Here is a 57,391-nt window from a genome sequence, read left to right on the forward strand (position 1 = left end):
GAGCCTTCAACGACTTCCGATCCGTTCCATACCAGGAATGCGCCGTCTCCAACTCCAAAGAAAATCCAGCTGAATAAAGCGATCGATACGAAAGTAAGGAGGCAAATAATAATGCGAACAACATCGTAGTAATGTATTTGGACGTCAGTATTTTCCACCTTTTAACCGGGCGCGTCAACAACATCTTGATTGTTCCTTGTGAAAACTCGGAAGCAACGATTCCTGCCCCAACGATGACCGTGAACAGCGTCACGAGCGACAGCATCATATGGCTATCGAGCACTTGCTGCTGCAGGCTTTCGACTTTAAATGGTGCAGCATCATTGGCCAATCGATATTCTGCAATGGCAGCCTGGCCTTCGTAATAATCTTGTTGGGCAGGGCCGATGTCCGGATTTTGCAATTGATCCTCTGCTGAAGCCAAGTTCATCATTTCCATTTCTTGCCACTCCATCTCTGGTGCAGGAGCGGTGGATTCAATCCATTTAGTGATGCCGGCATTTGCCAATAAGATGACGATCAGCAGGATAGCCATGATCCATGTCGCTTTTTTACTCCATAATTTCATCCATTCATTTTGTATGAGCTTGAGCAATTTCGCCGCCTCCAGTCATTTCAAGGAATTGATCTTCTAAGGTCGTGCGGTGTGGCTGGACAGCGTACAAATCAACGCCTGCAGCAGTGAGCAGCTTGATGGCGCCCGGGACATGCTCCGGTTCTGTATCAATCAGATAGCCGTTTTCATGCGGGTGCACAGTGAAGCCGATCTCTTCGAGCACTTGTTTCGCCTGGTCAGCAGGCTTGGCTTCTATGTAATAGCGGGATTGCTGGTGCTCGTTGACGTTTTTGATGTCGATCAATTCGCCATTTTGGATAATGGCGATGCGGTCGCACAATAATTCGATCTCCGACAATAGATGGCTGGAGACGAAAATAGCGACATCGTTCTCACGTGCCACTTTGCGCAAATACATGCGGAATTCTCGAATGCCAGCAGGATCCAGGCCGTTTGTCGGTTCATCCAAAATCAAAAACTCCGGATTGTTGAGGAGTGCTTGTGCAAGGCCAAGGCGTTGGCGCATGCCGAGTGAATACGAACCCACTTTTTCCTTGATGCGGTTTTGCATGCCGACTTGCTGGATCACTTCGTCGATGCGGGCTTTTGTCACGCCCTTATGCATACGCGCAAAATGCACCAAATTTTTGTAGCCGGACATAAATTTGTACATCTCCGGATTTTCGACAATGACGCCGACTTTTTCGATGCTTCCCTCGAAATCGGTGCGGATCGATTTGCCGCCGATCAGGATATCGCCTTGCGTCGGCTTCATCAATCCGACCATCATCCGGATCGTCGTCGTTTTGCCTGCCCCGTTCGGCCCGAGAAACCCGGTAATCTCCCCTTTATGGAGATCCAAGTTCAAGTTTTTAATGATCTGCTTTTTGCCGATCGTCTTTGAGAGCTTGCGAATCTCAACAATTTTCTCATTGCTCATATGAGCCACCTTCTTTCCGTTTTGCTTTCTTCAGTACTAACGATTCATTTCCCAGAAAGTTTCAGTTTTCTGGAAATCCGGCAGGCTTAACTATCGCCTCAGCGGGAATAAACCCATTAACAACGAATATATGGAGGGTTTGGCCTTATGAATGAATTGCAGGAAACAGAACAAGTGCTCATGGCGTACTATGCCCAGTATTATAAAGGCGCATCATTGGAGGAAATCCAAGAGCTCGACCGCAGCTTGTCGCAAGGCATCGGGGAAGAAAAGTATAAAGCGGCAATGGCCGAATTGAAAGACCAGGGACTGGTTCATGGCTTAGAAGCGGTCGAGGAAAGAAATCAAGACGGCGTCGATTCCCCGATGGCGACGAATGAAGGCATGCTTTATATCAATGATGTGCTCAATCTGCAGTCGGATGCGGTAGAAGACCACCAGCTCGATTATTTGGCGAAGAATCTGGAGACCAGCCACCTGGAACTGACGCTGGAGCCGGTGAAGACCTATATTGAGTCAGTCGTCAAAGAACAGGCGGATGAAAAGCCGAACGACAACACGCCTTGAATAGTTGAAAGCCGCTTCTTTTTCAAGAAGCGGCTTTTTTGTGTGAAAAATAGTTGGCAAATATTCAACTGCAAGATGGAACAAGATTCGGCGAAGCGGAGTAGAAAAGCTTCCGCTTACGACTGCGTTACAGGGGCACGCTTGGGGCCTGCAGGATGCGGGTCATGCAGCTGATGCGACAGGACGTCACGCTTTCAGCTGCCCTAAGGCGGGTGTTGAGCCAACGTGCCAAAAAGCGCGGCACGTTTGTCTCGCCAGCCCGCGCGGTCCCACAGGCGTCAGCCCCCTTCCACTCCGTCTCTAGTTTTAGAAGGAAGAGAATTTCTTCGACTATACAATATAAAATGTGAAAGAGCTTGACTCTTGATAGCTCACATCTCTTGGAATATAAAGTTTGCAATTCTAATCTACCAACAATAATTCTTTGCACAAGCATTTTATGATCAGATGCCTCATCTCAGGAAGCGATTTCCCCACTAGCCGGCAACTTAATGCAAAAAGAAAGCTATGTAAACTAGCATCATCCAATGAAATCTCTCAGCCGCCCAGCGCCAAGGGTGAGTCGACGCAATAAGACAGGTGCTTTTCCTGGCTTATTGCAAGAGGCCAACCCAAAGCAGGGCGGCGACTAGTAGATGAAGCCCGAATCGAAATGCAGAAACACTTCGACACGCAACCCCTCGCTATCCTCATATGCGCTCAAACCAGGAAGCGATTCCCCCGCTAGCCGGCAACTCGTACAGAAGCATTTCTGATTAAACAAACCCGAATCAAAGAAATCTCTCAGCCGCCAAGCGTAAAGGGGTGAGCCGACGCAATAAGACAGGTGTTCTTCCTGACTTATTGCCAAAGGCCAACCCAAAGCAGGGCGGCGACTAGTAGATGAAGCCCGAATCGAATGCAGAAACACTTCGACACGCAAACCCTAGCTATCTTCATGCATGTAATCGAGCCGGGAAGCAATTCACTCACTATCAAAACGAAAAAAGAAACCAATGCTGAGCATTGATTCCTTCCACATATATCTGAAGTTAAAGCCCAAGCACGAAGAATGCCAGGAAGATGGTGACAATGACCAAAGTGTTGGTGATCAGCGATGTTCGTTTGCTGACGGGTTCATCGAGTGCCGGAAAGCGCTCGACCAGGCGGATGCCCCCGTAAATCAGCACCATCAAAAGGACTAAAGTCAATATGAGCGGCATATCGTAGACGCGCACATCGATAAAGCGGATAAAGATGACCGAGAAAGCAAGGATCATGCCGTTGAATAAATTTTTTCGCTTCATAGGAGCTCCTTCAATTCGTTTTCAAGAAACGGCTTGGCGTTCAACAATTTGGTAAATTCCCGGTAGCGTTCCAATTGTCCCGCTGCCGGTTTTTTATTCGTGCGATAAGCGCGGATCAAAATATTTTTCGGCGTGTGCTCCATATCGATGAACTCCATCAATTGGGTTTCATAGCCGACCAAAGAAAGCAGTTCCGCACGGATCGAATCGGTCGCGAGCGCACTGAAGCGTTCTTTGATCAAACCGTGCTGCAGCATGACATCAAGCGGCGACGATTGGATTTGGCTATTGAGCTCGTGTTGGCAGCACGGCACGCTCAAGATGACGCCGGCGTTCCATTTGACGGCGCGGGCAAGCGCCATATCCGTTGCCACATCGCAGGCGTGAAGCGTAACGACCATATCGACTGCGGTGTCTTGGTCGTAGTCGTTGATATCGCCAACGAGGAATTCCAGCTGCTGATAGTCGAGGTCATGGGCGATGTTCTGGCATTCCTCGATGACGCTTTTTTTTAGGTCCAGTCCGGTCACACGCAAATCGAGGCCTTTTTCGATGCGCAAATAATGATACAGCGCAAAAGTCAGGTAAGATTTGCCGGAGCCGAAATCGAGTATGCGGATCGGGCGGTCTTTTGGCAAATGCTCGAGTGCATCATCGATGAATTCGATGAAGCGGTTGATCTGGCGGAATTTATCGTATTTCTGTTTCTTGACTTTGCCGTCCGGTGACTGGACGCCGAGGCGTACAAGAAACGGATAGGGTTTGCCGTCCTCTAGCAGGTAGTCTTTCTTACGGTTGTGGGACAAATCGGCAGCAGCACGTAGGTCCGCTTCTGATTTATAGCTGACTTTGAATTTCTTGGTTAATTGGATCTGGACTTTTTCGTCGGTGAACTGAAACAAGCCTTGGCGGAAGTCGGCGAATAATTGTTCGAGCTCTGCAGCTGCCTGTTCGACTGTCAGGTTTTGGTGTTTCAAGATCTGTTCATATTGGTATTCGAACTGGATGCGGTAGCCTTCTTTCAGTTCGACCGGTTTTAATTTGATGCGTTTCAAGTCGTTCGATTTTTGGCGCGGCTGGCTGATGGTGGCCGTGACGAGTGCTTGGCTTTGCAGTTTTTCTGCAAGTTGGGCGTGCATAGTTTGGAGTTCCATGGAAAATTCCTTCCGTCTTTATGATAGCCTCATTTTAGCACGGCTGGCAGCCTGGGGCGACTTCGCAAGCTGGAAAAGGTGCTTTCCTTTTATTTGGAATTTTGCGATAATAAAATAGATGAAACCGTTTTCAACAAGGGGGATAAAGAAATGGCAATTCTCGATCAAACAGTAGGGGAAATCGTACGGGAGCAGGCGAAAAAGTTTCCACAGACGGAAGCGTACGTGTATCCAGAACGCGGCATCCGCAAAACCTATGCCGAATTTGACCAGGAGACCGATGCACTGGCGAAAGCGTTCATGGGGCTCGGCATCGAAAAAGGCGAACATATCGCCATTTGGTCCGACAACAAGCGCGAATGGCTGCTTAGCCAATATGCCACAGGCAAGATGGGCGGCGTCCTGGTCACCGTCAACACGAGCTACCAGGCGAATGAGCTGGAGTACCTGTTGAAGCAATCGGATTCCACGACCTTGATTCTGGGGGAAGAATTCAAGGGGACGGATTATATCGAAGTGTTGAATCAAGTATGCCCGGAGCTGGAGCATGCAGAAAAAGGGCAGCTCGATTCGCCTAAACTGCCGCATCTGAAGCGCGTTATCGTTATGAGCGAAAATAGCTACCCAGGCATCTACACATGGAGTGAATTTGAAGCATTCGCCGAAAGAGTGGCGGATGAGCAGCTCGAACAGCGCTTTCGTTCGATGGCTCCGGACGAAGTCATCAACATTCAATACACGTCCGGGACGACCGGATTCCCGAAAGGCGTCATGCTGACGCATCGCAACGTCGTCAATAACGGGTGCCTCGTCGGCGATATGATGAACTTGGATGAAACCGACCGCCTGTGCATCCCGGTGCCTTTTTTCCATTGCTTCGGCTGTGTGCTCGGAACTTTGGCTGCAGTGACGCACGCGACGACGATGGTCATCGCGGAGCAGTTCGAGCCAAAGCGCGTGCTGCAGATGGTGCAGGACGAGAAATGCACCGCGCTTCACGGCGTGCCGACGATGTTCATCGCTGAACTCAACCATCCGGACTTCGACTCGTTCGATACTTCGACATTACGCACGGGCATCATGGCCGGCTCGACGTGCCCGATCGAAGTAATGAAGAAAGTCATCAGCGATATGGGAGCAAGCGAGATCACTATCGCTTACGGCCAGACGGAATCATCGCCGGTCATCACCCAAACAGGTAAAGACGATGCCATCGAAAAGCGGGTCGCGACTGTAGGCAAGCCGCATGAAGACGTCGAAGTGAAAATCATCGACCCGGCGACCGGCGAACAAGTCGTGAAAGGCATGCCGGGCGAATTGTGCACGAGAGGCTATTTGATCATGAAAGGCTATTACAAAAACGAAGACGCGACAAAAGAAGCAATCGATACAGAAGGCTGGCTGCACACCGGCGATATCGCGGTGGAAGATGAAGATGGTTATATTTCCATCACCGGGCGCATCAAGGATATGGTCATCCGCGGCGGGGAGAATATTTACCCGCGTGAAATCGAGGAGTTCCTGTATCAGCATCCGTCGGTCCAAGACGTCCAGGTTGTCGGGGTGCCGGACCCGAAATACGGAGAGGAATTGATGGCCTGGGTTATCTTGAAAGGGGACGAGATGCTCAGTGCAGATGAACTGCGCACTTATTGCACGGGCAAAATCGCCCATCATAAAATTCCGCGCTATATTGAATTCATTGAAGAATACCCGATGACCGCTTCCGGGAAAATCCAAAAATTCAAGCTGCGTGAAATGTCGGAAGAAATCGCTGAGAACGTTAATTAATCGAACCACCGCCAGATGAAGGACCTCCTTCATCTGGCTTTTTATTGATTGGAACCCTCAGCTGTTGTTTTACAAATAATCACGGATATTCAGAAAAGAAAGTTTAGTATCGGTCCATTTAGGGCACACAAGTAAAAGAAGTTATCTTGAATATAGGATAATTAGTGCAAGCCACGGAGCAAAACGATAAAGGAGAGGTTATGACATGAGTAATGTAAACTTAGCAATCATTTATTACAGCTCGACAGGAACCAATTATCAGATGGCGCAATGGGCAGAAGCGGCAGCAAAAGAATCAGGAGCACAAGTGAAAATCGCAAAAGTGAAAGAAAATGCGCCGATGGGGGCAATTGAATCGAATCCGGCTTGGAAAGAGCATTACGAGGCGACGCAAGACGTGCCGGAAGCTGACAACGATTTACTCGAGTGGGCAGACGCTATTATTTTCAGCGTGCCAACGCGCTTTGGCCACGTATCTTCACAAGTACAGCAATACCTTGATACAACCGGCGGCTTATGGGCGCAAGGCAAATTGGTGAACAAAGTGGTGAGCGCCATGTCTTCTGCGCAAAATCCTCACGGTGGACAAGAATCGACTGTACTGGCGGTCTATACGACGATGCATCATTGGGGTGCGATTATTGCAGCGCCTGGCTACACAGATGAAGTATTGTTCAAGGCTGGCGGCAACCCTTACGGAACAAGCGTCACGGTCGACCAGGATGGCAATATGCTTGAAGACGTGCAAGGTGCTGTAGCGCACCAAGCAAAACGTACTGTACAAGTTGCCGGATGGGTTAAAAATGGCTTGAACGGGTAATTGAAAACTACATGCCTAAAAGGCGAATGCTGGCAGATGGGCGAATGCGCCCGTCTGCTTTTTTAATCGAGGAGGGGTAGTTTGGAATGGCTTAGCTTGCTGTTTGTAATGGGATTTGTCGTTATCCACCTATTTTCAAAAAACATGAATTTCCTAAAAGCCGTGCCGCGCAGCCGGTTCTTATCAATTGCAGGCGGCGTTTCCGTTGCCTATGTATTTCTGCACTTATTGCCTGAATTGGGCGAATTCCAGGAAGAGGTCCATGAGGAGTTTGGCGCTCCAGGTGAAGGTTTCCTGAGCAATCATATTTACTTAGCTGCGATGGCCGGGCTGGTCCTTTTTTACGGCTTGGAGCAAATGGTGAAAACTTCGAAGCGCCGGACAGCGGAAGGCAAGTCTTCATCAGGCGTATTCTGGATCCATATCGGTTCCTTCGCCATGTACAATGGGGTCATCGGTTATTTGATGTTGCGTGAAGAGTACGAAGGTGTAGTAGGGATGACCCTATTCTTCATTGCGCTTGGCGTCCATTTCATCACCAATGACAAGGGCCTTCGGGAAGCGCATCAAGGCGAATATGACCGATATGGCAGATGGCTTCTCGCTGCAGCTATTGCGGCCGGATGGGTTATCGGCTGGCTGACGGAAGTGCATGAATTGATTATTGCGTTTCTCATGGCCTTGATTGCGGGCGGCGTTATTTTAAACGTGCTGAAAGAAGAGCTGCCGGAGGAGCGGGAAAGCAGTTTAGGGGCTTTTGTAATAGGCCTGTCCATTTACTCGATGTTATTATTGTTCGTTTAAATAAAATAATGATTCTATTTATAAAAAAGAAGAATAATGTCTTAGTTATCGGGTAAAGTATTAGGTAATGAATCACGTGCGCAATCCTCGCGTTAGTGTCGAAAGGTGATGTTTATGCCATGATCACGAAAGAGGAAGAAGCAGTCTTTGAATACGAACTTCAGAAACTGACGGCAGAGTGCCAGGAATGCATGGATACCTCGTTGAAGAGGAAGATTGAAGATGATGCCCTGTGGTTACAGACTGTCATTTTCCCAGGCTCCGGAAGCAAGCCGTAAAATGAGCGAATACTTGATATCTCAGCCACGCAGCCTTGCTACGTGGCTTTTCTTCGTGAAATGTGAACCGTTTTGTAACAATTTCCCGGGAAATGGCTTTCTATGCGTGCGTCCCCAAAGGAATCTTTCTAATGCTCCTTTATAATAGAGATAAGTGAAAGAAAGGACGATGGGAATGGGAAGTTTGAAACAAATGGCCTACAGCCAGAACAATCATATACGGTTGTTGTTTCTAGCCTCATTGGCAAAGGGGCTCGCGATGATCGGGCAGGCTTTGTTCTTTGTATGGGTAGCAGATTCAGTATTTCTGAAATCCGCTTCTTTTGAAGAAGTGCTGCCTTTATTGGCTGCGTTGCTGGCGGTCATTTTGCTGCGGGCTGGCGCAAGTTATGCGATTGGCCGGCTCGGTATCACGCTGTCTGTGGAAGCGAGACGCCGTTTGCGGCAGGAATTGATCGCTTCGTATAAAGAAAATCCGTTGCAGGGATCGATTGCTGGGCAGTCGGGCCGTAAAGTCGGCTTGTTGCTCGAAGCAGTCGATGACACCGACGGTTATTTCAGTAAATATATTCCGCAGATGACCCAAAGTTATACAATCCCGCTGATGCTGCTCGGGGTGATTTTTTACCTGAACTGGACGACTGGGCTGATCATCTTAATCACAGCGCCATTCATCCCTTTGTTTATGGCGATTGTCGGCAAGAGAACGAAGCAGAAAGCGGATGAAAAAGTCGAGCAATTGGCGGGATTTTCAGGCGCATTTCTCGATGTGCTGCAAGGGTTGACGACATTGCGTTTATTCGGGCAGGCGAAGCGGCAGAGCGATACGATTCGCGAGAATAGCTTGAAGTTCCGCGATTCGACGATGGACGTCTTGAAATCAGCTTTCTTGTCTTCTTTGACGCTCGAATACATTTCCATGCTAAGTATCGGGATTGTGGCGCTCGAAATTGGTTTGCGCCTTGTGGTCTTTGACAGCATCACCTTTTTCCCGGCTTTCCTCGTGATGCTGCTCGTGCCGGATTTCTTTAATTTACTGAAGGAGTTTGGCAGCGCTTTTCATACGGCGAGAGGCAGTGCGGCATCTGCTGAGTTGCTGACAGAAGAATTGGCAAAAAGCCATCAGCCGGTCGTGTGGGGTGAATCCCCAGTCGATGCACCGATTGATTTGGCTCTGGAGCAACTGAGCTTCCAGTACGGAGAAGGATTTCAACTCGAACCGGCAAGTTTCAAGCTGGAACCGGGGACGTCTACCGCGCTGGTCGGGGCAAGCGGCTCCGGAAAAAGCACCTTGATGAATGTCATGGCTGGATTATTGCCGGCCACAAGCGGGAGATTGCTGATTAATGGACTCCCGCAAGAACAAGTGAGCGAAGATGAATGGTTCGGGCAATTGAGCTATATTACGCAAGATCCCTATTTATTTGCTGGGACCATTAAAGAAAATATCGAACTCGGTGCGAACCGGGCTGTGGCGCAGCAAGAACTGACTGCGGCGGCACAAAAAGCGGGCATTTTGGAATTGGTTGAATCGTTTCCACAAGGATTCGAAACGGTGATCGGTGAAGCGGGGCGCGGATTGTCCGGCGGTGAAAAGCAGCGGCTCGTATTAGCGCGTGCATTTCTCAAGAAGCCGTCGTTATTGTTTTTTGATGAACCGACTGCAGGGCTCGACCTTCATACAGAGCAAGTGCTGCAAAAAGCCATCGAAGAGTTGTCAAAAGAAGCTACCGTCATCACGATTGCACACCGTCTGCACACGATCCGCAACGCATCGCGCATTATCGTCTTGGACACAGGAAGGGTGGAAGCCATCGGCACGCACGAAGAGCTGATGGACAATTTCAGTGCGTACCGCTCCATGATTGAGGCGCAGCAAGGAGGCAAACAGGCATGGGTGAATTAAAAACGGTTTTTTGGCTGACGCTGAAAGAAAAACGCGACGTTGCCCTTGCCGTAGTGTTCGGCTTTCTGGCAGGGCTTGCCGGTGTTGCGCTTCTTGGAGCAAGCGGCTATTTGATTTCCAAGGCGGCTTTGACTGCCCAAATGACAACTTTGGTCGTCATGGCAGCGTCGCTCAAGTTATTCGGCTTTGCAGCCGCCATTACCCGCTATGCGGAACGGCTGTTTTCACACCGCGCGACGTTTACGATGCTCGGCCATTTGCGCGGTAGTTTTTTTGAGCGGCTGGCACCGCTCGCACCGGGCATTTTCCAGCGCCATCAGAGTGGCGATCTGCTGTCGCGTATCGTCGGCGACGTGGAAAGTTTGCAGAATTTCCTGCTGCGAGTATTGTATCCGCCGATTGTCGTCGGTATGGTTTTGGTGGCCACGGTGTTCTTCACGTCGTTTTATTCGCTGCCTATGGCCTTAGTGGTTTTGGCGGGTGCAATTTTTGTGGTCGTCATCCTGCCGGCGTTCTTCGCTCTACGGAGACGGAAGAAAACGCATGCGACAGGAGAAACCCGCGGAGAGTTCGCGGCAGCGTCGGCGGAATTTCTTTACGGGTTCAAGGATTTGAAAATCCATTTGGCGCTCGATCAAAAAAGCGCGGAATTGCAGGATGCAGCAAACCGTTATGAACAGGCCCAGCAAAACGAGGGGCTTGAGGAAAACCGGGTTCAGTCCGTGAATGCGCTCGTGGCTTTCCTGGCTTCGTTTTTCGTTTTGGCGACCGGCGCGTATTTCGTGTCCACAGGGGAATTGTCCGGTTTGTATTTGGCGATGCTTGTTATGGTGTCGCTCGGCGCATTTGAGAATGTCGGCCCGCTTGCAGCGCTTCCGGCGTATTATGAAGAAAGCCGAATCGCTGCGCGCAGGCTTGAAGAAGTAGTGGACGAAGAACCGGACAATAGTATAGGGGCGATGCCGGAAGGGCCAGTGGATATCCGGGTAGATCAGCTAAGCTACCGCTATCCGAATGACAGCCGTTTGTCGCTCGATGAAGTCAGTTTCCGGTTGCCGCAAGGGTCTAAAACAGCGATTGTCGGCCCGAGCGGTTCGGGCAAGTCAACTTTATTGCAGCTATTGCTGAAAGTAGCGATACCCGTGGATGGAGAAATCCGTTTCGGAAATGAAGCGCTTAGCGGCATGCGCCCCGAAAATGTATGGGAACGCATGAACATTGTGCTTCAGGAGAACCATTACTTTTCAGGGACGATCGAAAGCAATTTGCGCATTGCGAATGAGCAGGCAGGCGCAGAACAATTGCGCGAAGCACTCGAACTCGTACACTTGGGGCATCTGGAGCTGTCGGCGCCGGTTTACGAAAAGGGCCGCAATTTATCAGGTGGTGAAAAGCAGCGGCTCGCGATGGCCCGTGCGTTCTTGAAAGGCGAACGGCTATGGCTGCTGGACGAACCGTTTTCATCGGTCGATGGCGTAACCGCCCAATCCATTTACAGTGAACTGTTCACCCGTCACCCACAGGACACCTTTGTCGTCATCAGTCACGATTTAGCAGGGCTTGAAAGTATGGACCGCATCCTGGTTTTAGAAAATGGCCGTTTGATCGAACAAGGCAATTACCAGGAATTGATGGACCGCCGCGGCTATTTCTATGGTTTAAAGAAAATAGAAGAGCAAGTTTTCGTCTAAGCTATCTAGGTTGGCCGGAAACAGAGCAAACAAAAAGACGCGTCTATGCAGACGCGTCTTTTTCAGAGTGTTGAAGAAGTATATAATCCGCTATAAGCGAAAAAGGAAATCACCATTTCTACATTCAAAAATCAATGTGCTATCTGAGTATTTGCAGAAGCGTTCGTTCGACTCCTGTGGGACTAGCGGGTTTGAGAGACCCCGCAGGAACGGAGTGACGAGGAGGCTCGATTCCCGCCCCACGGAAAGCGAGCGATAAGCTTCGGAAAATACGATTTCTTACCTTTCTGGACGGCCTGAAAAAGACGCGTCTATGCAGACGCGTCTTTTTGCCGTTCGGCTATGAGCGGTTGGTGCTTCAGGGCATCGTCGAGTTTCATCTGCTCGAGTTCCAGGCGCAGCTTCTGTGTTTCGATGACGTAATTATCATGCTTGAGCTTTTCGAGTTCCACTTCCGTCTCCAACGCACGTTGATGCATTTTCTTCTTTTTGGTCAAATAGTCCGTCCAGATAGCGACGAGGGGAATGGAAAAGACCATGATGACGGCTACCAGTCCTGTCATAGTGTTCACCTCTATTCAGATTATTCTGCATATAATTCAGTATACACGTTTTTCTTGATTTTAGAAAGTTATGGAAAAGGCAAAAACCATGACAGGTGTCATACCCAGAAACAGACGTTTATGTCTTATGAACAAGGTGGCAGGGGCGTAATATGATAGTTAACAAGTACATCGATGGGCACGCCCATTCTAGGAGGAAGACAAGATATGAGCAAAGAAAAGACAGCGCAATTACGTAAGTTTGTCGCCCCTTTCGAAAAAGCAGATGTTAAAGCAAGCGTTCAACAAATGATTAACACTATACCCCCATTTTTCATTCTTTGGTTTTTGGCTTATCTCGCACTGGATGTCTCCATTTGGCTGACAGTAGGTATTTCCGTTATCGCAGCTGGATTTGTCGTCCGCATGTTCATCATTTTCCATGACTGCACGCACGGATCGTTCTTCAAAAACAAAAAAGCGAACGCGATTGTCGGAACGACTACCGGCATATTGACACTTTTCGCTTATGAAAAATGGAAACGCGAGCACGCCATCCACCACGCATCGAGCGGTAACCTCGACAAGCGCGGAGTCGGCGATATCTGGGTCATGACGATTGACGAATATGTAGAAGCTTCCAAATGGGAACGCTTCAAGTACCGTATGTACCGCAACCCTCTCGTAATGTTCGGGTTAGGGCCGTTATTCCTAGTCTTGATTTCCAGCCGTTTCAACCGTAAAGATGCACGCAAGAAAGAGCGTAACAATACGTACTTCATCAATGTAGCATTGGTCGTTCTTTATACCGTCATGATTTTGGCGATCGGCTGGCAGGCGTTTGTGTTGATTCAAGGTACGATCATGTTTACTGCTGGTGCACTGGGCATTTGGTTGTTCTACATCCAGCATACATTTGAAGATTCTTATTTCGAGGACGAAAGCGAATGGGATTACGTGAAAGCAGCAATTGAAGGCAGCTCGTATTACGAATTGCCGAAAGTACTGCAATGGGTGACTGGCAACATCGGTTTCCACCATGTCCATCACTTGAGCCCGCGCGTTCCGAACTATAACTTGGAAAAAGCGCATGTCTCCACGCCGCCGCTTCAAAAAGCGACGACAGTCAATTTGAAGACAAGTTTCCAATCCTTGAAGTATAAAGTGTATGACGAAGAGAACAAGAGATTTGTGACATTCGGCGCCATCAAGCATTTGCTTGGCGACTCCCGGACAGCACAGCAATAAACCGGAACTGCCCTTGCCTTAACCTAGAGGCAAGGGCAGTTTTTTCTTTGCGGAAAAGCTTGTTTGTAACTGGTAAACTGCGCAGGTTTTCTCTTTATCTGTGAGCTTTGGTATGATGAGAGCAAAGAAACTTTAGGAGGCAGTTATGCATATGCAGAACTGGTATCAAATTTTCCCCCGCAATACGTGGTTAAGCATCTATGCATGGACAATTTTTTGCATTTTGCCGTTCTTTTTCATTTTCCGGTCATCTTCTCCAACTGAAATCGCAGCAGGCATCATCCTGTTGGTGGCGTTTTTCATCGCTTATCGCTTGTCGTTCAGTTCACATTCGTTTCTCGTGTACTTATGGGTAAGCGTCGAGATGATCATCAATGTCGCGATGATCTTATTATTCGGATACGTCTATCTGGCGATTTTTCTGGCGTTCTTCATTGGCAATATCCGCAGCAAGGTCGGGTTTTTCATCATTTACGGATTGCATATCGGGACGACAATCGCCGCGATCATTTTCGGAATGATTATGGATTTCAATTTGTATATGACACAATTGCCGTTCATCATTTTGAGCGTTCTCGGCGTCATCCTGTTGCCGTTCAATACGTATAACCGGCATAAACGCGAAAAGCTTGAAGGGGCGCTGGAAGATGCCAATAAGCGGATTTCACAGCTCGTGCTGATCGAGGAACGCGAACGGATAGCACGCGATCTCCACGATACACTCGGCCAGAAATTGTCGTTGATCGGCTTGAAAAGTGACTTGGCGGGGAAGCTACTCAATAAAGACCCGGAACGCGCTGCCGCTGAAATTCAAGATGTCCGCCAAACTGCGCGCACCGCCTTGAAGGAAGTGCGTGAACTGGTGACAGATATGCGCGGCACAAAACTTGAAGACGAATTATTGCGCATCCAACAAATTCTGCGGGCTGCGGACATGGATTTCGTTTTCTATGGCAACGCCAAACTCAACAATACGCCGCTGTTAATGGAGCATGTGCTGAGCATGTGCTTGAAAGAAGCGGTCACCAACGTGGTGAAACATAGTGCAGCTTCCCGTTGCACGGTGTTGATCAAGCAGACGCCGAACGAAATCCTCGTGCAAGTGCAAGACGACGGCGTCGGATTTCCTGAAGGCAATCCGCTAGTCCAGGGCAACGGACTCACGGGCATGCGGGAACGACTGGACTTCGTCAATGGGCAAGTGGATGTCGAAGTAATGGACGGCACGACCTTGAACATCCGGGTGCCGAATGTCATTCTTTATCAAGATGTGGAGGGGAGAAATTCATGATTCGAATTGTACTGGCGGAAGACCAGCGCATGATGCTTGGTGCGCTCGGGTCGTTATTGGATCTGGAAGATGATATGGAAGTGGTCGGCATGGCGCCGAATGGGGAGGAAGCGATCCGCTTGGTGGAGGAGCTGAATCCCGACGTCTGCATCATGGACATTGAAATGCCGGTCAAGAGTGGCTTGGACGCAGCAGAAGCCTTGAAAGACCATCCGTGCAAAACCATTATCCTGACAACTTTCGCACGGTCAGGTTATTTCGAGCGGGCACGAAAAGCAGGGGTCAGCGGCTATCTTTTAAAAGACAGCCCAAGCGAAGAACTGGGGACATCGATTCGCACCATCATGGATGGCCGCCGGATCTATGCGCCGGAACTGGTCGATCTCGCCTATGCAGGCAGCAATCCGTTGACTGAACGGGAGCGGCAAGTGATGGAGTTGATCACAGAAGGGCGCAGCACGAAAGAAATCGCCAAAGAACTGTTTATCACGACAGGTACGGTGCGCAATTACATTTCTACGATTCTCGATAAACTCGAAGCGAGCAATAGGATCGAAGCCATTGCCCGCTACCGTGAAAAAAGCTGAACGGCAAAACAGCAGGACCGAAAAAGCGGCAGCTTTTCCAGTCCTGCTGTTTTTGTTTTTAATCGTATAATTTTTCCTGGAGCGAGTCATCTTCTCCGTAAACATGAAGCTCCCCGTTATTGCGGTTGACGTAACGCTTCGCCTCACCCATTAAATCATCCTTGGTTTCTTCGATAAGAATCGCTTTTTTGCTGTCTTTCTTCTTCAGCTGCCAGCCTTCAGAATGCTTGCGGATTTCGTACACCGGCGCGTCACTGTCCCCTTGAACGGTGTCACGCGCCTGGTCCAAAGCAATCGGAATTGCGCGTCCTTCTTCGTAGCCATCGCGCAACAGTGCATTGGCAATCTCAATCGCTTTGTTGCGAACATCATCATCCAAATTTTTGAAAGAATCCGGGTAATCATTCTTATTCCACGGCATATTTATCGCCTCCTTGCCTCTCTATGCCCATTTAAATAGGAAATAAAACGCAAAGCCCCCTTTTCATATAAGCTCATTATGTTAAAGTGTTTAATAAAGGAGGAGATGTCATGACAGATACAACTTATCAAATCATAGCCTTACTCGTGTACCTCGCGGCTATGCTATTCATTGGCTGGTATGCGTATAAGAAGACAGCCGACTTATCCGATTACATGCTCGGGGGAAGGGGACTCGGCCCATCCGTTGCGGCTCTCAGCGCCGGCGCATCCGACATGTCCGGATGGCTATTGCTCGGACTGCCTGGAGCAATTTACGTTGGAGGTCTAGTGGAAGTATGGATCGCCATCGGATTAACAATCGGTGCATTCCTGAACTGGTTCTTTGTTGCGCCTCGTCTGCGGATCTACTCATTTGTCACCAGTGATTCCATCACCATTCCTAGCTTCTTAGAAAATCGTTTAAAAGACAGCTCGCGCCTCTTGCGGATTGTCGCTGGTATTATCATTTTGATTTTCTTCACATTCTACGTTTCATCCGGAATGGTAGCATCTGGATTATTCTTCCAGAGCTCATTCGGAATGGATTACCATCTGGGCCTTGTAATCGGTTCGGTGGTAGTTGTCGCATATACTTTATTCGGCGGATTTCTCGCCGTCAGCTATACGGACTTTGTACAGGGCATCATGATGTTCCTGTCGCTTATTGCAGTGCCGGTCGTTGGGATTTTCGTTACCGGCGGATTCGGTGAAACGGCAGCAAGCATCCGGGAAGTCGACCCGAACATGTTAAGCCTGGTTTCAGGAGCTTCCACAATCGGTGTCATTTCTGCCGCAGCGTGGGGCCTTGGGTACTTCGGCCAGCCGCATATCATCGTCCGTTTTATGGCTATTAAAACGTTGAAGGAAGTGCGTACTGCCCGCCGCATCGGCATGGGCTGGATGATCTTGAGCCTGATCGGTGCTACGGGTACGGCTTTGGTCGGGATTGCGTATTTCCAGCAAAACCCTGAATCCACGCTCGTGGACCCGGAAGCGGTGTTCTTGGACATGAGTCAAGTACTGTTCCATCCGCTAGTTGCAGGTTTTGTCCTGGCAGCGGTTCTAGCAGCAATCATGAGTACGATTTCGTCTCAATTGCTCGTCAGTTCGTCAGCTTTGATCGAAGACTTGTATAAAATTGCCTTCAAAAAAGAATCAAGTGCTAAAGGCTATGTTACGCTCGGCCGTATCGCCGTAGCAGCTATCGCCGTTATCGCAGCAGCACTGGCATGGGAGCAGAACAATACCATCCTGGGATTGGTCGCTTACGCATGGGCAGGGTTCGGCGCCGCTTTCGGCCCGATCATTTTGCTTTCGCTATTCTGGCGCAAGCTTACTGCTAAAGGTGCGCTCGCCGGCATGATCGTCGGTGCTGTCACTGTCATCATCTGGGATCTTGTAGGTAATCTGGACGGCGCATCTGCTAATGATCTAACAATGTTCATGGGCAGCGTCTACGAAATCATTCCTGGCTTTTTCCTTAGCTGGTTAACTACTTGGGGTGTCAGCTTGATGACGTACAAACCGAACGCTGAAATCGAAGCAGAATTCGATGAAACGGAACGTTTGATCCAAGAAGACAAAAAATAATTCATGACAATAGGCTATCCTCTCATTGAGAGGATAGCCTATTTTTATTTCCTTATGCCTAGCTGCAAAAAACAGGTTTGCCTGTTCATTGACGGCCGTCGTCATGGTTGAACATCCAGACAACGCCGTATTTATCTTCTACTATGCCGTATCCAAGGCTCCAGAATGTTTCCTGCAGTTCCATTTGCACTTTTCCGTCCTGCGCCAATAGCTTGAATTCCTCCGTTATTTTATTTAAGTCATTCGATATTACCGTTACGTTGATGTTCTGGCCAATTGTAATTGGGGCATCTGACATGGCATCTGAAAACATGACAGCACTTCCGTGGATGTCCAAATTTGCATGCATAATCCGGGATTTCATCTCTTCGGGCATGTCTTGGCCATGCTCAGAAGCCATGTCCCCGAAACGTGAAAGCCCGTCCGGTTCTGTCCCGAATACTTTTGCGTAATAAGCTACGGCTTCTTCACAATTTCCGTTGAAAATCATGTAGACGTTGACAGACATGGATAATACTCCTTTCTGTTATTGTGTAAAATACGAACAAGTATTCCCTTTCTTTTATTATAGCCCCTCGGCGAAAAAAGTAAAGAGATATTGATTCAATAATCAGTTCTTTTGGTTAAGCAAAGATGACGGCAGCCTGTTTCATAAAAAATGCCTTAAAAGCTCAAGATCCAGAGCTTCTAAGGCATTGTTGATGCTGCGCTTATTTATTCTGTTGTTTGCGCGCTTCGCGTTCCAAGCGTCTGAAGCGGCGCAATTCGGATTTTCGGATTGGCGGCGACTCCCCGCGGATGATTTTGGTGAATGACCAAAGCATCAGCAGCAGGAGCACCGTAAACGGTAAGGCCGATATGAGTGAAGCGGTCTGCAAAGCGTCTAGCCCACCCGCGTAAAGCAGAACGGCTGCGATGGCTGACATTAAAACGCCCCAGATGATTTTGAATAAAGTCGGGGGATTCAGGCTGCCGAAGCTAGTCATGGTTGCAAGGATGTATGTAGCGGAGTCAGCTGATGTCACCAGGAATGTGAAGATCAGCAAAATCGCCAATATGGACATGATGGTCGACAGCGGAAGAACGTCAAAGGTTTGGAACAAGGCAGAAGTCAAATCTACATTGACCGCTTCCGCGATGCCCGCTTGTTCGTTCAAGTCATACCATAAAGCTGTACCGCCGAAAACGGCGATCCATACACAAGCGATAGCTGGCGGGATGACCAGTACGCCGAAGACGAATTCGCGGATGGTACGCCCGCGTGAAACCCGTGCAACGAACGCTCCGACAAATGGAGACCAGGCAGTGGCCCAAGCCCAGTAGAAGATGGTCCATCCAAGTACCCATTCTCCACCGGTATAGGGTTCCATGCGCAGGCTGTACTGAACAAAATTGGTGATATAATCGCCGATTGCGAGCGTAAATGTGTCCATGATAAAGACAGTCGGTCCCGCAAAGAAGACAAAGACCATCAGGACGAGTGCCAAGCCTAAGTTCAAATTACTTAAGTAGGCAATTCCTTTATGAAGGCCTGTAGAAGAAGATAGGGTATAGGCAGCGAACATGACGCCGATGATCGCCAACTGGATCGGAAATGCATTGTCGATGCCGAATACGGCGTTCAAACCACCGTTCATCTGCAAGACTCCAAGACCGAGTGAAGTCGCGATTCCCATGACAGTTGCAATGACCGCGAGCGAGTCAATCGTATGCTTGACCACTGGTTTTGAACCTAAGACCGGTTCGAGTGCGGTCGAGACCAAGCCGGGCTTTTTGCGTCTGAACTGCAAGAAGCCGATAACCAAACCGACGATGGCAAAGACGGACCATTGGCTGACGCCCCAGTGGAAGAAAGAATAGCCCATCGCAATGCGCGCTGCTTCTTCCGTCTGTCCTTCCGTACCGAACGGTGTCGTAAAGAAATGGCTCATCGGTTCCGCTACGCCCCAGAAGACGAGCCCGGCACCGAAGCCGGCTGAGAACAGCATGCCGATCCAAGTGAAGAACGGGAATTCCGGGCGGTCGGAGTCGGCTCCGAGCCGGATGCTGCCATATTTGCTAATGGCGATGATGATTAGGAAAAGGGTGATGATGAAGACAGCTAGCAAGTAGAACCAACCGAAGTTAAGAGTGGTGAAGTTAAATAAGGTGCCGGCAATTTCACCGAAACGAATCGGCATAAATGCCCCAGCAAGTACCAACAGCAGGATCACGGCTGTCGATATGATAAACACGGGGTTTTTCAATAATTTTTTATCCATGATGACCTCCTTTGAAATATGGTAATTATCTTTTCCTATACCCTAGCGTATCGAAAATGATGCCTGAAAACCACCCATTTCGCGGAAAAATCAGAATTGACAGGGAAAAAGTGACCATATACACAGCAAAATGGCAACGCTAGAGGGTATTATATTTAATAGAAGAAAGCGGTCAATAGGCGAAGAAAAGGAGTGCTTGCAAATGAAATTAGATCATATCGTCCATTTTACCCACACCAGCCCGGAAGCCAGCAGCCAGTTTTGGAACACAAAAGGTTTCCACACAGTTACTGGAGGCAGCCATAAAAACTGGGGAACTCAAAATGCCCTCATGTACGGGCCGGATTATTATATCGAGTGGCTCACGGTCGAAGACAAAATGCGCGCCGAAGCTTCCGAACATCCGCTTATCCAACAGCTGCGCCATGACGGGAGAGGCTTCGGCACAATCTGCCTGCGTTCTGATAATCTCGACCAATTATCGAAACAAATCGAAGGGCGTGGATACAAGGTGATCGGCCCGATGCACGCCGAACGGTTGACTGAAACAGGTGAAACCATCCGCTGGCGCTTGCTCTTTATCGATCAGCCGATTTCTTCAGCTTTGCCGCTGCCATTCTTTATTGAGTGGGAAGAGTCGGACGAGGCGCGTTTTGCCAGCTTGAAACAAAAAGGCGCCATCACAGAGCTCAATGAAGGCCTGCGCTTAGAGGCACTCGTTTTCTCAGTGGAAGATCCAGCGCAAAGGGAAGCGCAATGGAACAGCTTGCTCGGAGGAGCAGCGGACTTGGAAAATTGCCATCTCGTGTTTGAGGCGGGCAAGGGAAAAGAACGGCTGCGTGAAGTGCGTTTCGAATCAGTTGGACAGGAAATCATTTTTGAGCAAGGAAGCTACTTGGTGCCGCGTTTCGGATAGGGGCGTGCGTGGTACTGTGGTAGGATAGAGGGAAACTTAAAATTGACGAAGACATAAGGGACCGGGCGGAATCAAGATTCTGCCGAAGGAGGCAACTATAGATGGAACAGTTAATTGAAAAAGCGATTATTGTGGGGGTCCAATTGCAAAAAGATACCCATTTCGAATACAGCATGGAAGAATTGCGGAATCTGGCGGAAGCGCTGGGTGTCGAAGTGGTGGGCGAACTGCACCAGAACTTGGATCGCGTGAATCCCGCGCACTATATCGGCACAGGAAAAGTCGATGAAGCGAAAATGTTATACGAAGAAGCGGATGCCAACCTGATTATTTTCAATGATGAGCTGTCGCCGTCCCAAATCCGCAATCTTGAAGAAGAGCTGGAATGCAAAGTGATCGACCGGACGATGCTCATCCTGGACATTTTCTCAAGACGCGCCCGTACACGCGAAGCGCAAGTGCAAGTGGAATTGGCGCAATTGCAATACATGCTGCCGCGCCTGGTCGGCTTACGCGCGTCGCTCGGCCGCCAAGGCGGTGCCAGCAGCGGCGGGCTTGCCAACCGCGGTGCCGGGGAAACCAAGCTGGAGCTTGACCGCCGGAAAATCGAAGACCAGATTACCAAGCTTAGACGCGAACTCGATCAAGTAAAAGAACAGCGCACGACACAGCGCAAGCAGCGGTTGAAAAAAGGCATGCCGGTCGTCTCACTGGTTGGGTATACCAATGCCGGCAAGTCAACGATCATGAACAGTTTGCTCTCGAAGACGGGGCAAGATGCCGACAAGCAGGTATTTGAGAAAGACATGCTGTTCGCGACTTTGGATACTTCCATTCGCCAAATCCGGCTGGAAGACAATAAGACCTTTTTGCTGTCCGATACTGTCGGATTTGTCAGCCGCTTGCCGCACCACCTGGTCAAAGCATTCCGCTCGACGCTTGAAGAAGCGCGCAATGCGGATCTGTTGCTCCATGTTGTTGATGTCTCGAACGATGAGCATGATTATATGATGGAAGTAACCGACGCGACCTTGCAAGATGTGGGCGTGGAGAACGTCCCGACTTTATATGTCTATAATAAATCAGACCTTGCCGGCGTCGTATATCCAAGAAAGAGCGCTGATGCGGTCTGGATATCAGCCAAAGAAGAAGCGGGACTCGATGAACTGCTCGAAAGCATCCGCGACCGGCTCTTTGCGAACCACGTCATGTGCCGGATGGAAATTCCGTTCGGACGCGGGGACGTCGTCGCGTATTTGAACGACCATGCGAGCATCAAAGAAACTGAATATGGCGAAGAAGGCACATTGATTACGGTGGAACTGAGCCGTGCGGATTATGACCGATACGAACAATTCGTCGTAGGTAAATAATTTAGCTAGATGCAAATAGGTGAAAATATGAAAAGCCGGAGAGTTTCTCCGGCTTTTTTTGTGTGGGAGATCCGTATTCTATAGGAGCGGCAATTAACCGGCTCTAAAGTGGGTAAACTGTGAGTGAGGGCAGAATGCTGTATAATGGACGACAAGTCTTTATAAGGAGAGTGAACGCCATGAGAAAATGGGTGGCAGTCCTAGGAACAGGCGCTGCTGTCATCGGCCTTGGCGCATGCAGCGATGCGCAAGCACCGACGACTGAAGAAGAAAGCGAGAATCCTGCGCAAGAAGCGCCGGAAGAAACGATGAGCGCTTCGGAAGTTTACGCAGAAGCAGTGGAGGTTTCGCAGCAAGTAGAAAGCTTGCGTGCGCAGTCGAACACCGAACAACAGATGAAAATGCAGCCGGATGGCATGGAAATCGACATGACGGTGGATTCTGAAATAGAAATGACTTATGAGCCTTTGGCATTTCATCAAACAGGGGAGACCAGCATTGTATCGGAAGACATCGACAACAGCAATCCGATGCTGACGGAAATGTATATGACAGAAGAGGGCTTATACATGCATGAGACGTCCGTCGATATGTGGCTGAAGATGCCAGAAGAAATGCACGAAAATATGCAATCGATTGCCGGACAGCAATCGGCTGACCCTGCGCGCCAATTGGACGAACTCGGTGATTTCGAAGAGGATTTCGTGCTAGAGGAAACGGATGAAGCCTACATTCTGACACTTGATGCCTCAGGAGAAGAGTTCCAGGAACTGACGGACGAACAATTGGAGAAAACCTTGGGCCAAATGGAAATCGAAGCCCCTCTATCTCCGGAAGACCTAAAAGTGCACGCCGTGAATTACGTTATCACGCTGGACAAGGAAACTTATCTAGCGGACCGCATGGAAGTCGATATGGAACTTGACGTCGACGTGCGCGATGAAATGATGGCAATCGAATCGCAGATGCAAGTGGACTATAGCGATTACAATGCCATCGAGCCGATCGAAATTCCACCAGAAGTATTCGAACAAGCGCAAGAAATCGAATTTTAATATCGAAAACAGCAAGCAGAGGGAATTTCCCTCTGCTTTTTTATATCGAAACGATCTTGTGCAAATCGGTGACTACACAAGCTACGGCCGCTTCCTTGGCACACTCTAACTCCAACCCAAGAAGCGATTCCCCAACTAGCCGGAAACGCCTAAAGAAGCAGATCCGGCTAAACACACTTCAATCAATGAAATCTCTCAGCCGATCTGCGTCAAGGGTGAGCCGAAGCCTCAAGACAGGCGTTCTTCCTGGCTTGAGGCAAGAGGCCAACCCAAAGCAAGCCGGCGACTCCAAAAGCGACGCCAAATCCTTCGACACCCTCCCCCCCCCCCCCCCCCCCCAACCCAAGAAGCGATTCCCCCACTAGCCGGGAACTGCTTAAAGAAGTAGATCTAGCTAAACAAACTTCAACCAATGAAATCTCGCAGCCGACCTGCGTCAAGGGTGAGCCGAAACAATGAGACAAGCGTTCTTCTTGGCTCATTGTGAAAGGCCAACCCAAAGCAGGGCAGCGACTCCATAAGTGATGCAAAAAGCCGGTCCCCAAGTTTGAAAAACCAGGGAACATTTCAAAGCCTCTGTATTCTTAATGACAATAGTTCTCAATTAACCCTTGACGCTATTTTTTATACTGCTATACTAAAAAACAGTTAGTCATTGATAATCATTATCATTCTCAATTGGCAATAGCACTAGATAGGGAGCGGCATTACATGAAAAAACGTATTCTAATACCCATATTGATCCTTCTGTCGTTCATCTCCCTGTTTGTCGGAGTCAGCAGCATCAGCCCGCTGGATCTCCTTGATTTTCAATCAGAAGAAACACAGATTTTCCTCGTCAGCCGCTTTCCGCGCTTAGTCGCGATTTTGCTTGCGGGGGCTGGCATGAGCATGGCGGGGCTTATTATGCAGCAATTGAGCCGCAATAAATTCGTCTCGCCGACCACTGCCGGGACGCTCGATGCAACGCGCCTCGGGATCCTCGTTTCGATGCTGCTATTTGCGAACGCCTCAATGATCGAGAAAATGGCAGTGGCGTTCTTGTTCGCGCTCGCCGGCACTTTTCTGTTCATGCAAATCCTTAACCGCATCAAATTCAAGGATGCCATCTTCATTCCGCTCATCGGCTTGATGTTCGGCAATATCCTGTCGTCGATCACGACATTTTTCGCCTACCGGGCAGATGTCATCCAGAACATGTCGGCTTGGCTGCAGGGCGATTTTTCGATGGTCATGAAAGGCAGCTACGAACTTCTTTACATAAGCGTGCCGGTCTTCGTCATCGCCTATATGTACGCCAACCGCTTTACGGTCGCAGGCATGGGTGAGGATTTCTCGAAAAACTTGGGACTGAAATACCGCAGCGTCGTCAACATTGGCTTGACGCTGGTCGCGCTCATTACCGCAACGGTCGTCTTGACGGTCGGCATGATCCCGTTCCTTGGCTTGATCATCCCGAATATCGTCTCCATCTTCAAAGGGGACCATCTTCAGAAAACCTTGCCGCATACCGCGATGCTCGGCGCTATCTTCCTCTTGGTCTGTGACATTCTCGGACGTGTCTTGATTTATCCGTATGAGATTACGATCAGCCTGATGGTGGGGGTCATCGGAAGCTTTATCTTCCTGATCATGTTGTTTAGGAGGAAGGCGTATGCGTGATGTACATAAACTGTGGATTTTAATTGGACTTGCCGCAGCGGCATGCGGTTTGTATTTATTTGATAATTTGAATGGCAGCTTTGATTATGCGCTGCCGAGAAGAGGCGTGAAAGTCTTCGCGATGGTGTTGACGGGTGTGGCGATCGCTTATGCGACGGTGGTGTTCCAGACCATCACCCATAACCGCATTTTGACCCCTAGCATCATGGGCCTGGATTCGCTCTATATGCTCCTTCAGACAGTGTTGATTTTCTTCTTGGGCTCAGGGCATATCACGATCATCAACCAGCAAGTGAATTTTTTGCTGTCGATTGCTGTCATGGTCATCTTCGCTTTATTGTTCTATAAACTGTTGTTTAAGAAAGATAACCAACCGATTTACTTCCTCCTATTGATCGGCATCATTCTCGGCACGTTTTTCGGCAGCGTCTCGACATTCCTGCAGGTGCTGATCGACCCGAATGAGTTCCAGATCGTCCAGGACCGGATGTTCGCAAGTTTCAATAATGTGAATGCCGATTTGGTGTGGATCTCGCTGTTTTTCATTGTCGTCTTGATCGGTTTGGCTTGGCGCCATAATGCATCGCTCGACGTGCTATCTTTGGGGCGTGATACGGCGGTGAATCTCGGTGTCGGCTACGACGCGCTCGTCAAGAAAATGCTTGTGCTTTCTGCTGTGTTAATTGCCATCGCCACAGCTTTGGTCGGGCCGATTACATTCTTCGGCTTGATCGTCGCCAATCTGTCCTATCAATTTTTCAAATCCTACAAACATTCGATTGTCATCGCCGGTGCGAGCATCATCAGTATCGTGGCGCTGGTCGGCGGGCAATGGGTCGTCGAACATGTCTTCACGTTCAATACGACGCTCAGCGTCATCATCAATTTCATTGGCGGCGTCTATTTTATCTATTTGCTATTAAAGGAGAGTCGGTCTAAATGATCCAAGTCCGTGAACTGACGAAGTTATATGGAAAGAAACAAGTCGTGGAAAATGTATCGGTCGATATTCGGCGAGGGCAGATCACTTCCTTTATCGGGCCGAACGGAGCGGGGAAATCGACGCTCTTGTCGATGGTCAGCCGGCTTTTGGATGCAGATACTGGGGAAGTGTTGATCGATAAGACCAACACGAAGCAGATGAAGTCCAATGAATTCTCGAAACGTGTTTCCATTTTGAAGCAATCGAATTTCATGAATGTGCGCTTGACGATCCGCGAATTGGTATCCTTCGGCCGTTTTCCGTATTCGAAAGGCCGCTTGAACACAGAAGATGAACAGATGGTCGACCAGGCCATCGAGTACATGGATCTTGGAGATATGGAAGATTCGTATTTGGATGAACTGTCGGGCGGGCAGCGGCAGCGTGCGTTTATCGCAATGGTTATCGCGCAAGACACGGATTACGTGCTGCTTGACGAACCGCTTAATAATTTGGATATGAAGCATTCTGTGCAGATCATGAAGATTTTGCGCCGCTTAGTCGATGAGCTCGGTAAAACGGTCATCATCGTCCTTCACGATATCAATTTTGCTTCGGTCTATTCCGATCGTATTGTCGCGCTGAAAAACGGCCGCGTCGTCAAAGACGGGCCGACGGAAGAAATCATCCAATCGGATGCGTTGAAGGAAATCTACGATATGGATATCCCAATCCAGCAAATGAATGATTGCCGGATTTGCGTGTATTTCAATTCCTGATAGCAGAAGTTATTGAATGTGAAAACAAGGAAATCCAGAGTCCGTGTGGAAGTGTACTCCATACGGGTTTTTTATTGGTTGCGGGATTTTCCAAAATGCCTGATGGATGCGGCAGGGAAGAAGGTGCAAGTATGAAGCGAATCTTTTATCCATTAGCGATGGCGACACTGCTCGGGTTTTTCGGAATACTGTATTATTATCAGCAAGAACCGATCCGGGAACTGGACGAACGGGCGGCTTCGCTGTTCGGCGGGATGGGATGGCTGGAGGCCATGTCGTTTATCGGGGAGCAATGGATGATTTTTGCTGTCAGCTTCCTGCTGTTGGTCTTTCTGTGGGTGTTCCGGCATAATTACCGGGGCATGTTTTTCGTTTTATTGGCTGTCGGTGCAGGGAACGCGTTGAATCGATTGCTGCAGCAATGGTTCGGCCGGCCGACGCCGGAATTTCCAGAAGAGGTGGCGTCCTATAGCTTTCCGTCCGATCATGCAATGGTCGGCTTGTTGTATTTATTCACGCTAGCCTATTTCCTAAGCGAAAGAGCCGGTGCCAAATCGATGCGCCTATTGATTTGGCTTGCCGCTGTACTGCTTGCGGTGCTCACGGCCTTATCGCAAGTGGCAAGCGGTACGCATTACCTGTCGGATGTATTGGCAGGGTTGTTTCTCGGCTATACCTTATTTGTCCTGGTGGCCATATGGTATGAAATGAGGGAGCGGCAATTCCGTAAGCGCAAGGATATGCGCACTGTCGAGCTGGAAGATATGGATAAGCGTTAAATTGGGCAATAAAAAACGAACGGAGAGTTTTTCTCCGTTCGTTTTTTCTATTGAGGACCCCCGAGTTTCTCTCTCTTTATTTTATACTTTGCCTGAAGCTGGCCGTTCATCGCCAAGCTGGTTCAGGCGGTCTGCGAAATTATCCGCTCTGCCGGACGAACCGCGCAGCACGTCTTGCATCGAATAGGCTTGCGATCCATGTTCTGCGAAGTCCAAGCCGGTTTCTTCCTCTTCGGCTGTCACGCGCAGCGGCGTCACGATGCTGATCAATAGAAGGGCGGCGCCGGTAGACAAGGAGGCCCAAGCGATGACGGCCAGTACGCCGACTGCCTGGATGCCGAGAATTTCAGCTCCTCCCCCGTAAAGCAATCCACCGTTAACATCGAAGAATCCAATCGCAAGAGTTCCCCAAATCCCTGCGATTCCGTGAACCGATACAGCCCCCACTGGATCGTCCACGCGAATTTTCGTATCCAATAGATGGACGGCTTCCGTCATGATGATGCCGGCGATCAAACCGATCAAGATCGCGCCGAGGAACGAGACATTGGCTGCGCCGGCAGTGATGCCGACAAGCCCTGCAAGTGCACCGTTCATCGTCAATGTGCCGTCAATGCGGCCGTAGCGGAAGCGGGTGTAAAGCGCCGTAGCCAAAACACCAGCGGATGCTGCGAGCAAAGTGTTGGCAATGACGGGCGGGACGAGCGCAGGGTCTGCCGCGAGCGTGCTGCCGCCGTTAAAGCCGAACCAGCCAAGCCACAGAATGAATACGCCGAGTGCTCCGAGCGGCAAGCTGTGGCCAGGAATCGTGTTGACGGTTTTGCCGGAATACTTCCCGAGGCGCGGCCCGATTTTCCAAGCCGCGATAAAGGCAGCGACAGCACCCGTCAAGTGGACGACAGTGGAGCCGGCGAAGTCGATAAAGCCGATTTCAGACAACCAGCCGCCTCCCCATACCCAGTGGCCGACAATCGGATAGATGATGGCTGTCATGGCAACGGTCAGCAGGATATAAGCGGTCAAGTGCATGCGTTCCGCGACGGCGCCCGAGATGATCGTGGCACAGGTGGCGGCGAAAACTGCTTGGAAGACGAAGAACCCGATATCCGTGACACCTGATAAAGCGAATCCTTCTGTGCCGATCAAGCCGAACGATGACGGCCCGAACATCAATGCATAGCCGACAATGAAATAAAGAATGGAGCCAAGTGAAATGGTGATCATGTTTTTCATCAAAATATTAAGGGTATTTTTAGAGCGAGTGAATCCTGTTTCAACCATGGCGAACCCGGCGTGCATAAAAAACACAAGCATGGCGCCGAGCATGACCCACAGCATATCAACTGAGCTTTGTACAGCTTCCATAATGATCTCCCCTTATCCAATCGCGACAGTGCCGCGTTCTTTTGTTCTGATTCGGATGGCTTCTTCTACAGGCAGGATGAAAATTTTCCCATCTCCGACTTCGCCTGTCGACGCATAGTCAAGCAAAGCTTGGATGATGTCTTCGACTTTTTCGTCTGAGACGACCATTTCCAGTTTCAGCTTAGGAGAAAACTCCATTCGGTAGGCATTCCCGCGGAACAAGCCGACGCGCCCTTCCTGTTTGCCGATTCCGGCGATCTCAGTTACGGTCAGCCCATCGATTCCTTCGAGAGCTAATGCTTGCCGGACATCGGCGAAAACAGAAGGGCGAATGATAGTCTCAATCTTTTTCATGCTTCTTCCTCCTCGTGTTAGGTTTTCTAACATGTATATCGTGTTAGGTTTGTTAACATATTAATCAATGTTTTCTGACAATGCAAGTGTTATTTTCTATTTATGTTAGGTTTTATTACGTGAAAACGATTACAAAAGGCGGTAATCAAGAGAAAATTATTTTTTTTACTTATTTAAAGGAAAAGGTGATGAGTATGTATAGAATTTCAGAAGAACTGGCTGAATTGGGGAAAAAGCGCATTGCGGATTTTGCTGTGGAAGGCTTTGTTTGGGGCAGCGGCCCGCAATCGCCGGCGTTGATGCTGGTCGGAGAAGCGCCAGGCGAGAATGAAGTGGAGACGGGCATTCCGTTTACGGGGCGTGCCGGAAAAGAATTGATGGCTTCATTGGAAGGAATCGGCCTTGAGCGGGAAGACGTCTATATCACCAGCGCTGTCAGAAGCCGCCCGTATAAATGGGGTGAAAAACGCACCCGGAGCGGTGAAGTGGTGAAGCGCAAGTACAACCGGGCCCCGAATAAAAAAGAAATCATCGCCCACGCCCCAATCCTTGATGAAGAAATTCGGGCGGTGAAGCCTCCGTTGATTGTGACGCTCGGAAATATCGGACTGCAGCGGCTCGTTGGGCGTGAAGCGAAGATCATGCAATTGCATGGAACGCTGATGGAAACGCCAATCCTGTATTGGGATGAAGATAGTGGCGCATTTCTAGAGACGCAGGAGAGCTATCATATTTTTCCGACCTTCCATCCGGCAAGTGTGTTCTATAACCCGGCAGTCCGCGAACATAAAAATGCGGATTGGGAAAAACTTGGGCGATTGCTGCGCAATGAAGTGCATGAATAATGGGAAATCTTTCTTTGTTAAAAAAAGTTGCACAAAGGAAACTTCTGGAGTAGAATAGCCTTATTCATTACTACTGGAAGGAAGTTGGCTTTATGGACAGTACGGTTTTATTCGCGCTTGGCTTGACGCTGTTTGCGGGGCTGGCAACCGGGATCGGCAGTCTGATCGCATTTTTTGCTTCGCGCACCAATACAAAGTTTTTGTCAGTGTCGCTCGGGTTCTCGGCCGGGGTCATGATTTATGTCTCCATGATCGAGATTTTCTTCAAAGCGAAAGATTCGCTGACGGCTGCTCAAGGAGAGACGGCAGGTTACTGGCTAACGCTCGCCGGCTTTTTCGGCGGCATGGTGTTCATGGCGGTACTTGACCGAATACTGCCACAGATGGGGAATCCCCATGAAGTGCGCACTGTAGAAGATATGGACGATGGCCCGACCAATGATGAATACGCGCGTCTCCGCAAGATGGGGATTTTCACGGCGCTGGCCATTGCCATCCACAATTTCCCTGAAGGCATCGCGACATTCATGTCAGCGATCCAAGACCCTGCCCTCGGCATCGCCATTGCAATTGCCGTGGCAATCCACAACATACCTGAAGGCATTGCGGTGTCGGTACCGATCTATTACGCGACGGGCAGCCGCAAGAAAGCGTTCCAATACAGTTTTCTCTCGGGGGTATCTGAACCGGTTGGCGCGATTGCCGCTTGGCTATTCTTGATGCCTTTCCTCAGTGATACTTTGTTTGGCATCATCTTCGCGGGCGTTGCAGGGATCATGGTGTTCATCTCGTTGGATGAATTATTGCCGGCAGCGAAGCGTTATGACGAAGCCCATTTATCGATTTATGGATTGGTTGCCGGAATGGCGGTCATGGCTCTCAGCCTCGTCCTTCTTGCGTAACTTGAAACTTCGCGCCTCCTTGACCGTATGAATGGTCAAGGAGGCGTTTTCAATGGAAGCCAAAAAAATCGAAGAAACTTATGGTCGAGTCTCAAAAGCACTTGGTTGGGCGGCAGACAAGCAAGTGTCGCTTGCTGTGACAATGATTTATTTGAGCCGCGGGCATGAATTCGATGAGGATGCACATCGCGAAGTTTCTCAACTCATTAAAAAGAAAGAAGGGTTCACATCGCCGCTGCGCGCACATCTCCATCACATTGTGACGGCATATCTGGTGCTCGGGGATGAGCCGGCGGAAGAAGGGCTGGCCAAGCTCAATATCAATCAACAGGCACTGAACGACAGCAAGTTCTGGAAGAGTGCCTATACATATCTCGCGAGCTTGATGATGGAATCTCCCGAACAAGCGGAACGGTCGAGGGAATTGTACAATGCGATGAAAACCTATCATCCATTCCTCACATCCAGTGAAGACATTCCATATGTCGCTTTGCTTTCGAATCGGGAAGGGGACGTCCGGGAACGCGCGGAAACGATGAACCGCTATTATAAAGAACTGCGGACTCAAGGGTTTTCAGCCGGCAATCATCTGCAATGGCTGAGCCAAGTGATGACCTTTGACTCGCCGGCGTTTCAAGCGGAAGTGGCGGGGCGTGTCGTGGCGATCCGTGATTTCTTGAAAGCAGAGCGCATCAAAGTGCGCGGGGAGCATTATCCCTTGCTCGGTTTTTTAGCTATCGCGAATGCGGACGGAGCGGCGCTGGCTGCTGTAGTGGAGACGGCCCGTGCACTGGAGGCATCGAAATTATTCCGCTGGTATGGGCAGTGGGTCTTGCCGTCAGCGGTCCAATTGACCATGACAGAATCGGTGGAGCTGCGGGAAAGTGAAGCGGCGGTATTTTCGGCTTCCGTGGAAATGCTTATGCAGGCGCAGCAGGCAGCGATGATGCTGGGGGTGAGCGCGGCAATCGCTTCTTCGAATAATTCGGGGAGCTGATCGCAAAGCTCTCAGTCATCCCTTGTCACTTCAAGTCTGTAACGGTATAGTTAGGGTGTAAAGAATAACATACAAGTGTCAAGACAAGGGGAAAGTATATGACAACTGTTACAGAAAAAAACACAAAATCTATATCACAACGAAAATTATTGGGTGTGGCGGGGCTCGGCTGGCTATTCGACGCAATGGATGTCGGGATCCTGGCATTCATTATTGCGGCACTTCATGAAGATTGGGGGCTTACTTCCCAGCAAATGGGCTGGATCGGCGGCGTCAATTCCATCGGCATGGCGGTCGGTGCATTCGTGTTCGGAATTTATGCCGACCGTATTGGGCGCAAGAAAATCTTCATCATTACCTTATTGCTGTTCTCACTAGCTAGCGGCATCTCGGCATTCACCACAACGCTTGCCGCTTTCTTGATTCTGCGTTTCTTTGTCGGCATGGGGCTTGGGGGAGAATTGCCGGTCGCCTCGACTTTGGTATCGGAAAGCGTCCCGGCAAAAGACCGTGGGCGAGTGGTAGTCCTGTTGGAGAGTTTCTGGGCTGCCGGCTGGTTGTTGGCTGCCATCATTTCTTACTTCATTATTCCGGCGTATGGCTGGCGGGTCGCGCTGTTGCTGACGGCATTGCCTGCATTTTACGCTTTGTACTTGCGCCTCAATTTGCCGGATTCGCCACAATTTACTGCCAAAAAGGATGTACTGCGCTCCGTTTCCACCAATATTCGTGAGGTTTGGTCAAAAACCTATCGGCGTCCAACAATGATGCTGTGGATCGTCTGGTTTACGGTAGTCTTTTCGTATTATGGGATGTTTCTGTGGCTGCCGAGTGTCATGGTGATGAAAGGGTTTCCGCTTATCCAAAGTTTCCAGTATGTATTGATCATGACGCTCGCGCAATTGCCGGGTTATTTTTCCGCTGCCTGGCTGATCGAACGTGTGGGCCGGAAGTTCGTGCTGGTGACTTATTTGATCGGGACAGCTGCTTCTGCATTGGCTTTCGGGAACGCAGACACCGTCACTGCGCTATTGGTATCGGGTGCATTCCTATCGTTCTTCAACCTCGGCGCTTGGGGAGCGCTCTACGCATATTCGCCTGAGCAGTATCCGACAGTTATCCGTGCGACGGGCACAGGGATGGCGGCGTCATTCGGCCGGATCGGCGGTATTCTCGGTCCGATTCTTGTCGGTTCGATGCTGACGGCGGGCTTCGGCATCAACGTCATTTTTGCGATTTTCTGTGTTTCGATTTTGATCGGCGCATCGGCGGTCGCCTTCCTTGGGACTGAGACGAAACAAATGGAATTGGAATGATGAAGCGCGGGCCGAATGAGGTCCGCGTTTTCGTTTTCTCTAAAGCGAAAAGAGGGAATGAGCCAAAAATAGCTAATAAGTAATAAAGAAATGAATTTAATGGAAACGAGTGTGGAGATATGGAGTGGAAATGGTACCAGGAGATTAGCGAATATATGGAAAAAGCACGGCCGCTGCTTGAAAAAAGGGAAGACCTATACAGTTTGTTTCTCGGTGTGCTTGGCCAGATTGAACAGAGACGTTATGAAACCTTTTTTTTAGGACTCGCGGAAGACGCGCAAGGAATTGCAGCATTGGCTTTGATGACGCCTCCCCACCCGTTGCAATGGATTGTCTGTCGTGAAGGTGCGAATGTGGAAGCGTTGGCGGCGAATGAATTCCGCAATGCGGAAATTGGTGTTTCCGGGGTCATCGGGGACAAAGAGAGCGCTGAAAGATTTGCGGAAGCGTGGGGAGGCCCTGTAGAAATCGCAATGGACCAAGGATTGTACCGGATCGACGCAGTGCAGAAGAAATTGCCGAAAATCCCTGGCACCTGGCGAGTGGCGAACCGGCTTGATGCTCCGTTGCTTGTCGATTGGTATCAATTATTCGGTGAAGATACCGGCATCGGCAATCCGTCGCAAGAGGAGGCGGAAGAAAAAATCGCCGACTTCATTTCACGTAAAGAGGTATTTCTTTGGGAAGATGGAGGGCGTGCGGTATCCTGCATGAAAAAAGCGCGGCCATCCAAGCACGGCATCACCGTTTCATTCGTCTTTACGCCCAAAGAGTTGCGAAAAAAAGGCTATGCACGGACGCTTGTGGCCGAAATTACGGAAGAGCTGCTGAATGAGTATGATTTTGCTATGCTTTATACAGACTTGGCAAATGGCACTTCCAATAAGATTTACCAGGAAATCGGCTATGAACAAATCGCGAATCCGGTACACTTGAAATTTGGGCAGCCGGAACGGGAGTAAAGCCCTGTGTATAAGGGTATAGAAAAACGACCAAATGAAAGGGGGCGAAGCGAATGATCCGCTTTGACAAAGTCACGAAACGGTATCCGGACGGTACGGAAGCGTTGAAAGACGTTACGGTTGATTTGCCCGCCCGCCAGCTGACCGCCATTATTGGCCCCAGTGGTTGCGGGAAAACAACCTTAATGAAAATGGTAAACAAGCTGGAAAATCCGACGGCGGGCGCCATATACATAGACGATGAGCCGATCACCGGCATGGACGAGGTGAAGTTAAGGCGGTCGATCGGCTATGTCATTCAGCGCATTGGCTTATTTCCGCATATGACCATCGCCGACAATGTCTCGTTAGTTCCGAAGCTGTTGAATTGGCCCGCTGATAAAACCGACGCACGCTCGAAAGAACTGCTGCAATTAGTCGGGTTGGACCCCGCTGTCTTCATGGATCGCTATCCATTGGAATTGAGCGGCGGCCAGCAGCAGCGTGTCGGCGTTGTTCGGGCACTTGCGGGTGATCCGAACATCGTGCTGATGGATGAGCCGTTTTCGGCGCTCGACCCGAGCAGCCGTGAACAATTGCAGGACGAGCTGCGCCATTTACAGCAAGAAATCCATAAAACGATCATTTTCGTCACCCATGATATGGATGAGGCCTTGAAAATCGCCGATACGATTGTCGTGATGAAAGATGGGCAAGTTGAACAGGTCGGGACGCCGCAGCAATTAATCGATGAGCCCGCCAATGAATTTGTGCGGAACTTTATCGGCACTGAACGCATCAACCAAAAACGTTCATTTGGAGACAGGCGTCTGAAGGAATTCGCGTTTCTCTTCGATGGGGACTGGGCAGGGGAAGCGGAGCGGGCAGATGCCAAATTGTCTGTCAGCGACGCGTACCAGCTATTGGAGCAAAGCGGCAAACCGCGCCTTGCTGTAGTCGATGAAGGAACACTAGTCGGCTTTGCCGGAGAGCGTGAATTATTGAGAGCTGCCCTCCATGTTGAAAAGGAGGCGACTGCATGAATGCATTTTTCGATACACTGGTAAGCCGCCAGGACATGATTCAAGATGCCTTTATTGAACATATCTATTTATCCTTTGTCGCTGTAGCCATCGGCATCGCAATCGCTTTGCCTACGGGTATTATGATTGCCCGCTACCGGCGCTTTGCCGAACCGATCATCGGAATTACCGCTATCTTCCAGACGATACCAAGTCTAGCTTTATTTGGGTTTTTAGTGCCGGTTCTTGGCATCGGTTCTCCGACTGCTTTAATTGCACTGATCATCTACGCGTTATTGCCGATTTTGCGCAATACTTACGCCGGCATTGTCGGAGTCGATGGGTCCACGATTGAAGCAGGGCGTGGAATGGGCATGACGAGAACGCAGATTCTGCGTCAAATTGAATTGCCGTTGGCGCTGCCGTTCATCATGGCAGGCATTCGCACCGCGACGGTTTTGACAGTCGGCATCGCGACGCTCGCGACTTTTGTAGGTGCTGGAGGCCTTGGCGATATCATCTACCGAGGGCTGCAATCGTATAATAATTCGCTGGTGCTTGCAGGTGCATTGCCGGTTGCCTTATTGGCGATCGGGTTTGATTTGATTTTGAAATGGATTGAAAAACGCGCCACGCCAAAAGGATTGAAAGCTTAAATTGTGTTCCTAGGGTGTGAAGTGAAGCCGTAATATGAATGAGGAAATAGGCTCTAAACGGGCCGAAAAGGGGGAAACATCAATGAAAAAAACAGCATTTGGCGTATTGCTCGGCACATCTGCGATTCTTGCTGCTTGCAGCGGCGGCGCAGAGTCGGAACCTATCGTCATCGGGGGCAAGCCGTGGACAGAACAGTATATCCTGCCGCATATTCTAGGACAGTATATCGAAGCAAATTCGGATTATAGCGTGGAATACGAAGAAGGGCTTGGGGAAGTGTCGATCTTGACACCAGCACTTGAGCAAGGCGATATCGACCTGTACGTCGAATACACGGGAACCGGCCTGAAAGATGTATTGAAGCGCGAATCGACGCCAGGACAATCATCTGAAGAAGTATTGGAAGAAGTGCGAGCGGGCTATGAAGAAGAACTTGATGCTACATGGCTCGAACCGCTCGGATTTGAAAATGGCTATACCTTGGCCTACGCTAAAGATTACGATGCGGAAACCTATTCAGACCTTGCGGAAATCTCGCAATCGGAAGACATGACCTTCGGAGCGCCGCATCCGTTTTATGAGCGGCAAGGAGACGGCTACGATGATATGGTCGCGACTTATCCGTTCGAGTTTTCAGCGACTGAAAGCTTCGACCCGGCCATTATGTATGAAGCGGTCCAAAACGGTGATGTCGACGTCATCCCGGCTTTCACTACAGACAGCCGTATCGACTTGTTCGACTTAGAGACGACAGAAGACGACCAGTCGTTCTTCCCGAAATACGACGCTGTACCGGTCGTCCGGATGGAAACGCTCGAAGAATATCCGGAGCTTGAGGGCTTGTTGAATGAGCTCGCCGGGCAAATCACGGAAGAAGAGATGCTCGCGATGAATTCGCGCGTGGATGTGGACCAAGAAATCCCGAACGAAGTAGCGCGTGACTTCCTAATTGAAAAAGGCTTGATCGAAGAATGATGAAAACCTCTGCGGCATATTGCTGCAGAGGTTTTTTTAGTTGTGCGGAAGTTCCGGTGGCGGTTTTTCGTGTAGTAATCCATAAGGGATTCTTGTACAATAAACGAAGGTGAGTGAATAGTCATTCAATTCAGCTTAATATAATGAAAGCGATTTCAAATTAGGGGTGATTATGAATGAAAGAAGTAGTTATCGTTGAAGGTGTCCGGTCGTCAATTGGCAGGCGCAAAGGGCAATTCCGGGAGATGCGCCCGGACGAATTGGCAGCTGTCGTGCTGGAAGAGTTGGTGAGCCGTGCGGGAGTCGATAAAGGCATGGTGGAAGACGTCATTCTCGGCTGCGTTTCTCAATCGGGTGAGCAAGGCGGCAATATCGCCAGAACGGCGGCATTGATTGCCGGATTCCCGGACTTTGTGCCGGGTGTCACCATCGACCGCCAATGCGGATCGAGCCAGCAAGCTGTTCATTTCGGTGCGCAGGCGATTCTTTCAGGTGATATGGACATTGTCATTGCAGGCGGTGTGGAAAGCATGACGCGCGTCCCGATGTTCTCCAATATGCAAGGCGCAAAGCCGAGTAAAAAACTGACCGATCAATACGAAATCATCAATCAAGGCTTGTCAGCAGAGCGCATTGCCGAAAAATGGGGGTTCAGCCGCCAGCAATTGGATGCTTATGCAGTAAAGAGCCACGAACGTGCACAAAAAGCGATCGATAGGGGGCTTTACGACAAGGAAATCGTCTCAGTTGATGTACCGGACGAGCAAGGCGGTTTCCAGCAAGTCACGACAGATGAAGGACCCAGACCTGGGACGACCGAAGAAGTGCTCGCCGGCTTAAAGCCAGCATTCGATGAACAAGGTGTCATCACAGCAGGCAACGCCAGTCAAATGAGCGACGGGGCGTCCGCCGTCTTGTTGATGTCGAAAGAAAAAGCCGGCGAACTCGGATTGAAACCGAAAGCGCGCATCATTGCCCGCACAGTGGTCGGCTCGGATCCGACTTTGATGCTGACGGGGCCCATCGCCGCGACGAAAAAAGTGCTGGAGAAAGCCGGGCTGTCAATCGAAGATATCGACCGCTATGAAGTGAATGAAGCATTTGCGCCTGTTCCGCTCGCGTGGCTATCGGATATCGGGGGAGATCCGGACAAGCTCAATGTCAACGGCGGCGCCATCGCACTCGGGCATCCTCTAGGTGCGACCGGCACAAAATTATTGGTGTCGCTTGTGCATGAACTCGAACGCTCTGGCAGCCGCTACGGCTTGCTGGCGATTTGCGAAGGCATGGGAATGGCCAATGCAACGATCATTGAACGAATGAGTTAATTAGATAAAGACGTAGCTAAAGGGGAGAATGAAATGGATTTTTCAAATGTGACAGCTATCGTCACGGGCGGCGCATCAGGTCTTGGTGAAGCGACAGTGCGCCATATCGCAGAAAACGGCGGGCGGGCGATCATCTTTGATTTGAACGAAGCGCGTGCGCAACAGGTGATAGCCGATTTTAGCAAAGGGCAAGTCGGTTACTTCGAAACGGATGTGACAAACGCACTGGAAGTGGAGGGAAATGTAAAAAAGGCAGTCGATCAGCTTGGCTCTGTCAATCTCCTGGTCAATTGCGCAGGCATTGGCACACCCGGAAAAGTCGTATCGAAAGGGCAGCCGCTTGCGCTCGAGCGTTTCGAACAAGTCATCCAAGTCAATTTGGTCGGCAGTTTCAACGTCTTGCGCGCTGTAGCGGCGGCTATGCAAAAGAACGTGTCGAATGAAGGCGGCGAACGCGGTGTCATCATCTCGACCGCATCCGTTGCCGCATTTGAAGGGCAGATCGGGCAAGCGGCCTATAGCGCATCAAAAGGCGGCATTGTCTCGATGACCTTGCCGATTGCGCGTGAATTGGCGCGTGACGGCATCCGCGTCATGGCCATTGCGCCGGGTCTCATGAAAACGCCGATGTTCGACGGCTTGCCGGAATCCGCCATCGCTTCGCTTTCTGCGACCGTGCCATTTCCGGCGCGTCTCGGGCATCCTGCTGAATACGCAAAATTGGTCGAGAGCATTGTTGAAAATCCATTATTGAATGGCGAAGTGATCCGCTTGGACGGCGCAATCCGCATGCAGCCGAAATAAAGTAAGAAAAAGGGGATGGGAGAAATGGCAAGATACCGCTTTGAAGAAGAAGAGCATACAATGTTCCGTAAATCCTTGCGCAAGTTTTTGGAAAAAGAAGCGGTGCCGCAATACGATCAATGGGAAAAAGACCGCCTGATCCCGAAATCGTTCTGGAGGCAGCTTGGCGATATGGGCTTTTTATGCCCTCAAGTCGAAGAACAGTACGGCGGGCTTGGCCTTGATTTCCGCTACGGCGTCATTATCGGTGAAGAAATGGAGCGAGTGGGGGCGAGCTTGACGGGTGTCGGGCTGCATAATGATATTACCGTGCCTTATATTGAAGCATATGGAACAGAGCAACAGAAACAGGATTGGCTGCCGGGTTGTATCAGCGGCGAATACATCACTGCGATTGCGATGACGGAACCAGGTGCTGGGTCAGACCTCGCCAATATTTCCGCCACGGCTGTAAAAGACGGCGACTATTATATCGTCAACGGCCAGAAAACCTTTATTACCAACGGCATCAATTCGACGCATGTGCTGGTTGTCGTCAAGACCGACCTGAAAGCGGAACCGAAGCATAAAGGCATTTCCTTGTTGATGGTCGAAGAAGGGACGCCTGGGTTTACGAAAGGGCGCAAGCTTGATAAAGTCGGGCTTCATGCGCAAGATACGTCTGAACTGTATTTCGAGGATTGCAAAGTCCCGGCCGCCAACCTGGTCGGCGAAGAAAACAAAGGCTTTACATACTTGATGGAAAAATTGCAGCAGGAGCGGCTCGTCGTGGCGCTTGCCGCGCAAATCGCATCGGAAGATATGCTGGAGATGACAATGGATTATGTGAAATCACGCAAAGCATTCGGCAAGCCGATCAGCGCATTCCAGAACACCCAATTCAAACTAGTCGAAATGGCGACCGAAATCGAACTCGGCAAAGCGTTTCTCGAATCCTTAATCGAAGAGCATATGGCCGGAAAAGACGTCGTCTCGAAAGTGTCGATGGCAAAATACTGGCTGACGGAAACGGCGAAGAAAATCTCGGGCGAATGCATGCAATTACACGGCGGCTACGGGTATATGGAAGAATACAAAATCGCCCGGCGCTACCGCGACATTCCAGTCGCAGCAATTTATGCCGGTTCGAATGAAATCATGAAAACCATCATCGCCAAACGGATGGGCCTCTAGATAGAAAGAACTTGACGGGCGCCTGTGTTCTGGACGAGGCGTATTGCATGCCTGTACGCTGCTTGTGTAAACCGGTCCAGAGGTCGTCCAAATCGAACCTCCCGCTGGTGATCCGTCAAGGTGTAAAGAGAAGTTGGAGTTTGTCACTTGACAGAATATACAAAACCTTTTAGTATGAAGGACAACTTGTTGGTAGCGGCAAGTCTATTCGAGAGAAGAGTTAGCAGAGGCGAGAACAGAAGAGTTTAAATCGAGGATTGAGACGAGTAGGCAGTGGCGTCTATTTAGAGAGTCAGCGGGTGGTGGAAGCTGATTAGAAGCGCTGTGCGAATGGACTTATGAGAGCCAGCCGGAAAGCGGAAGCGAGTATGGCGGACGTATCCCTGCGTTAAAGGGAAGGGCTTAAGAAGCCTGTTTGAGTGAGTGCAAAATGCATTAATGCGTGGTGGTACCGCGGTTAAAACCGTCCCCGCAACCGGAATAGACTCCCGGTTGCGGGGATTTTTGCATTTAAAAACGAGACGAGGAGAGATTGAGATGAGCAGAGCAGAGAATATGAATGAACATACAATGAAACAGCGAGCATTGAAATTATTGGAAGGGCGTATGGACCGCCAGCAGATGAAAAATTTCTTGAATGAATTGCACGAAAAAGGCGAGACGGCTGATGAATTGGTCGGCATGGTCCTGGCAATGCGTGAGAAAGCAGTGAAGCTTCCGGAAATGGCAGGCGAGCTGGTGGATGTTTGCGGAACCGGCGGCGACAAATCCTTTAGCTTCAATATCAGCACATTGACGGCTTTCGTCTTGGCGGGCTGCGGCATGAGCGTCGCAAAGCACGGCAACCGAAGCGTTTCCAGCAAAACGGGCAGCTCTGATTTATTGGAAGAGATCGGGATTTCCACCCAATTGGCTGTAGAGGAACTGCCGGCACTCGTCGAACAGACAGGCATCGCCTTTTTGTTCGCGCCAGCGATCCATCCGGCACTCGGTGGCTTGCGCGAAGTGCGCAAGGAAATCGGCACGCCGACCATTTTCAACTTGGTCGGCCCGCTGGCGAATCCTTTGCCGATCGCCATCCAAATGAGCGGCGTCTATCGCCCGGACATGATGGAACCGATGGCCGATGCCTTGATGCGTCTTGGCAGAAAGCGCGGGGCGATTGTCCACGGGGCAGGCGGGCTGGATGAATTATCTCTTGCTGGAACTAACCAATTGATCGTCTTTGACGAACAAGGCAAGCGCAGCATGACGGTCCATCCTCACGAAGTTGGGCTTGAAACCGCGCCGATCGAGGCGATTCGCGGCGGCGATTCGAAGCGCAATGCAGAGATCTTCAAAGAAGTCATCGGCGGAACGCCGAGCGCTTATTTGGACACGGTAGCATTGAACGCGGGAACGGTCCTTTATGTGAGCGGCCGTGCCGCAAGCATTTCAGAAGGCGTGCATCAGGCGCGCAAATCCATTATTTCAGGAGAAACGGCGCGTGTGTATGAATTGCACCGCCTAGCATCGGGGGTGCTCGTATGACCATATTGGACAAAATCATGGAAACCAAACGGCAGGAAATCACTGCCTATGAAAATAGTTATCCTAAAACCGAGCAGTATCCGGATAAACCGAAACTTATCGACACATTGCGGAAAAGTCGCGGCGTCATTTCGGAGATCAAACGCGCATCGCCGTCGAAAGGCGACATCCGCATGGAAGTGGACGTTGTCGAACAAGCCCGTCAATACGAAGGGGCTGGCGCAGCTGCCATTTCCGTATTGACGGATGAGCAATATTTTAAAGGCTCCATCGAAGATTTGAAGAAAGTGGCACGAGTGGTTTCGGTGCCGGTGTTGTGCAAAGATTTTATGGTCAGCGAAATCCAGATTGAACGGGCGAAAGCGGCTGGAGCAACGATCATTCTATTGATTGTCGCTGCGCTTAAAGACGAGGAGCTCGAACGGTTATTCCGCTATGCGGATTCGCTCGGCTTGGAAATCCTCGTGGAAGTGCACGATGCGGCAGAGTTGGAAAAAGCGGTCGCGATCGGAGCGCAATTGATCGGCGTCAATAACCGCAATTTGAAAACTTTTGAAGTGTCACTGGAACGGACGGCGGAATTGGCTGAGAAATTTACATTCGGCAGCGGTTCGGTGCTAATCAGCGAGAGTGGCATGAACGATACGGCGGATGCGCACAAAGCATATGAACTCGGCGCACAAGGCGTGCTGGTCGGGGAAGCGTTGATGCGTTCGGAAGATCCGGCAAGCTGGATTCGCCAGGCAACAGGACAGGAGGCAGCGCAATGACACGTGTTAAAATCTGTGGATTGATGGAAGAGCAACACGTTAAAGCCGCATCACAAGCGGATGCAATCGGATTTGTCTTTGCCCCAAGCAAACGGCGTGTATCGGTCGAACGGGCGCAAGAGTTATCGCGTCTCGCAAACAATGGCATGCAGCGGATCGGCGTCTTCGTCAACGCTTCATACGAAGAGATCGAAAACGCCGTCAAAACGGTACCGTTGACGATGGTGCAATTGCACGGCGATGAACCAGACGAATTGATACGGCGCATCGAAGTGCCGGTCATTCAAGCCTTCTCGATCCGCACACCGGATGATGTAGAGAAATTGAACAACTCGATTGCGGATTATATATTGGTCGATGCGCCAGGCACTGACTACCGAGGAGGCAGCGGGCATGTGTTTGATTGGAGCCTCCTGGAAAATGTAGACTTGGATCATAGCCGCCTTATTTTAGCAGGTGGATTAAATAAAGAGAATGTTCAAGCGGCTATCAGCCAAACTGCTCCGTTCATGGTCGATGTGTCGAGCGGCGTAGAAACGGATGGCCGAAAAGATAAAGTGAAAATCCAGCAATTCATACTACAGGCAAAGGGTGATTCGATGGAGAGAACACAGGAGAAGACGATAGATCCAGTAGGTTTTTTCGGGCGCTACGGCGGTCAATTTGTACCGGAAACTTTGATGAAAGCAGTCAAAGAGTTGGAAGCGGCTTATGAAGATGCCAAAAACGACGATGAGTTCCAAAAGGAGTATCACCATTACCTGAAAGAATATGTCGGGCGTGAACAGCCGCTGACCTTTGCGGCGCGCATGACAGAAGCGTGGGGCGGCCCGAAAATTTATTTGAAGCGCGAGGATTTGAACCATACCGGCGCCCATAAAGTGAACAATGCCATTGGCCAAGCGCTGCTCGCACAGCGAATGGGCAAACGTAAAATCGTTGCCGAAACCGGAGCTGGCCAACACGGCGTGGCAACGGCAACCATTTGCGCCTTGTTCGATTTGGATTGTGTCGTGTTCATGGGCGAAGAAGACATCAAACGCCAGCAGCTCAATGTGTTCCGCATGAAATTATTGGGTGCGCGCGTCGAAAGTGTCACAAAAGGCAGCGGAACGCTTAAAGATGCGGTCAATGAAGCGCTGCGCTATTGGGTCACCAATGTTGAAGACACTCATTACTTGATCGGCTCAGCTCTTGGGCCGCATCCATTCCCGACGATGGTGCGCGATTTCCAAAGCGTCATCGGCAAGGAGACGAAGCGGCAGATCCTTGAGAAAGAAGGGCGCTTGCCGGATGCGATTGTGGCATGTGTCGGGGGCGGATCCAATGCTATCGGCATGTTCCACCCGTTTATTGAAGATGCATCGGTCCGCTTGATCGGCGCAGAAGCGGCTGGAGACGGCGTGGATACTGAACGCCATGCGGCTACTTTGACTAAAGGATCGGAAGGCGTGCTGCACGGGGCGATGATGAAGATCTTGCAAGACGACGCTGGGCAAGTGCAGGAAGCCCATTCGATTTCTGCAGGGCTCGATTACCCGGGCATCGGTCCGGAACACGCTCACCTTGCGGATAACGGGCGGGTGACGTATGAAGCGATCACCGATGACGAAGCGCTCGCATCGGTCATTGAAATGTCGCGCCTTGAAGGCATCATTCCGGCGTTGGAATCTGCCCATGCAATAGCGGAAGCGAAAAAACAAGCGCAGTCGATGACGGCGGATGAAGTGCTCGTCATTTGCGTATCCGGCAGAGGCGATAAGGATATGGCGACATACGCCGAAAAATTGGAGGGGCTGTCATGAAACGATTAGCAGAACTGAAACAAGCAGGACATAAAGCCTTTGTCGCCTATATCATGGCAGGCGACGGCGGAATTGAAAAACTCGGTGAGCAGATCCAGTATCTGCAAGAGCGCGGGGTGACGGCGATTGAAGTCGGCATTCCGTTTTCGGATCCGGTCGCTGACGGCCCGACGATCGAAGCGGCGGGGAACCGTGCGCTTTCTGAAGGCATCACACTGGAAAAAGTGCTCGATGAGATGCAGCGCTTTGACTTCGAAGTAAAAGTGCCGCTCATCATCATGACGTATTTAAATCCGGTCATTCGCTTCGGTGCGGAGCGCTTTACACAGGAAGCGAAAAAAGCGGGGGCATCAGGAGTCATCATTCCGGACTTGCCGTTCGAGCATCGCCAATTGATTGAACCGTTCGCGAAACAGCAGGAACTCGTACTGATTCAGCTCGTCACCTTGACGACCATCGAGAGCCGCCTGGAAGAAATCCTCAAGCAGGCGGAAGGATTCGTTTATGCGGTAACCGTGACTGGCATTACCGGAAGCCGTGATGAGTTGGCGGAAGAAGTCGGCGCCTTCACACGAAAAGTGCGGGAATTGAGCCCTGTCCCCGTCTATGCAGGATTCGGTATCTCGAAAGAAAGCCATGTCGATAGGCTGCGTGATGATGTCGATGGCTTCATTGTCGGCAGCGCGATTGTCCAGGCATTCCACGAAGGCCGCATTGAAGATATCGAACCCTTGATCGATGCAGTGACTGCCCCTCATTCGGTATAATGCCGTTAGGAGGGATTAGCATGTTTGAGCCGTTGGATGCGAATTATTTTGAAGCGCCGACACTTGATTTGTCGCGCGACTTATTAGGTAAGATCCTGGTCCATGAACTGCCCGGCGGAATTGTCGCTGGGAAGATCGTCGAGACCGAAGCATATATGGGGGCGGAAGACCGGGCGGCGCATAGCTTCGGCAATCGCCGCACCAAGCGTACAGAAGTGATGTTTGGCAGATCCGGCCTTGTGTATACGTATCAAATGCACACCCATACATTGTTGAATGTCGTCAGCGGGCCGGAAGAAACGCCGCGCGCCATCTTAATCCGTGCAGTCGAGCCGGTCGAAGGCGTCGAATTCATGGCGGAGCGCAGAGGGCTGCATATGCCGATGAAGCAATGGACAAGCGGGCCAGGCAAGCTGACGAAAGCGATGGGTATCACGATGAACTATAATGGCCATCACTTCACTGAACGCCCGCTTTATATTGCAGAGGGCGAAGCGGTGCATGCGGTGTCGGCAGGGCCTCGCGTCGGCATCGGGAATTCACAGGAAGCGGTCCATTATCCGTACCGCTTCTGGGAAACGGAAAACCCGTTTGTCTCGAAATTCCGTCCGTAATCCGGATGTTTAAGCTTTCCAATTCGTGGAATACTGAAAGGGAGCACATAAACAGAAGGAGTGAAGGAAAGTGGCAAAAATTGCAACGTTAATTACAGATATGTTCGAAGATGTGGAGTATACAGGACCGGCAAAAGCGTTTAACGAAGCGGGCCATGAACTGATCAATATCGAAAAGGAAGCAGGCAAGAAAGTGACCGGCAAGCAAGGCGAAGCCGTTGTCACAATCGATAAAGGCATTGACGACGTGAACCCGGACGAATTCGATGCACTGCTATTGCCAGGCGGATTTTCGCCGGACCAATTGCGCGCTGACGATCGTTTCGTGACCTTCACGAAAGCGTTTATGGATTCGAAGAAACCAGTCTTCGCAATCTGCCACGGGCCGCAGCTATTGATTACGGCGAAAGCTTTGGAAGGCCGCAAAGCGACAGGCTTCAAATCGATCCAAGTCGATATGGAATACGCTGGCGCAACTGTTGTGGATGAAGAAGTGGCTGTATGCCAAGACCAATTGGTAACAAGCCGCCAGCCGGATGATATCCCGGCGTTCAACCGCGAGTCACTGAAATTGCTTGAAAACAAATAAGGAACTATCCAAACCGCTCCCTTTACCGGGGGCGGTTTTTACGTGTCGAAAATTGTTCGGAAATCGAAATGCACTCTTGCATACATAAGTAATTGCTTATATAATAAACCCATTGCCAAAAAGAGGTGACTGAAATGGACTACAAACAAATGGAACAGAGCTTGAAAGCGGTAAGCGACGAAAACCGCATGCTAATTTTGAAATACTTATCGAAGGAGGCATTGTGCATCTGTGAATTTACGGAGCTGCTGGATATGTCGCAGCCGGCCATCAGCCAGCATATGCGCAAACTCAAGCAGGCAGGATGGATTTGTGAAGAAAAGCGCGGGCGCTGGACAATCTGGTCGCTCAATGAAAAGCATCGGCTTTATGAGGTGTTGTCCTCGCTTCTAGCGATGCTGCCGGAACCTGAGCGGACAGTGGAATCGCTCGTTGCGGAAGGCAAGAAAGTGAATTGCAATTAAGGGGTTGGAACTGAAATGGATGTTTGGTTAGCGAGTATTATTTTTCTGGTGACATTGCTGTTTGTCATCTGGCAGCCGCGTGGTTTGTCGATCGGCTGGTCGGCCATTGCGGGGGCAGTTGTCGCCTTGATATTCGGCGTCGTTGACTTCGGCGACGTGTGGGACGTAACGGGGATCGTATGGAATGCGACATTAACTTTTGTCGCTTTGATCATCATTTCCTTGATTTTGGATGAGATTGGATTTTTTGAATGGGCGGCATTACATATGGCGCGTTTCGCCAAAGGCAGCGGCTTGCGCATGTTTTTCCTCGTTACGCTTCTTGGGGCGGTCGTAGCGGCGCTTTTTGCCAATGATGGCGCGGCGCTAATTCTGACGCCGATCGTTCTTGCGATGGTAAGGGCCTTGAAATTCCGCGATACGATGATTTTGCCGTTTATCATGGCATCTGGCTTTATTGCTGATACGGCCTCCTTGCCGTTTGTTATCAGTAACTTGGTCAATATCGTTTCAGCTGATTTCTTCGGCATCGGCTTTACGGAATACGCATTACATATGGTGGTTCCGAACTTATTCAGCATACTGGCAAGCATGCTTGTGCTGTACTTATTCTTTAAAAAAGACATCCCGGGCCGTTTTGACCCTGGGGTTTTGAAAAAACCGGATACTGCGATCAAAGATATCCGCATTTTCCGCCTGTCTTGGGTGGTTCTTGGGGTCTTGCTGATCGGCTACTTCATGAGCGAGTCGCTTGAGATCCCGGTTTCCTTGATTGCCGGCTCTATCGCAATTATTTTCCTGGCGATTGCACGCAATAGCAAGCACGTCGAAACGATGACGGTGCTAAAAGGCGCACCATGGGCGATCGTTTTCTTCTCAATCGGCATGTACGTCGTTGTTTACGGATTGCGCAATGTCGGCTTGACTTCGGTTCTCGCCCAGGCGATTGAATGGACAGCGGGGCACGGCCTGTATGCGGCGACGATCGGCATGGGCTTTATCGCAGCAATCCTGTCGTCCGGCATGAACAATATGCCGACAGTCATGATCAATGCCTTAGCCATCGCTGAGACGAATACGAACGGCGTCATGCGCGACGCTTTGATTTATGCCAATGTCATCGGATCCGACCTCGGCCCGAAAATCACGCCAATCGGTTCGCTTGCGACACTTTTATGGCTTCATGTATTGAAGACGAAAGGCGTCGAAATCAGCTGGGGATATTATTTCAAAGTCGGCATCATCCTCACCGTCCCGACTTTGTTCATCACCTTGACCGGGCTTTATTTATGGTTAACGGTGTTGAATTAATCAACACAACGAAAAATGCCCGCCATTCAAAAGTGAATGGCGGGCATTTTTAAATTTTGGCTTAGTCCAAAAACTTGGCCAAGTAGATTTCGTCGTGTTCTTTGCCGTCGATGATGAGTGAGCGGCGGCGTGTGCCTTCTGCTTCGAACCCGGCTTTTTCATAAAGCTTGCGGGCACGCTCGTTGGCTTCGAGGACCGTCAATTCCAGGCGGGAGATGCCTTTTTGCTTGGCCCAGTCTTCCGCTTTTTCGAGGAGCGATTTGGCGATGCCTTTGCCTTGTGCTTCCTTCAGAAGGCCGAGGGCTAATGCTGCCCGGTGTTGTGCCCGCTTCGCTTCATTGCCGATGACCATCAAATAGCCGACGTGCTTGCCATTCAAGATGGCGATGATAATAGCGGAATGGCCACTTTGTTTCCACTCGATGATTTGCTTGCGGACACGCTGCGTGGAAAGCGAGCGCTCGTCCTTGCCGTAAAGCATGAAATCGGATTCCGCCTCTACGGCTTTTTGGAGCAAGGCCAGCGACCGGGCATCCCCGTGTTCAGCGGTGCGGATCAATAAAATATCTTTGTCTTCGGCCTCTTTACTGGCTGCTGTGTTCTTGGCATCCGCTTTTTCGAAGACGACATAACGGTCGGGTTCGACTTCCGCAACGCGGTAACCGGAATCCATCCAGGCGTGGAAATGTTTTGCAGGGGGCTTCGACTTTTTCCACCAGCTTTTGTTCAAGTAAGCGGCGTTGGGCAAGTTCTGGCCCATGATTTGCTCGATTTCCGAAAAGGTCAAACGGATGTTGGAATTCGTTGCGGATTGAAAATAATGGGACAAGGGAATGTATTTCTTTTCCAATAATATAGTCACTGGCACCTCTTCCTTCCAAAAATATAGGATTAGTTAGTAATATAATACCATTCAAATGTGCTAAAGTACACACTAAACTTTAAGAATACTGATAATTCTAAAATTATTTCCGTATTTAGTTGGTGAAATGCTGGGTAACACTAGGTTTTCAGTCGCAGATTTTTTATGGAGAGGAAATTTGTGATAGAATAATCTCAGAAACTACACAAGCCAGGAGGCCATTATTCATGTCAAATGTTTTTGTACTAGGTCATAAAAATCCGGACACCGATTCGATCTGTTCGGCAATCGCTTATGCCCATCTGAAAAAAGAGCTCGGAATGGACGCTGAAGCCATTCGCCTCGGTGAACCGAACAATGAAACGCTTTTTGCGCTCGACCATTTCAAAGCCTCGAATCCCCGCTTGGTGAAACGCGCTTCAGACGAAGTGAAGCAAGTCATTCTTGTTGATCACAACGAGCGCCAGCAAAGCATCGACGATATCGATGAAGTCCAAGTGATCGAAGTAATCGACCATCACCGGATTGCTAATTTCGAAACAACCGATCCGCTTTATTTCCGCGCAGAACCTGTGGGATGCACAGCGACGATTTTATTGAAGCTTTATAAAGAACATGCAGTCGAAGTGCCGGCTGATATTGCCGGGTTGATGCTATCAGCCATCATTTCGGATTCATTGCTATTCAAATCCCCGACCTGCACCGATCAGGACATTCAAGCAGCGAAAGAACTGGCAGAGATCGCCGGTGTCGATTCACAAGAGTACGGTCTTGCCTTGTTGAAAGCCGGCGCCGATTTAAGCAATAAAACACTGGAAGATTTGATTTCACTCGATTCCAAGGAATTCGAAGCAGGCGACCATCGTTTTGAAGTGGCGCAAGTCAACGCCATCGATGTAGCGGAAGTACTGGAGCGCCAGGCGGAATTGGAAGTATTGATCAGCAACACAGTTACCGCCAAAGGCTTGGACCTTTTCGTCTTCGCTGTCACGGACATCCTGAACAATAACTCGGAAGCGATTGTCCTTGGACGCCGCGCAGACATCATCGAATCTGCCTTTCAGTCAAGCGTCGTCAACAACCGCGTGATTTTGCCGGGCGTTGTCTCAAGAAAAAAACAAATCGTTCCGGTCATTACTGAAGCTTTAAGCTGATTCCCTATGGGAGTCAGTTTTTTTGTGCTGGGAATTATTTTCAAGCAAAAAAATTGTGGCGTATCTATGTCATTGCTATAGTAAGTGGCGAGGTGAATAGTTATGAAAATTGAAGTTTGGTCAGATTACGTTTGCCCATTCTGTTATATAGGAAAGCGCACATTGGAACAAGCACTCGTACGCTCAGGCTATGAGAGCCAAGCGGAGATCACATTTAAAGCATACGAATTGGATCCACAAGCGCCAGTGGACTCCAGCAGATTTGCCTACGAACACTTGGCGGAAAAGATGGGGCAAAGCCTCGAACGGGCAAAAGAAATGACAGCTGGGGTTGCACAACAGGCAAAAGCGTTTGATTTGCATTATGATGTGGAGAACATGCCCCACGCTAATACCTTTTCTGCGCACCGACTCGTCAAATGGGCTGCCACACAAGGCGAGGAACATCAACTGACCGAGCTATTGATGCACCATTACTTCGAAAAAGCGCATAATATCAGCAATGCGGAGACCTTGCTGTCGATTGTTGAAAAAGCAGGGCTTGATCGCGAACAGGCAGCGGAAGTTCTCGATTCGGATCAATTCCAGGGCGAGGTCGAGCGCGACATCCAAGAGGCCGGGCAAATCGGTGTACAAGGCGTCCCGTTTTTCGTGGTTAACCGAAAGTATGCAATTTCTGGCGCGCAGCCGCTTGAAGCGTTCATTGAGGCATTAGAACAAATCGCTGAAGAAGAAGGTTTGCGCCCGGCATTGAAGCCGATTGGAAAAGCGAAAACAAGCTTTTGCACAGGAGATTCCTGCGACGGCGAATAAGCCAAGCAAGCGCGTTGACTTTGTATCTCGAATTACTTATAATTAAAAAGTCTCGAATTAAAGAATAATATTAATAGTATAAAGGAGTTTTACAAGTGGAAAACATTTTAGTCGTAAAAGCCAATAACCGTCCGGCTTCTGAGGGCGTTTCAAGTAAAATGCACGAAGTATTCATGGAGAACTTAAAGACAGATGCAGAGGTCAATACATTTGACGTATTCGCAGAAGACATGCCGTATTTCGGACAGGATTTCTTCGATGCCATGCAAAAATCCGCACAAGCGGAAGAATTGACTGACCTAGAGCAGCGCATCTTGACGGCAGCCAACAAAGCGATGGACGCATTCATGGACGCTGATGTAGTCGTTTTCGCATTCCCATTGTGGAATAAAACAATTCCTGCAGCCTTGCAAACATTCATCGACTATGTCTACCGTGCAGGCATGACCTTCAAGTACACAGAAGAAGGCCCGGTTGGCTTGGTTCCAGAGAAGAAAGTCATCATCTTGAACGCACGAGGCGGCGTCTACTCGACACCGGAAATGGCACCTAGTGAGATGAGCGTTAACTACATCCGTGCCATCATGAACTTCTTCGGCATCACAGATATCGAGGAAGTCATCATTGAAGGACACAATATGTATCCTGACCGTGCTGAGCAAATCATCGCAGACGGCATGGAACGCGTAAAAGAAACAGCTAATACACTTTCTAAAGTAAACGCATAATGACTGGAAGGACGGAAACGCTTCGGCGATTCCGTCTTTTTTTTTGCTTAAAATTGCCGGGACTGAGCTTTTCCAATCAAATGGATCGATTCAACTTTTTTTTATGCATTTATTTGCTCAACTTTCGCTGTGCTCAAGCCTCGGACATTCGTTTGCTCCCACATCTGCGAGGCAGATGCGTCGCAAATAAATGAACTCAGCTGCCCTCTATAACATTTATTTGCTCGACTTTCGCTGTGCTCAAGCCTCGCAAACGAATGTCCGAGGCATGCCTCGTGCATTCGTTGGTTAATGATTTCCACATAGGGGTAGACAGTCAATAAGCAAAACATTCAATAAAGGAGGGGCAGCATGTCTCAAAGTGAACAGCAAAGCCGTATTCCCGAATCGAAGGAGTCTTTTTGGAGAGCGTACAAGGAATTGCCGGATTACCCGGCATTTACCGGCAATAAGTCCACGGAAGTTGCAGTAGTAGGGGCTGGCATCGCCGGTGTCATCACCGCGTATCTATTGGCGAAGGAAGGAAAGAAAGTGACACTTCTTGATGCCGGTAAATTGATTGATGGCGTCACGGGCTATACAACTGCGAAAATTTCAGCTCAGCACGGCCTGTATTACGCGCCGCTGATCAAGCTCGTTGGGGAAAAACAAGCGCAGCTTTATTACGAAGCCAATATGGACGGATTGAAATTCATTGAAGAAACAGCAAAAGAGTTGAACATCGATTGCGATTTCTCGCATCAGGATGCATTTATCTATTCGACAAAAGATTCCACGGTGAAGTTATTGGAGAAAGAAGCGGAAGCGTACCAGCAGCTTGGCATCGATGGCGGGCTTGCGCGCAAGGAGTCGGAACTGCCATTTCCTGTGACGGAGGCGCTCGTCATGCGCAACCAGGCCCAATTCCATCCGGTGAAATTCCTGACCGGCCTCGTAAAAGAACTGGAGAAAATGGGTGTGGACATTCATGAACAAAGCCGCGCCATGAAAATCCTAAGCAAAAAAGACCCAGTGATCCAAACGGAAAACTTATCTCATTTGTCCTGCGACAAAGTAGTGGTCGCCACGCATTATCCGTTCAACGATTTTGACGGCATGTATTTCTCGAGACTGTCTGTCAACCGCTCTTATGCCATTGCTGTCCGGACCGAAGGCAAGATTCCTGAAGGCATGTACATCAGTGCCGACAGCCCATCCCGCTCTATCCGCTTTACGCCAGGTGAAGACGGAGAAAAACTCTTGTTGCTTGGCGGCGATGGCCATGCCACAGGCCAGAGTTCAGTCGAGACGATGGAGCATTACGAGAATTTGGCGAAGTTCGGTGAAGATTATTTTGCTGCAGAGGAAATTCCGTATCGCTGGTCATCCCAGGATATGACGACTTTGGATAAAATCCCTTATGTCGGTACGATCACCGCTGGATATGAAAATATTCTCGTCGCGACCGGATTCCATAAATGGGGGATGGCGAACGGCGCCATTGCCGGGCGGATTTTGACCGACCAAATCGTCGGGCGCGACAACCCATACGCTGCGCTATTCGATCCGACGCGGCCGAAAGTGAAAACGGCCGATGCGGCAAGCTTCTTGAAGGACAATGCATCGGTGGCGAAAGAACTGGTCAGCGGCAAACTGAAAAAAGCCTCCAAGACAATCGACGACCTGGAAAAAGGGCAGGGCGGCCTTGTCAAAGTGGACGGCAAAAAAGCGGGCGGCTACCGCGATGAATACGGCCAAGTGCATCTCGTCAAACCGACCTGTACGCATATGGGCTGTGACGTGGCATGGAACGATGCCGAAACTTCATGGGATTGCCCGTGTCATGGTTCCCGCTTCTCGCATACCGGGGAAGTATTGGAAGGGCCTGCCGTGAAACCGTTGAAGAAATTGGAAGGCGGCATATAAAACGTAGAAAAAAAGAAGCAGCGGCGGCTGCTTCTTTTTTTATGCTTATGCTGGGTTCGCTTGGATTTCCAAGTTCAATTTGATGTCTTCGCCGACAAGCACGCCGCCTGTTTCAAGCGCTTGGTTCCATGTCAAACCGAAATCTTTGCGGTTGATTTTGCCGTTGACGTTGTATGCAACGACTTCGACGCCCCAAGGGTTGGTGGCTTTGCCGCCGTATTCCGCTTCGAACTTCGCTGGGCGGGTCACGCCTTTGATCGTCAAATCACCTTCAAGCTCGTATTCGTCATCGTCTTTTTTGCGGATATCGGTTGCGTTGAACGTAATGTAGGGATGCTGTTCAGCGTCAAAGAAATCTGCAGAGCGCAAATGGTTGTCGCGGTCTTCGTTATTGGTGTCAATGCTTGTCACATCGATTTTGAAATCGATCAATGCATTTTCCAGATTGTTTTCATCTGCTTCCACCTGTGCTTCATAAGAAGCGAAAGAGCCTTTCACTTTCGAGATCATCATGTGTTTCACGGAAAATCCGATTTCTGAATGCGCTTGGTCTACTGTCCATTTTTTCATGAGTAATTCCTCCAATTTCGTATGTGTTAGCCTTACTATAATCAATTAATATCTCGAAGTCAATAGGTTTTAATTAAAATAGTTTTAATTAAAGATAAAATTTATTTGGACTTTAGTCCTTAACAAGGCGATATCACTTGTCAAAACATGATGAAAAATGGATACTATTAAGAGCGAAAAGTTTAGAAGGGATTTGCTTGGAATGATGAAAGAAACTTGGTTGACAGATTTGCGCCGTTTTGTGGCGGAAGATCATGTCAAAATGGACGAGCCTTTGCATTTGCATACATTGACTAAAATGGGCGGGCCGGCCGATATATTTGTAGCACCGACAACTGAAGATGAAGTGGCTTATACTGTAAAATACGCATATGATAATGACATCCCGCTATTAATGCTTGGGAATGGCTCCAATATGGTTGTCCGCGACGGTGGCGTCCGTGGAATCGTGCTGACGTTCAAAAAGCTCGACGGCATCATGATTAATGGAACAACGGTCATCGCACAAGGTGGTGCCGACATTAAGACCGTATCCCGCGCAGCAGCGGACAGCCAATTGACTGGCTTGGAATTCGCCTGTGGCATCCCCGGTTCGATCGGCGGCGCAATGGCGATGAATGCCGGCGCATATGGCGGCGAGATTCAAGATGTTATCGTCCAGGCGACGGTCTTGACAAAAGAAGGGGAAAAGCTTGTCTTGACGAAAGACGAGTTGGAACTCGGCTACCGGAAAAGTATCATCACGAAAAAAGGGTTTTATGTCCTTGCTTCCGAGTTTGGCCTTGAAATTGGCGAGCAGCGGTTCATCGACGCGAAAATGGACGAATTGACGTTCCAGCGCGAAAGCAAGCAGCCGCTTGAATTTCCTTCTGCAGGAAGTGTCTTCAAACGCCCGCCGGGTAATTTTGCTGGCAAGTTGATCCAGGAAAGCGGCTTGCAGGGCAAGGGATTCGGTGGTGCGGAAGTTTCGACAAAACATGCCGGATTTATCGTCAATAAAAACAACGCGACCGCCAATGACTACATTCAAACGATTGAAATGGTGAAAAAAGCGGTGTTCGAAAAATTCGGCATCGATTTGGAGCTTGAAGTAAAAATCGTCGGCGAAGAAATGGCTTGATTTAAACTAGCGGCACTCCTTTAGACGGAGTGCCGCTTTTTTAAGTAGGGCCATTATTATGGTATAATGAATTCAAAGTAATTTGCGGAGTGGGTGGTCAATATACAGAGCTTTAGTGTAGACGGTATAATCTTGATCGGCGGGATCTTCCTCCTTGCTGGCGTTTTAATGACGAAAGTATCTGCTCGCGCCGGCGTTCCCTCGCTCGTTTTGTTTATGTTCCTCGGCATGGTGTTAGGCAGTGATGTTTCAGGCCTCATCTACTTCTCCAACGCAGAAATTGCCCAGATGGTCGGAATTGTTGCCCTCATTATTATCCTCTTCGAAGGCGGTTTGCAAACCCAGTGGAAGCATATCCGCCCGGTTCTTGGCGGTTCGATCGTCCTGGCGACGCTTGGGGTTTTGATCACGACAGGCATTGTGGCTGTCGCAGCGTATTATGTTTTTGATTTGACTTGGCTGCAGGCTTTGCTGCTTGGTTCCATCGTCGGTTCGACGGATGCCGCAGCGGTATTTTCCGTTCTCGCAGGCCAAAACATCAAAGCCAAAATCTCCTCAACGCTCGAAGCGGAGTCAGGAACGAACGACCCGATGGCGATGTTTTTGACCATCGCTTTCGTGCAATTAATCATGATCCCAGATTCATCGGTCTGGACGATGCTCGGCAGCTTCCTGCTTCAAATGGGGCTTGGCTTGGTCCTGGGATTGGCACTTGGATTTTTCGCGTCATGGACCATCAACCGGATTCGGCTGGATGCATCTGGACTTTACGCGGTGCTTGCCGCTGGTTTTGCGATTTTCATCTATAGCTTTACGGCCGTCCTCGGAGGCAGCGGGCTGCTTGCGGTTTACTTGGCAGCGCTTGTGATCGGGACGCGCGATTTGACGCATAGCTATTCCATCGTCTCTTTCCATGAAGGATTCGCTTGGCTCATGCAGATCGTCATGTTCGTCATTCTCGGCCTGCTCGTCTTTCCGAGCCAATTGGCGGACTGGGAACTGATCTGGAAAGGGCTTGTGTTATCGTTCGTGTTGATTTTTGTAGCACGCCCGATTGCCGTCTTCATCAGTACGGCATTCTTCGATTACGATGTGAAAGAAAAGCTGTTCATGTCGTGGGCAGGGCTGCGTGGAGCGGTGCCGATCGTTCTGGCAACGTTCCCGATGCTCGCGGGCATGGAAAACAGCATCCTGTTTTTCAATATCGTTTCGTTCATCGTGCTGACGTCTGCGTTGCTGCAAGGTTCGACCATCGCGTTTTTTGCCGAGAAACTCGGATTGAACGGGCGCCCGGTTCCAAAGCGAATCCATTCCCTGGAATTGGTGTCGATGGACCGTGCCAATGCAGAAATGCTTGAAGTCGAACTATCGGAGAAATCGCCTTTTGCTGGCCAGTTGGTACAGACGATCGGCCTTCCGAACCAGACCTTGATCAGTGCCATTATCCGTTCCGGCAAGCTCGTCATGCCAACTGGAACAACGCGTCTCAGAAAAGGGGATGTGCTGTATGTCCTTACTGAAAAGAAACAAGTGCCGAAAGTGAAACTGGTACTTGGAGAAGAAGATTTCGTCAACTAAGCTTGCCTCTGCGGCAGGCTTTTTTTGATGCTGAGGAAGGATTTTCCACTGCGCCAGTCGAATGAAAAGCAAAAAGGGGGATCCAATGATGAAAAAGAAAAAATGGGGGAAATGGCTATTGATTGCATTCGGGTCGCTGCTCGTATTGGCAGCCGTTGCAGTTATTTTTGCAAACGTTTACATATCGAAGTCGAAACCGGTTATTGAAGGTGAGGTGGCTGTTGGGGTGCTGGAAGAGCGCGTGACGGTCGTGCGGGATGATATCGGCGTGCCGCATATCCAAGCACAAAGTGATGCAGACTTGTACCGGGCGCAGGGCTATGTGCAGGCGCAAGACCGCTTATTCCAAATGGATTTATCAAGGCGGCAAGCGAGCGGACGCTTGGCTGAAGTAATCGGCGAAGCAGCCATTGATACCGATAAACACTTCCGCACCTTCAGCTTGCGCCGTGCCGGAGAAGCATCTTGGGAGGGCTACGGGGACGAAGCGAAGCAAGTGCTCGAATGGTATGCGGAAGGCGTCAACGCGTATATCGAAGAAGCCAAAGAAGAAGGGCGCCTGAGCTATGAGTTTGCGCTGCTTGGCTATGAACCCGAACCATGGACGCCGGTCGATTCTTTGGCAATCGGCAAATTCATGGCCTATGATCTTGGCGGCCATTGGAATTCGCTCGCTGTTCGGCATTGGGCGTTGAATGAATTCCCGGAAGATAAAGCGCGCGAATTGTTCATACGCTATCCGGAAGAGGCGCCGGCGATTTTGGCAGCGAACAAAAAACAGCCGGTCGTAGTCGCAGGAGCTTTCGATCCATCAGTCATTCCGCCAGAATTCAACGGCAGCAATAACTGGGTCGTTTCAGGCGATAAGACGG

Annotated in this window: 57 protein-coding genes and 1 other annotated feature (3 of these 58 running past the window's edge); of the genes, 44 read left to right on the forward strand and 13 right to left on the reverse strand. The window is 49.9% G+C overall.

Annotated features, from left to right (window positions below; all coding sequences use genetic code 11):
• Positions 1-83, reverse strand: the 5' end (the start) of a protein-coding gene (locus G3255_RS20030) for a DUF2705 family protein (RefSeq protein WP_503423057.1). Its footprint begins 346 nt before the window's first position; 83 of the gene's 429 nt are visible here — the first part of the coding sequence; the start codon lies at positions 81-83; its stop codon lies off the left edge, out of view.
• On the reverse strand, positions 1-595 hold the 5' portion of the coding sequence (locus G3255_RS02345) for an ABC transporter permease (protein ID WP_249222048.1). 20 nt of this gene lie to the left of the window's left edge; only the first 595 of its 615 coding nucleotides appear in the window; the start codon lies at positions 593-595; its stop codon lies beyond the left edge, outside the window. Before G3255_RS02345 ends, G3255_RS20030 begins: the two co-directional genes overlap by 103 nt.
• Positions 573-1,496 (reverse strand): ABC transporter ATP-binding protein, encoded by a 924-nt coding sequence (locus tag G3255_RS02350; protein ID WP_211653121.1) that lies wholly within the window; start codon positions 1,494-1,496, stop codon positions 573-575. The genes G3255_RS02345 and G3255_RS02350 overlap by 23 nt, the downstream gene beginning before the upstream one ends.
• A gap of 147 nt (positions 1,497-1,643) precedes the next feature.
• On the opposite strand from G3255_RS02350, the gene G3255_RS02355 reads away from it, so the two are divergent.
• Positions 1,644-2,063 carry a hypothetical protein gene (locus G3255_RS02355; RefSeq protein WP_211653122.1) on the forward strand — a complete coding sequence of 140 codons (420 nt, stop codon included), beginning with the start codon at positions 1,644-1,646 and terminating at the stop codon, positions 2,061-2,063.
• 1,031 nt (positions 2,064-3,094) lie between these two features.
• On the opposite strand, the gene G3255_RS02360 is transcribed toward G3255_RS02355, so the two are convergent.
• Both G3255_RS02360 and G3255_RS02365 read right to left on the reverse strand, forming a co-directional pair.
• Positions 3,095-3,349, reverse strand: a complete 255-nt coding sequence (locus G3255_RS02360) for a hypothetical protein (protein WP_211653123.1) — start codon at positions 3,347-3,349, stop codon at positions 3,095-3,097.
• On the reverse strand, positions 3,346-4,503 hold the full coding sequence (locus G3255_RS02365; RefSeq protein ID WP_211653124.1) for a class I SAM-dependent methyltransferase: 1,158 nt from the start codon (positions 4,501-4,503) through the stop codon (positions 3,346-3,348). Before G3255_RS02365 ends, G3255_RS02360 begins: the two co-directional genes overlap by 4 nt.
• Before the next feature lie 150 nt (positions 4,504-4,653).
• Here G3255_RS02365 and G3255_RS02370 point away from each other — a divergent pair, with 150 nt between their 5' ends.
• From G3255_RS02370 to cydC, 6 genes are all read left to right on the forward strand, one after another.
• Entirely contained in the window at positions 4,654-6,294 is a 1,641-nt protein-coding gene (locus tag G3255_RS02370; protein WP_211653125.1) for an AMP-binding protein, read from the forward strand.
• A 205-nt stretch (positions 6,295-6,499) separates the two neighbouring features.
• Complete coding sequence (wrbA, locus tag G3255_RS02375; RefSeq protein ID WP_211653126.1) at positions 6,500-7,114, forward strand: NAD(P)H:quinone oxidoreductase; 615 nt, start codon at positions 6,500-6,502, stop codon at positions 7,112-7,114.
• A gap of 81 nt (positions 7,115-7,195) precedes the next feature.
• The gene (locus tag G3255_RS02380) at positions 7,196-7,918 is read left to right on the forward strand and encodes a ZIP family transporter (RefSeq protein ID WP_211653127.1); all 723 of its coding nucleotides are present in this window, start codon (positions 7,196-7,198) and stop codon (positions 7,916-7,918) included.
• A gap of 119 nt (positions 7,919-8,037) precedes the next feature.
• A complete protein-coding gene (locus G3255_RS02385; RefSeq protein WP_211653128.1) occupies positions 8,038-8,196 on the forward strand; it encodes a hypothetical protein in 159 nt (52 codons plus the stop codon).
• Positions 8,197-8,371: 175 nt separating this feature from the next.
• Entirely contained in the window at positions 8,372-10,102 is a 1,731-nt protein-coding gene (gene cydD, locus G3255_RS02390; RefSeq protein WP_211653129.1) for a thiol reductant ABC exporter subunit CydD, read from the forward strand.
• On the forward strand, positions 10,090-11,793 hold the full coding sequence (gene cydC, locus G3255_RS02395) for a thiol reductant ABC exporter subunit CydC (RefSeq protein ID WP_211653130.1): 1,704 nt from the start codon (positions 10,090-10,092) through the stop codon (positions 11,791-11,793). The genes cydD and cydC overlap by 13 nt, the downstream gene beginning before the upstream one ends.
• Before the next feature lie 311 nt (positions 11,794-12,104).
• Here cydC and G3255_RS02400 read toward each other — a convergent pair whose 3' ends face one another.
• Positions 12,105-12,356, reverse strand: a complete 252-nt coding sequence (locus G3255_RS02400; RefSeq protein ID WP_211653131.1) for a hypothetical protein — start codon at positions 12,354-12,356, stop codon at positions 12,105-12,107.
• A gap of 207 nt (positions 12,357-12,563) precedes the next feature.
• Here G3255_RS02400 and desA point away from each other — a divergent pair, with 207 nt between their 5' ends.
• From desA to G3255_RS02415, 3 genes are all read left to right on the forward strand, one after another.
• The gene (gene desA, locus G3255_RS02405) at positions 12,564-13,583 is read left to right on the forward strand and encodes a Delta(5) desaturase DesA (protein WP_211653132.1); all 1,020 of its coding nucleotides are present in this window, start codon (positions 12,564-12,566) and stop codon (positions 13,581-13,583) included.
• Between the two features lie 151 nt (positions 13,584-13,734).
• Entirely contained in the window at positions 13,735-14,874 is a 1,140-nt protein-coding gene (locus tag G3255_RS02410) for a sensor histidine kinase (protein ID WP_211653133.1), read from the forward strand.
• Positions 14,871-15,461, forward strand: a complete 591-nt coding sequence (locus tag G3255_RS02415) for a response regulator transcription factor (RefSeq protein WP_211653134.1) — start codon at positions 14,871-14,873, stop codon at positions 15,459-15,461. Before G3255_RS02410 ends, G3255_RS02415 begins: the two co-directional genes overlap by 4 nt.
• Positions 15,462-15,519: 58 nt before the next feature.
• Here the strand turns inward: G3255_RS02415 and G3255_RS02420 are convergent, their stop codons facing one another.
• Entirely contained in the window at positions 15,520-15,882 is a 363-nt protein-coding gene (locus G3255_RS02420; RefSeq protein ID WP_211653135.1) for a DUF2188 domain-containing protein, read from the reverse strand.
• A 110-nt stretch (positions 15,883-15,992) separates the two neighbouring features.
• Between G3255_RS02420 and putP the strand changes: the two genes are divergently transcribed.
• Positions 15,993-17,513, forward strand: a complete 1,521-nt coding sequence (gene putP, locus G3255_RS02425) for a sodium/proline symporter PutP (RefSeq protein WP_211653136.1) — start codon at positions 15,993-15,995, stop codon at positions 17,511-17,513.
• Positions 17,514-17,598: 85 nt separating this feature from the next.
• Here putP and G3255_RS02430 read toward each other — a convergent pair whose 3' ends face one another.
• Entirely contained in the window at positions 17,599-18,021 is a 423-nt protein-coding gene (locus G3255_RS02430) for a VOC family protein (RefSeq protein ID WP_211653137.1), read from the reverse strand.
• Between the two features lie 202 nt (positions 18,022-18,223).
• Positions 18,224-19,774: a BCCT family transporter gene (locus tag G3255_RS02435; RefSeq protein WP_211653138.1), complete on the reverse strand. Its 1,551-nt coding sequence runs from the start codon at positions 19,772-19,774 to the stop codon at positions 18,224-18,226.
• Between the two features lie 202 nt (positions 19,775-19,976).
• Between G3255_RS02435 and G3255_RS02440 the strand changes: the two genes are divergently transcribed.
• From G3255_RS02440 to G3255_RS02470, 7 genes are all read left to right on the forward strand, one after another.
• Complete coding sequence (locus tag G3255_RS02440) at positions 19,977-20,690, forward strand: VOC family protein (protein ID WP_211653139.1); 714 nt, start codon at positions 19,977-19,979, stop codon at positions 20,688-20,690.
• 101 nt (positions 20,691-20,791) lie between these two features.
• A complete protein-coding gene (gene hflX, locus G3255_RS02445) occupies positions 20,792-22,063 on the forward strand; it encodes a GTPase HflX (protein ID WP_211653140.1) in 1,272 nt (423 codons plus the stop codon).
• A 179-nt stretch (positions 22,064-22,242) separates the two neighbouring features.
• The gene (locus G3255_RS02450) at positions 22,243-23,118 is read left to right on the forward strand and encodes a DUF6612 family protein (protein WP_211653141.1); all 876 of its coding nucleotides are present in this window, start codon (positions 22,243-22,245) and stop codon (positions 23,116-23,118) included.
• 711 nt (positions 23,119-23,829) lie between these two features.
• Entirely contained in the window at positions 23,830-24,780 is a 951-nt protein-coding gene (locus G3255_RS02455) for an ABC transporter permease (RefSeq protein ID WP_211653142.1), read from the forward strand.
• A complete protein-coding gene (locus tag G3255_RS02460; RefSeq protein WP_211653143.1) occupies positions 24,773-25,723 on the forward strand; it encodes an iron chelate uptake ABC transporter family permease subunit in 951 nt (316 codons plus the stop codon). The genes G3255_RS02455 and G3255_RS02460 overlap by 8 nt, the downstream gene beginning before the upstream one ends.
• Positions 25,720-26,481, forward strand: coding sequence for an iron ABC transporter ATP-binding protein (locus tag G3255_RS02465; protein WP_211653144.1), 762 nt, complete (start codon positions 25,720-25,722; stop codon positions 26,479-26,481). Before G3255_RS02460 ends, G3255_RS02465 begins: the two co-directional genes overlap by 4 nt.
• 131 nt (positions 26,482-26,612) lie before the next feature.
• Positions 26,613-27,260 carry a phosphatase PAP2 family protein gene (locus G3255_RS02470; RefSeq protein ID WP_211653145.1) on the forward strand — a complete coding sequence of 216 codons (648 nt, stop codon included), beginning with the start codon at positions 26,613-26,615 and terminating at the stop codon, positions 27,258-27,260.
• An 81-nt stretch (positions 27,261-27,341) separates the two neighbouring features.
• Here the strand turns inward: G3255_RS02470 and G3255_RS02475 are convergent, their stop codons facing one another.
• Positions 27,342-28,625, reverse strand: coding sequence for an ammonium transporter (locus G3255_RS02475; protein WP_211653146.1), 1,284 nt, complete (start codon positions 28,623-28,625; stop codon positions 27,342-27,344).
• Between the two features lie 12 nt (positions 28,626-28,637).
• Positions 28,638-28,979, reverse strand: a complete 342-nt coding sequence (locus G3255_RS02480) for a P-II family nitrogen regulator (RefSeq protein ID WP_101189453.1) — start codon at positions 28,977-28,979, stop codon at positions 28,638-28,640.
• Positions 28,980-29,173: 194 nt separating this feature from the next.
• Here G3255_RS02480 and G3255_RS02485 point away from each other — a divergent pair, with 194 nt between their 5' ends.
• The 19 genes from G3255_RS02485 (at position 29,174) to G3255_RS02575 (ending at position 47,789) form a co-directional block, all read left to right on the forward strand.
• Positions 29,174-29,824: a uracil-DNA glycosylase gene (locus G3255_RS02485; protein WP_211653147.1), complete on the forward strand. Its 651-nt coding sequence runs from the start codon at positions 29,174-29,176 to the stop codon at positions 29,822-29,824.
• 92 nt (positions 29,825-29,916) lie between these two features.
• Positions 29,917-30,726 (forward strand): zinc transporter ZupT, encoded by an 810-nt coding sequence (gene zupT, locus G3255_RS02490; protein ID WP_112233001.1) that lies wholly within the window; start codon positions 29,917-29,919, stop codon positions 30,724-30,726.
• A gap of 52 nt (positions 30,727-30,778) precedes the next feature.
• A complete protein-coding gene (locus G3255_RS02495; RefSeq protein WP_211653148.1) occupies positions 30,779-31,723 on the forward strand; it encodes a DUF4003 family protein in 945 nt (314 codons plus the stop codon).
• A 98-nt stretch (positions 31,724-31,821) separates the two neighbouring features.
• Positions 31,822-33,039, forward strand: a complete 1,218-nt coding sequence (locus tag G3255_RS02500; protein WP_211653149.1) for an MFS transporter — start codon at positions 31,822-31,824, stop codon at positions 33,037-33,039.
• A 119-nt stretch (positions 33,040-33,158) separates the two neighbouring features.
• Positions 33,159-34,001: a GNAT family N-acetyltransferase gene (locus G3255_RS02505; RefSeq protein WP_211653150.1), complete on the forward strand. Its 843-nt coding sequence runs from the start codon at positions 33,159-33,161 to the stop codon at positions 33,999-34,001.
• Between the two features lie 53 nt (positions 34,002-34,054).
• A complete protein-coding gene (locus G3255_RS02510; RefSeq protein WP_211653151.1) occupies positions 34,055-35,023 on the forward strand; it encodes an ABC transporter ATP-binding protein in 969 nt (322 codons plus the stop codon).
• Positions 35,020-35,658, forward strand: coding sequence for an ABC transporter permease (locus tag G3255_RS02515; RefSeq protein WP_211653152.1), 639 nt, complete (start codon positions 35,020-35,022; stop codon positions 35,656-35,658). Before G3255_RS02510 ends, G3255_RS02515 begins: the two co-directional genes overlap by 4 nt.
• A gap of 82 nt (positions 35,659-35,740) precedes the next feature.
• Entirely contained in the window at positions 35,741-36,634 is an 894-nt protein-coding gene (locus G3255_RS02520) for a glycine betaine ABC transporter substrate-binding protein (RefSeq protein ID WP_211653153.1), read from the forward strand.
• Positions 36,635-36,810: 176 nt separating this feature from the next.
• Positions 36,811-37,962, forward strand: a complete 1,152-nt coding sequence (locus G3255_RS02525) for a thiolase family protein (RefSeq protein WP_211653154.1) — start codon at positions 36,811-36,813, stop codon at positions 37,960-37,962.
• 33 nt (positions 37,963-37,995) lie between these two features.
• Positions 37,996-38,766 (forward strand): SDR family NAD(P)-dependent oxidoreductase, encoded by a 771-nt coding sequence (locus G3255_RS02530; protein WP_211653155.1) that lies wholly within the window; start codon positions 37,996-37,998, stop codon positions 38,764-38,766.
• A 24-nt stretch (positions 38,767-38,790) separates the two neighbouring features.
• On the forward strand, positions 38,791-39,939 hold the full coding sequence (locus G3255_RS02535; RefSeq protein ID WP_211653156.1) for an acyl-CoA dehydrogenase family protein: 1,149 nt from the start codon (positions 38,791-38,793) through the stop codon (positions 39,937-39,939).
• A gap of 244 nt (positions 39,940-40,183) precedes the next feature.
• Positions 40,184-40,413: a binding site (T-box leader), on the forward strand.
• Between the two features lie 63 nt (positions 40,414-40,476).
• Positions 40,477-41,469: an anthranilate phosphoribosyltransferase gene (gene trpD / locus G3255_RS02540; protein WP_211653157.1), complete on the forward strand. Its 993-nt coding sequence runs from the start codon at positions 40,477-40,479 to the stop codon at positions 41,467-41,469.
• Positions 41,466-42,239 carry an indole-3-glycerol phosphate synthase TrpC gene (gene trpC, locus G3255_RS02545; RefSeq protein WP_211653158.1) on the forward strand — a complete coding sequence of 258 codons (774 nt, stop codon included), beginning with the start codon at positions 41,466-41,468 and terminating at the stop codon, positions 42,237-42,239. The genes trpD and trpC overlap by 4 nt, the downstream gene beginning before the upstream one ends.
• Entirely contained in the window at positions 42,236-44,044 is a 1,809-nt protein-coding gene (gene trpB / locus G3255_RS02550) for a tryptophan synthase subunit beta (protein ID WP_211653159.1), read from the forward strand. Before trpC ends, trpB begins: the two co-directional genes overlap by 4 nt.
• The gene (gene trpA, locus G3255_RS02555; RefSeq protein WP_211653160.1) at positions 44,041-44,811 is read left to right on the forward strand and encodes a tryptophan synthase subunit alpha; all 771 of its coding nucleotides are present in this window, start codon (positions 44,041-44,043) and stop codon (positions 44,809-44,811) included. The genes trpB and trpA overlap by 4 nt, the downstream gene beginning before the upstream one ends.
• Before the next feature lie 20 nt (positions 44,812-44,831).
• On the forward strand, positions 44,832-45,425 hold the full coding sequence (locus G3255_RS02560; RefSeq protein ID WP_211653161.1) for a DNA-3-methyladenine glycosylase: 594 nt from the start codon (positions 44,832-44,834) through the stop codon (positions 45,423-45,425).
• 70 nt (positions 45,426-45,495) lie between these two features.
• The gene (locus G3255_RS02565) at positions 45,496-46,014 is read left to right on the forward strand and encodes a type 1 glutamine amidotransferase domain-containing protein (protein WP_211653162.1); all 519 of its coding nucleotides are present in this window, start codon (positions 45,496-45,498) and stop codon (positions 46,012-46,014) included.
• Between the two features lie 134 nt (positions 46,015-46,148).
• Positions 46,149-46,478: an ArsR/SmtB family transcription factor gene (locus tag G3255_RS02570; protein ID WP_211653163.1), complete on the forward strand. Its 330-nt coding sequence runs from the start codon at positions 46,149-46,151 to the stop codon at positions 46,476-46,478.
• 15 nt (positions 46,479-46,493) lie between these two features.
• A complete protein-coding gene (locus G3255_RS02575) occupies positions 46,494-47,789 on the forward strand; it encodes an arsenic transporter (RefSeq protein ID WP_211653164.1) in 1,296 nt (431 codons plus the stop codon).
• Between the two features lie 61 nt (positions 47,790-47,850).
• Here G3255_RS02575 and G3255_RS02580 read toward each other — a convergent pair whose 3' ends face one another.
• Positions 47,851-48,651, reverse strand: a complete 801-nt coding sequence (locus tag G3255_RS02580) for a GNAT family N-acetyltransferase (RefSeq protein WP_211653165.1) — start codon at positions 48,649-48,651, stop codon at positions 47,851-47,853.
• A 227-nt stretch (positions 48,652-48,878) separates the two neighbouring features.
• Here G3255_RS02580 and G3255_RS02585 point away from each other — a divergent pair, with 227 nt between their 5' ends.
• From G3255_RS02585 to G3255_RS02600, 4 genes are all read left to right on the forward strand, one after another.
• Positions 48,879-49,805: a manganese-dependent inorganic pyrophosphatase gene (locus tag G3255_RS02585; protein ID WP_211653166.1), complete on the forward strand. Its 927-nt coding sequence runs from the start codon at positions 48,879-48,881 to the stop codon at positions 49,803-49,805.
• A gap of 102 nt (positions 49,806-49,907) precedes the next feature.
• A complete protein-coding gene (locus G3255_RS02590; RefSeq protein ID WP_211653167.1) occupies positions 49,908-50,618 on the forward strand; it encodes a DsbA family oxidoreductase in 711 nt (236 codons plus the stop codon).
• 95 nt (positions 50,619-50,713) lie between these two features.
• A complete protein-coding gene (locus G3255_RS02595) occupies positions 50,714-51,346 on the forward strand; it encodes an FMN-dependent NADH-azoreductase (RefSeq protein WP_058381826.1) in 633 nt (210 codons plus the stop codon).
• Positions 51,347-51,697: 351 nt separating this feature from the next.
• Positions 51,698-53,251, forward strand: a complete 1,554-nt coding sequence (locus tag G3255_RS02600; protein ID WP_211653168.1) for an FAD-dependent oxidoreductase — start codon at positions 51,698-51,700, stop codon at positions 53,249-53,251.
• 45 nt (positions 53,252-53,296) lie between these two features.
• On the opposite strand, the gene G3255_RS02605 is transcribed toward G3255_RS02600, so the two are convergent.
• Positions 53,297-53,821 carry a YceI family protein gene (locus G3255_RS02605; RefSeq protein ID WP_058381824.1) on the reverse strand — a complete coding sequence of 175 codons (525 nt, stop codon included), beginning with the start codon at positions 53,819-53,821 and terminating at the stop codon, positions 53,297-53,299.
• Between the two features lie 202 nt (positions 53,822-54,023).
• Here G3255_RS02605 and murB point away from each other — a divergent pair, with 202 nt between their 5' ends.
• From murB to G3255_RS02620, 3 genes are all read left to right on the forward strand, one after another.
• A complete protein-coding gene (murB, locus tag G3255_RS02610; RefSeq protein ID WP_211653169.1) occupies positions 54,024-54,941 on the forward strand; it encodes a UDP-N-acetylmuramate dehydrogenase in 918 nt (305 codons plus the stop codon).
• A 102-nt stretch (positions 54,942-55,043) separates the two neighbouring features.
• Positions 55,044-56,519 (forward strand): potassium/proton antiporter, encoded by a 1,476-nt coding sequence (locus tag G3255_RS02615; protein WP_211655732.1) that lies wholly within the window; start codon positions 55,044-55,046, stop codon positions 56,517-56,519.
• Between the two features lie 85 nt (positions 56,520-56,604).
• Positions 56,605-57,391: the 5' end (the start) of a penicillin acylase family protein gene (locus G3255_RS02620; protein WP_211653170.1), read on the forward strand. Its footprint extends 1,571 nt past the window's final position; only the first 787 of its 2,358 coding nucleotides appear in the window; the start codon lies at positions 56,605-56,607; its stop codon lies beyond the right edge, outside the window.

Origin of the sequence: Planococcus sp. MSAK28401, assembly GCF_018283455.1 — a bacterium.
GTDB classification, from domain to species: Bacteria; Bacillota; Bacilli; order Bacillales_A; family Planococcaceae; genus Planococcus; species Planococcus alpniumensis.

What these genes read in the sequence shown, in the direction of transcription:
- G3255_RS02350 (WP_211653121.1), bottom strand. Translation starts at nt 1,496, where the DNA reads ATGAGCAATGAGAAAATTGTTGAGATTCGCAAGCTCTCAAAGACGATC.
- G3255_RS02355 (WP_211653122.1), top strand. Translation starts at nt 1,644, where the DNA reads ATGAATGAATTGCAGGAAACAGAACAAGTGCTCATGGCGTACTATGCC.
- G3255_RS02360 (WP_211653123.1), bottom strand. Translation starts at nt 3,349, where the DNA reads ATGAAGCGAAAAAATTTATTCAACGGCATGATCCTTGCTTTCTCGGTC.
- G3255_RS02365 (WP_211653124.1), bottom strand. Translation starts at nt 4,503, where the DNA reads ATGGAACTCCAAACTATGCACGCCCAACTTGCAGAAAAACTGCAAAGC.
- G3255_RS02370 (WP_211653125.1), top strand. Translation starts at nt 4,654, where the DNA reads ATGGCAATTCTCGATCAAACAGTAGGGGAAATCGTACGGGAGCAGGCG.
- wrbA (WP_211653126.1), top strand. Translation starts at nt 6,500, where the DNA reads ATGAGTAATGTAAACTTAGCAATCATTTATTACAGCTCGACAGGAACC.
- G3255_RS02385 (WP_211653128.1), top strand. Translation starts at nt 8,038, where the DNA reads ATGATCACGAAAGAGGAAGAAGCAGTCTTTGAATACGAACTTCAGAAA.
- cydD (WP_211653129.1), top strand. Translation starts at nt 8,372, where the DNA reads ATGGGAAGTTTGAAACAAATGGCCTACAGCCAGAACAATCATATACGG.
- cydC (WP_211653130.1), top strand. Translation starts at nt 10,090, where the DNA reads ATGGGTGAATTAAAAACGGTTTTTTGGCTGACGCTGAAAGAAAAACGC.
- G3255_RS02400 (WP_211653131.1), bottom strand. Translation starts at nt 12,356, where the DNA reads ATGACAGGACTGGTAGCCGTCATCATGGTCTTTTCCATTCCCCTCGTC.
- desA (WP_211653132.1), top strand. Translation starts at nt 12,564, where the DNA reads ATGAGCAAAGAAAAGACAGCGCAATTACGTAAGTTTGTCGCCCCTTTC.
- G3255_RS02410 (WP_211653133.1), top strand. Translation starts at nt 13,735, where the DNA reads ATGCAGAACTGGTATCAAATTTTCCCCCGCAATACGTGGTTAAGCATC.
- G3255_RS02415 (WP_211653134.1), top strand. Translation starts at nt 14,871, where the DNA reads ATGATTCGAATTGTACTGGCGGAAGACCAGCGCATGATGCTTGGTGCG.
- G3255_RS02420 (WP_211653135.1), bottom strand. Translation starts at nt 15,882, where the DNA reads ATGCCGTGGAATAAGAATGATTACCCGGATTCTTTCAAAAATTTGGAT.
- putP (WP_211653136.1), top strand. Translation starts at nt 15,993, where the DNA reads ATGACAGATACAACTTATCAAATCATAGCCTTACTCGTGTACCTCGCG.
- G3255_RS02430 (WP_211653137.1), bottom strand. Translation starts at nt 18,021, where the DNA reads ATGTCTGTCAACGTCTACATGATTTTCAACGGAAATTGTGAAGAAGCC.
- G3255_RS02435 (WP_211653138.1), bottom strand. Translation starts at nt 19,774, where the DNA reads ATGGATAAAAAATTATTGAAAAACCCCGTGTTTATCATATCGACAGCC.
- G3255_RS02440 (WP_211653139.1), top strand. Translation starts at nt 19,977, where the DNA reads ATGAAATTAGATCATATCGTCCATTTTACCCACACCAGCCCGGAAGCC.
- hflX (WP_211653140.1), top strand. Translation starts at nt 20,792, where the DNA reads ATGGAACAGTTAATTGAAAAAGCGATTATTGTGGGGGTCCAATTGCAA.
- G3255_RS02450 (WP_211653141.1), top strand. Translation starts at nt 22,243, where the DNA reads ATGAGAAAATGGGTGGCAGTCCTAGGAACAGGCGCTGCTGTCATCGGC.
- G3255_RS02455 (WP_211653142.1), top strand. Translation starts at nt 23,830, where the DNA reads ATGAAAAAACGTATTCTAATACCCATATTGATCCTTCTGTCGTTCATC.
- G3255_RS02460 (WP_211653143.1), top strand. Translation starts at nt 24,773, where the DNA reads ATGCGTGATGTACATAAACTGTGGATTTTAATTGGACTTGCCGCAGCG.
- G3255_RS02465 (WP_211653144.1), top strand. Translation starts at nt 25,720, where the DNA reads ATGATCCAAGTCCGTGAACTGACGAAGTTATATGGAAAGAAACAAGTC.
- G3255_RS02470 (WP_211653145.1), top strand. Translation starts at nt 26,613, where the DNA reads ATGAAGCGAATCTTTTATCCATTAGCGATGGCGACACTGCTCGGGTTT.
- G3255_RS02475 (WP_211653146.1), bottom strand. Translation starts at nt 28,625, where the DNA reads ATGGAAGCTGTACAAAGCTCAGTTGATATGCTGTGGGTCATGCTCGGC.
- G3255_RS02480 (WP_101189453.1), bottom strand. Translation starts at nt 28,979, where the DNA reads ATGAAAAAGATTGAGACTATCATTCGCCCTTCTGTTTTCGCCGATGTC.
- G3255_RS02485 (WP_211653147.1), top strand. Translation starts at nt 29,174, where the DNA reads ATGTATAGAATTTCAGAAGAACTGGCTGAATTGGGGAAAAAGCGCATT.
- zupT (WP_112233001.1), top strand. Translation starts at nt 29,917, where the DNA reads ATGGACAGTACGGTTTTATTCGCGCTTGGCTTGACGCTGTTTGCGGGG.
- G3255_RS02495 (WP_211653148.1), top strand. Translation starts at nt 30,779, where the DNA reads ATGGAAGCCAAAAAAATCGAAGAAACTTATGGTCGAGTCTCAAAAGCA.
- G3255_RS02500 (WP_211653149.1), top strand. Translation starts at nt 31,822, where the DNA reads ATGACAACTGTTACAGAAAAAAACACAAAATCTATATCACAACGAAAA.
- G3255_RS02505 (WP_211653150.1), top strand. Translation starts at nt 33,159, where the DNA reads ATGGAGTGGAAATGGTACCAGGAGATTAGCGAATATATGGAAAAAGCA.
- G3255_RS02510 (WP_211653151.1), top strand. Translation starts at nt 34,055, where the DNA reads ATGATCCGCTTTGACAAAGTCACGAAACGGTATCCGGACGGTACGGAA.
- G3255_RS02515 (WP_211653152.1), top strand. Translation starts at nt 35,020, where the DNA reads ATGAATGCATTTTTCGATACACTGGTAAGCCGCCAGGACATGATTCAA.
- G3255_RS02520 (WP_211653153.1), top strand. Translation starts at nt 35,741, where the DNA reads ATGAAAAAAACAGCATTTGGCGTATTGCTCGGCACATCTGCGATTCTT.
- G3255_RS02525 (WP_211653154.1), top strand. Translation starts at nt 36,811, where the DNA reads ATGAAAGAAGTAGTTATCGTTGAAGGTGTCCGGTCGTCAATTGGCAGG.
- G3255_RS02530 (WP_211653155.1), top strand. Translation starts at nt 37,996, where the DNA reads ATGGATTTTTCAAATGTGACAGCTATCGTCACGGGCGGCGCATCAGGT.
- G3255_RS02535 (WP_211653156.1), top strand. Translation starts at nt 38,791, where the DNA reads ATGGCAAGATACCGCTTTGAAGAAGAAGAGCATACAATGTTCCGTAAA.
- trpD (WP_211653157.1), top strand. Translation starts at nt 40,477, where the DNA reads ATGAGCAGAGCAGAGAATATGAATGAACATACAATGAAACAGCGAGCA.
- trpC (WP_211653158.1), top strand. Translation starts at nt 41,466, where the DNA reads ATGACCATATTGGACAAAATCATGGAAACCAAACGGCAGGAAATCACT.
- trpB (WP_211653159.1), top strand. Translation starts at nt 42,236, where the DNA reads ATGACACGTGTTAAAATCTGTGGATTGATGGAAGAGCAACACGTTAAA.
- trpA (WP_211653160.1), top strand. Translation starts at nt 44,041, where the DNA reads ATGAAACGATTAGCAGAACTGAAACAAGCAGGACATAAAGCCTTTGTC.
- G3255_RS02560 (WP_211653161.1), top strand. Translation starts at nt 44,832, where the DNA reads ATGTTTGAGCCGTTGGATGCGAATTATTTTGAAGCGCCGACACTTGAT.
- G3255_RS02570 (WP_211653163.1), top strand. Translation starts at nt 46,149, where the DNA reads ATGGACTACAAACAAATGGAACAGAGCTTGAAAGCGGTAAGCGACGAA.
- G3255_RS02575 (WP_211653164.1), top strand. Translation starts at nt 46,494, where the DNA reads ATGGATGTTTGGTTAGCGAGTATTATTTTTCTGGTGACATTGCTGTTT.
- G3255_RS02585 (WP_211653166.1), top strand. Translation starts at nt 48,879, where the DNA reads ATGTCAAATGTTTTTGTACTAGGTCATAAAAATCCGGACACCGATTCG.
- G3255_RS02590 (WP_211653167.1), top strand. Translation starts at nt 49,908, where the DNA reads ATGAAAATTGAAGTTTGGTCAGATTACGTTTGCCCATTCTGTTATATA.
- G3255_RS02600 (WP_211653168.1), top strand. Translation starts at nt 51,698, where the DNA reads ATGTCTCAAAGTGAACAGCAAAGCCGTATTCCCGAATCGAAGGAGTCT.
- G3255_RS02605 (WP_058381824.1), bottom strand. Translation starts at nt 53,821, where the DNA reads ATGAAAAAATGGACAGTAGACCAAGCGCATTCAGAAATCGGATTTTCC.
- murB (WP_211653169.1), top strand. Translation starts at nt 54,024, where the DNA reads ATGATGAAAGAAACTTGGTTGACAGATTTGCGCCGTTTTGTGGCGGAA.